50 protein-coding genes and 2 riboswitches are annotated in these 55,937 nt (G+C 67.9%); of the genes, 27 read left to right on the forward strand and 23 right to left on the reverse strand.

Going from position 1 to position 55,937, the window contains the following annotated elements; translation table 11 throughout:
- The 3 genes from AC1DSC_RS21320 to AC1DSC_RS21330 form a co-directional block, all read left to right on the forward strand.
- The coding region (locus AC1DSC_RS21320; RefSeq protein WP_478131835.1) for an aldehyde dehydrogenase family protein at positions 1-384 on the forward strand (384 nt) is incomplete at its 5' end.
- A 111-nt stretch (positions 385-495) separates the two neighbouring features.
- Positions 496-1,353, forward strand: coding sequence for a class I SAM-dependent methyltransferase (locus AC1DSC_RS21325; protein ID WP_049826094.1), 858 nt, complete (start codon positions 496-498; stop codon positions 1,351-1,353).
- Positions 1,354-1,574: 221 nt separating this feature from the next.
- Entirely contained in the window at positions 1,575-3,173 is a 1,599-nt protein-coding gene (locus AC1DSC_RS21330) for an OpgD/OpgG family glucan biosynthesis protein (RefSeq protein ID WP_012748371.1), read from the forward strand.
- A gap of 18 nt (positions 3,174-3,191) precedes the next feature.
- Here the strand turns inward: AC1DSC_RS21330 and AC1DSC_RS21335 are convergent, their stop codons facing one another.
- Positions 3,192-3,599: an FKBP-type peptidyl-prolyl cis-trans isomerase gene (locus tag AC1DSC_RS21335; RefSeq protein WP_038107594.1), complete on the reverse strand. Its 408-nt coding sequence runs from the start codon at positions 3,597-3,599 to the stop codon at positions 3,192-3,194.
- Positions 3,600-3,722: 123 nt separating this feature from the next.
- On the opposite strand from AC1DSC_RS21335, the gene eat reads away from it, so the two are divergent.
- From eat to AC1DSC_RS21370, 7 genes are all read left to right on the forward strand, one after another.
- Entirely contained in the window at positions 3,723-5,144 is a 1,422-nt protein-coding gene (eat, locus tag AC1DSC_RS21340; RefSeq protein ID WP_012748373.1) for an ethanolamine permease, read from the forward strand.
- Between the two features lie 16 nt (positions 5,145-5,160).
- Positions 5,161-6,555 carry an ethanolamine ammonia-lyase subunit EutB gene (locus AC1DSC_RS21345; protein WP_012748374.1) on the forward strand — a complete coding sequence of 465 codons (1,395 nt, stop codon included), beginning with the start codon at positions 5,161-5,163 and terminating at the stop codon, positions 6,553-6,555.
- Positions 6,552-7,337, forward strand: coding sequence for an ethanolamine ammonia-lyase subunit EutC (gene eutC, locus AC1DSC_RS21350; protein ID WP_012748375.1), 786 nt, complete (start codon positions 6,552-6,554; stop codon positions 7,335-7,337). Before AC1DSC_RS21345 ends, eutC begins: the two co-directional genes overlap by 4 nt.
- Positions 7,338-7,406: 69 nt before the next feature.
- Positions 7,407-7,751 carry a helix-turn-helix domain-containing protein gene (locus tag AC1DSC_RS21355; RefSeq protein WP_012748376.1) on the forward strand — a complete coding sequence of 115 codons (345 nt, stop codon included), beginning with the start codon at positions 7,407-7,409 and terminating at the stop codon, positions 7,749-7,751.
- Complete coding sequence (locus AC1DSC_RS21360) at positions 7,741-9,003, forward strand: type II toxin-antitoxin system HipA family toxin (RefSeq protein ID WP_012748377.1); 1,263 nt, start codon at positions 7,741-7,743, stop codon at positions 9,001-9,003. Before AC1DSC_RS21355 ends, AC1DSC_RS21360 begins: the two co-directional genes overlap by 11 nt.
- 104 nt (positions 9,004-9,107) lie before the next feature.
- Entirely contained in the window at positions 9,108-10,376 is a 1,269-nt protein-coding gene (locus tag AC1DSC_RS21365) for an HAD family hydrolase (protein WP_012748378.1), read from the forward strand.
- 61 nt (positions 10,377-10,437) lie between these two features.
- Complete coding sequence (locus tag AC1DSC_RS21370; protein ID WP_012748379.1) at positions 10,438-11,016, forward strand: peroxidase-related enzyme; 579 nt, start codon at positions 10,438-10,440, stop codon at positions 11,014-11,016.
- A 4-nt stretch (positions 11,017-11,020) separates the two neighbouring features.
- On the opposite strand, the gene AC1DSC_RS21375 is transcribed toward AC1DSC_RS21370, so the two are convergent.
- The 3 genes from AC1DSC_RS21375 to AC1DSC_RS21385 are packed head-to-tail and all read right to left on the reverse strand — an operon-like array spanning position 11,021 to position 14,114.
- Complete coding sequence (locus AC1DSC_RS21375) at positions 11,021-12,772, reverse strand: phosphoethanolamine transferase (protein ID WP_012748380.1); 1,752 nt, start codon at positions 12,770-12,772, stop codon at positions 11,021-11,023.
- Between the two features lie 57 nt (positions 12,773-12,829).
- Positions 12,830-13,399, reverse strand: coding sequence for a phosphatase PAP2 family protein (locus AC1DSC_RS21380; RefSeq protein ID WP_012748381.1), 570 nt, complete (start codon positions 13,397-13,399; stop codon positions 12,830-12,832).
- A complete protein-coding gene (locus tag AC1DSC_RS21385; protein ID WP_012748382.1) occupies positions 13,386-14,114 on the reverse strand; it encodes a phosphatase PAP2 family protein in 729 nt (242 codons plus the stop codon). The genes AC1DSC_RS21380 and AC1DSC_RS21385 overlap by 14 nt, the downstream gene beginning before the upstream one ends.
- A gap of 157 nt (positions 14,115-14,271) precedes the next feature.
- On the opposite strand from AC1DSC_RS21385, the gene AC1DSC_RS21390 reads away from it, so the two are divergent.
- Together AC1DSC_RS21390 and AC1DSC_RS21395 are read left to right on the forward strand one after the other, a co-directional pair.
- Positions 14,272-14,946: a winged helix-turn-helix domain-containing protein gene (locus AC1DSC_RS21390; RefSeq protein WP_012748383.1), complete on the forward strand. Its 675-nt coding sequence runs from the start codon at positions 14,272-14,274 to the stop codon at positions 14,944-14,946.
- Positions 14,943-16,295, forward strand: coding sequence for a sensor histidine kinase (locus AC1DSC_RS21395; protein ID WP_012748384.1), 1,353 nt, complete (start codon positions 14,943-14,945; stop codon positions 16,293-16,295). Before AC1DSC_RS21390 ends, AC1DSC_RS21395 begins: the two co-directional genes overlap by 4 nt.
- Before the next feature lie 9 nt (positions 16,296-16,304).
- On the opposite strand, the gene AC1DSC_RS21400 is transcribed toward AC1DSC_RS21395, so the two are convergent.
- Positions 16,305-16,727 (reverse strand): acyl-CoA thioesterase, encoded by a 423-nt coding sequence (locus tag AC1DSC_RS21400; protein ID WP_012748385.1) that lies wholly within the window; start codon positions 16,725-16,727, stop codon positions 16,305-16,307.
- A gap of 21 nt (positions 16,728-16,748) precedes the next feature.
- Positions 16,749-17,531, reverse strand: coding sequence for an SDR family oxidoreductase (locus tag AC1DSC_RS21405; RefSeq protein WP_012748386.1), 783 nt, complete (start codon positions 17,529-17,531; stop codon positions 16,749-16,751).
- A 118-nt stretch (positions 17,532-17,649) separates the two neighbouring features.
- Here AC1DSC_RS21405 and AC1DSC_RS21410 point away from each other — a divergent pair, with 118 nt between their 5' ends.
- Positions 17,650-19,353, forward strand: coding sequence for an electron transfer flavoprotein-ubiquinone oxidoreductase (locus AC1DSC_RS21410; protein ID WP_012748387.1), 1,704 nt, complete (start codon positions 17,650-17,652; stop codon positions 19,351-19,353).
- Between the two features lie 314 nt (positions 19,354-19,667).
- Here the strand turns inward: AC1DSC_RS21410 and AC1DSC_RS21415 are convergent, their stop codons facing one another.
- The 4 genes from AC1DSC_RS21415 to AC1DSC_RS21430 form a co-directional block, all read right to left on the reverse strand.
- Complete coding sequence (locus AC1DSC_RS21415) at positions 19,668-23,321, reverse strand: hydantoinase B/oxoprolinase family protein (RefSeq protein ID WP_012748388.1); 3,654 nt, start codon at positions 23,319-23,321, stop codon at positions 19,668-19,670.
- A gap of 34 nt (positions 23,322-23,355) precedes the next feature.
- Complete coding sequence (locus AC1DSC_RS21420) at positions 23,356-24,648, reverse strand: MFS transporter (RefSeq protein ID WP_012748389.1); 1,293 nt, start codon at positions 24,646-24,648, stop codon at positions 23,356-23,358.
- Positions 24,649-24,691: 43 nt separating this feature from the next.
- Positions 24,692-25,507: a putative hydro-lyase gene (locus AC1DSC_RS21425; RefSeq protein WP_012748390.1), complete on the reverse strand. Its 816-nt coding sequence runs from the start codon at positions 25,505-25,507 to the stop codon at positions 24,692-24,694.
- A 91-nt stretch (positions 25,508-25,598) separates the two neighbouring features.
- Positions 25,599-26,504 (reverse strand): LysR family transcriptional regulator, encoded by a 906-nt coding sequence (locus tag AC1DSC_RS21430; protein ID WP_012748391.1) that lies wholly within the window; start codon positions 26,502-26,504, stop codon positions 25,599-25,601.
- Between the two features lie 68 nt (positions 26,505-26,572).
- Between AC1DSC_RS21430 and denD the strand changes: the two genes are divergently transcribed.
- The 8 genes from denD to gcvP all read left to right on the forward strand — a co-directional run bounded on the left by denD (position 26,573) and on the right by gcvP (position 35,938).
- On the forward strand, positions 26,573-27,589 hold the full coding sequence (gene denD / locus AC1DSC_RS21435; protein WP_041945701.1) for a D-erythronate dehydrogenase: 1,017 nt from the start codon (positions 26,573-26,575) through the stop codon (positions 27,587-27,589).
- 63 nt (positions 27,590-27,652) lie between these two features.
- Positions 27,653-28,624, forward strand: coding sequence for a TRAP transporter substrate-binding protein (locus tag AC1DSC_RS21440; RefSeq protein ID WP_012748393.1), 972 nt, complete (start codon positions 27,653-27,655; stop codon positions 28,622-28,624).
- Positions 28,621-29,115 carry a TRAP transporter small permease gene (locus AC1DSC_RS21445; protein WP_012748394.1) on the forward strand — a complete coding sequence of 165 codons (495 nt, stop codon included), beginning with the start codon at positions 28,621-28,623 and terminating at the stop codon, positions 29,113-29,115. Before AC1DSC_RS21440 ends, AC1DSC_RS21445 begins: the two co-directional genes overlap by 4 nt.
- Complete coding sequence (locus AC1DSC_RS21450) at positions 29,112-30,389, forward strand: TRAP transporter large permease (RefSeq protein ID WP_012748395.1); 1,278 nt, start codon at positions 29,112-29,114, stop codon at positions 30,387-30,389. The genes AC1DSC_RS21445 and AC1DSC_RS21450 overlap by 4 nt, the downstream gene beginning before the upstream one ends.
- A gap of 152 nt (positions 30,390-30,541) precedes the next feature.
- Positions 30,542-31,090: a hypothetical protein gene (locus tag AC1DSC_RS21455; RefSeq protein ID WP_369663088.1), complete on the forward strand. Its 549-nt coding sequence runs from the start codon at positions 30,542-30,544 to the stop codon at positions 31,088-31,090.
- Positions 31,091-31,121: 31 nt separating this feature from the next.
- Positions 31,122-31,212, forward strand: a riboswitch (glycine riboswitch).
- A 12-nt stretch (positions 31,213-31,224) separates the two neighbouring features.
- Positions 31,225-31,340: riboswitch (glycine riboswitch) on the forward strand.
- Between the two features lie 45 nt (positions 31,341-31,385).
- Positions 31,386-32,564, forward strand: coding sequence for a glycine cleavage system aminomethyltransferase GcvT (gene gcvT / locus AC1DSC_RS21460; protein WP_012748397.1), 1,179 nt, complete (start codon positions 31,386-31,388; stop codon positions 32,562-32,564).
- Positions 32,565-32,610: 46 nt separating this feature from the next.
- Positions 32,611-32,982, forward strand: coding sequence for a glycine cleavage system protein GcvH (gene gcvH, locus AC1DSC_RS21465; RefSeq protein ID WP_012748398.1), 372 nt, complete (start codon positions 32,611-32,613; stop codon positions 32,980-32,982).
- 49 nt (positions 32,983-33,031) lie between these two features.
- Positions 33,032-35,938, forward strand: a complete 2,907-nt coding sequence (gcvP, locus tag AC1DSC_RS21470; protein ID WP_012748399.1) for an aminomethyl-transferring glycine dehydrogenase — start codon at positions 33,032-33,034, stop codon at positions 35,936-35,938.
- A gap of 10 nt (positions 35,939-35,948) precedes the next feature.
- Here the strand turns inward: gcvP and AC1DSC_RS21475 are convergent, their stop codons facing one another.
- The 6 genes from AC1DSC_RS21475 to AC1DSC_RS21500 all read right to left on the reverse strand — a co-directional run bounded on the left by AC1DSC_RS21475 (position 35,949) and on the right by AC1DSC_RS21500 (position 40,796).
- A complete protein-coding gene (locus AC1DSC_RS21475) occupies positions 35,949-36,197 on the reverse strand; it encodes a hypothetical protein (protein WP_012748400.1) in 249 nt (82 codons plus the stop codon).
- A 95-nt stretch (positions 36,198-36,292) separates the two neighbouring features.
- Positions 36,293-37,240, reverse strand: a complete 948-nt coding sequence (locus AC1DSC_RS21480) for a DUF3014 domain-containing protein (RefSeq protein WP_012748401.1) — start codon at positions 37,238-37,240, stop codon at positions 36,293-36,295.
- Between the two features lie 127 nt (positions 37,241-37,367).
- Positions 37,368-38,045, reverse strand: a complete 678-nt coding sequence (locus tag AC1DSC_RS21485) for an alpha/beta hydrolase (protein ID WP_012748402.1) — start codon at positions 38,043-38,045, stop codon at positions 37,368-37,370.
- A gap of 4 nt (positions 38,046-38,049) precedes the next feature.
- Positions 38,050-39,108, reverse strand: a complete 1,059-nt coding sequence (locus tag AC1DSC_RS21490) for an NAD(P)H-dependent flavin oxidoreductase (protein ID WP_012748403.1) — start codon at positions 39,106-39,108, stop codon at positions 38,050-38,052.
- Between the two features lie 70 nt (positions 39,109-39,178).
- Entirely contained in the window at positions 39,179-39,862 is a 684-nt protein-coding gene (locus AC1DSC_RS21495) for a Pr6Pr family membrane protein (protein ID WP_012748404.1), read from the reverse strand.
- A gap of 49 nt (positions 39,863-39,911) precedes the next feature.
- The gene (locus tag AC1DSC_RS21500; RefSeq protein ID WP_012748405.1) at positions 39,912-40,796 is read right to left on the reverse strand and encodes a LysR substrate-binding domain-containing protein; all 885 of its coding nucleotides are present in this window, start codon (positions 40,794-40,796) and stop codon (positions 39,912-39,914) included.
- Positions 40,797-40,911: 115 nt separating this feature from the next.
- Here AC1DSC_RS21500 and AC1DSC_RS21505 point away from each other — a divergent pair, with 115 nt between their 5' ends.
- The 6 genes from AC1DSC_RS21505 to AC1DSC_RS21530 all read left to right on the forward strand — a co-directional run bounded on the left by AC1DSC_RS21505 (position 40,912) and on the right by AC1DSC_RS21530 (position 47,523).
- Positions 40,912-41,661 carry an SDR family NAD(P)-dependent oxidoreductase gene (locus AC1DSC_RS21505; protein ID WP_012748406.1) on the forward strand — a complete coding sequence of 250 codons (750 nt, stop codon included), beginning with the start codon at positions 40,912-40,914 and terminating at the stop codon, positions 41,659-41,661.
- A gap of 59 nt (positions 41,662-41,720) precedes the next feature.
- Positions 41,721-42,752, forward strand: coding sequence for a TRAP transporter substrate-binding protein (locus tag AC1DSC_RS21510; RefSeq protein ID WP_369663090.1), 1,032 nt, complete (start codon positions 41,721-41,723; stop codon positions 42,750-42,752).
- A gap of 31 nt (positions 42,753-42,783) precedes the next feature.
- Positions 42,784-44,673: a TRAP transporter large permease gene (locus AC1DSC_RS21515; RefSeq protein ID WP_012748408.1), complete on the forward strand. Its 1,890-nt coding sequence runs from the start codon at positions 42,784-42,786 to the stop codon at positions 44,671-44,673.
- 92 nt (positions 44,674-44,765) lie between these two features.
- Entirely contained in the window at positions 44,766-45,605 is an 840-nt protein-coding gene (locus AC1DSC_RS21520; RefSeq protein ID WP_012748409.1) for a transketolase, read from the forward strand.
- Positions 45,605-46,603, forward strand: a complete 999-nt coding sequence (locus tag AC1DSC_RS21525) for a transketolase family protein (protein ID WP_012748410.1) — start codon at positions 45,605-45,607, stop codon at positions 46,601-46,603. Before AC1DSC_RS21520 ends, AC1DSC_RS21525 begins: the two co-directional genes overlap by 1 nt.
- Positions 46,600-47,523: an NAD(P)-dependent oxidoreductase gene (locus tag AC1DSC_RS21530; RefSeq protein WP_369663091.1), complete on the forward strand. Its 924-nt coding sequence runs from the start codon at positions 46,600-46,602 to the stop codon at positions 47,521-47,523. Before AC1DSC_RS21525 ends, AC1DSC_RS21530 begins: the two co-directional genes overlap by 4 nt.
- Here AC1DSC_RS21530 and AC1DSC_RS21535 read toward each other — a convergent pair.
- The 7 genes from AC1DSC_RS21535 to AC1DSC_RS21565 all read right to left on the reverse strand — a co-directional run bounded on the left by AC1DSC_RS21535 (position 47,518) and on the right by AC1DSC_RS21565 (position 55,809).
- Entirely contained in the window at positions 47,518-48,264 is a 747-nt protein-coding gene (locus AC1DSC_RS21535; protein ID WP_012748412.1) for a tRNA-uridine aminocarboxypropyltransferase, read from the reverse strand. The two genes, AC1DSC_RS21530 and AC1DSC_RS21535, sit on opposite strands and share 6 nt — an antisense overlap.
- Positions 48,265-48,319: 55 nt before the next feature.
- Complete coding sequence (locus AC1DSC_RS21540) at positions 48,320-49,531, reverse strand: DUF1501 domain-containing protein (RefSeq protein WP_012748413.1); 1,212 nt, start codon at positions 49,529-49,531, stop codon at positions 48,320-48,322.
- A 23-nt stretch (positions 49,532-49,554) separates the two neighbouring features.
- Positions 49,555-51,156 carry a DUF1800 domain-containing protein gene (locus AC1DSC_RS21545; protein ID WP_369663092.1) on the reverse strand — a complete coding sequence of 534 codons (1,602 nt, stop codon included), beginning with the start codon at positions 51,154-51,156 and terminating at the stop codon, positions 49,555-49,557.
- A 5-nt stretch (positions 51,157-51,161) separates the two neighbouring features.
- A complete protein-coding gene (locus AC1DSC_RS21550) occupies positions 51,162-51,632 on the reverse strand; it encodes a hypothetical protein (protein WP_012748415.1) in 471 nt (156 codons plus the stop codon).
- Between the two features lie 122 nt (positions 51,633-51,754).
- Positions 51,755-52,438: a DsbA family oxidoreductase gene (locus AC1DSC_RS21555; RefSeq protein ID WP_012748416.1), complete on the reverse strand. Its 684-nt coding sequence runs from the start codon at positions 52,436-52,438 to the stop codon at positions 51,755-51,757.
- Positions 52,439-52,476: 38 nt separating this feature from the next.
- Complete coding sequence (locus tag AC1DSC_RS21560) at positions 52,477-53,886, reverse strand: MFS transporter (protein ID WP_012748417.1); 1,410 nt, start codon at positions 53,884-53,886, stop codon at positions 52,477-52,479.
- Between the two features lie 30 nt (positions 53,887-53,916).
- The gene (locus AC1DSC_RS21565) at positions 53,917-55,809 is read right to left on the reverse strand and encodes a bifunctional sugar phosphate isomerase/epimerase/4-hydroxyphenylpyruvate dioxygenase family protein (RefSeq protein WP_012748418.1); all 1,893 of its coding nucleotides are present in this window, start codon (positions 55,807-55,809) and stop codon (positions 53,917-53,919) included.
- Positions 55,810-55,937: the final 128 nt, after the last annotated feature.

The following is a 55,937-nucleotide window of genomic DNA, read 5'->3' on the forward strand; positions in this document are numbered from 1 at the left end:
CACGTCACGCCCGAGATGCGCATCTACAAGGAAGAGATCTTCGGCCCGGTGCTCTCCTGCGTGCGCGTGGCCAACTTCAAGGACGCGGTCGACCTGGTCAACGACCATGAATTCGGCAATGGCGTGAGCTGCTTCACGCGCGACGGCAATGTGGCGCGCGAGTTCAGCCGCCGCATCCAGGTGGGCATGGTCGGCATCAACGTGCCGATCCCGGTGCCGATGGCATGGCACGGCTTCGGCGGCTGGAAGCGCAGCCTGTTCGGCGACATGCATGCCTACGGCGAGGAAGGCGTGCGCTTCTACACCAAGCAGAAGTCGATCATGCAGCGCTGGCCCGAGAGCATTGGCAAGGGCGCCGAGTTCGTGATGCCCACCGCCAAGTAAAAGGTGTGACGGCCGGCACGGGGGCATGCCGGCCTGCCCCGGCTAACGAAAGCTGACTTGCTCCGCGGCGCAGGAGCGGCCAGACTTGCGCATGACCCGGTGCCTGCACCCATGACAGCAAGCAAGAGAGCCGCACGAAAACTTTCGGCCGTGCCGTCGACCTTGCGGATCCCGCTTGCCGCGCGCGCTTCCGGCGACGCGATGTTTCCGCAGATGGCCGTGCGCGACGCCTATGCCGCGTCGATCCTCGAGAAGATCCGCGACGAAGGCCATCCGCTGCCTGAGGACCGGGCCACCATCTACAGCATCCTGAGCCGCACGCGGCGCTTTCGCAGCCTCGCGCAGGAGTTCCTCAAGCAGCACCCGGGCGGCCGCGTGGTGAACATGGGCTGCGGCCTGAGCCACTACTTCCAATGGCTGGACGACGGAAGGTCGCGCATGACGGATGCCGACCTGCCCGAGGTGATGGCGCTGCGCCGCGAGCTGATCCCCGAGACCCATCCGCGCCACGATGCGCGCGACCTCGACCTCACGTCGCCCCGCTGGTGGGACGAACTCGAGCTGCCGCGCACGCGCCAGGCACAGCCGGTCTTCCTCTTCACCGAAGGCGTCCTGATGTACCTGCAGCCGCAGCAGGCGCAGGCCGTGCTCGCGACCTTCGGCGAGCGCGCGCCCGCGGGCTCGGTGCTGGCCTTCGATGCCGTCTGCTGGCTCGCCGTGGGCCGCGCCGCGCAGCATCCCTCGCTGCGCGCCACCGGGGCGCAGTTTCATTGGGGCCTGCGCCGGGCCGCCGAACTGACGCAGCCCCATCCGCGCCTGCGCCTCGACGCCACCTACCGCGTGTTCGAGGGCATCGGCCTGGCCTACACCCTGTTCGCGCCGCTGGTGCTGATGCTGGTCGGCGTGCCGCTCTATGCGGTCTACGCGCTGGGCGTGGCCGACACCGCCGATGACGGCGCCGATACATAAAAGCACAAATTTCTCAGGTCCCGGCCTTGTCCGGCTCGCGCTGCGCAGCTTGGCTGACGCGCCAAACCCCGCGGTCGCGGCATGCTCCCTGCTCTTGTGCGTGGAAAATCCCCGGCGCCGGCTGCATTAGGATGGTTTCTCCGGCCGCATCGCCTTCCGTGCATCCTTTTTTTTCGTACTCCACACGACGTACTCCCAAGACCGCAACCCTCAAGAAACACATGCTTGATCGCCGATCCTTCCTTGCCGCAGGTGGTGCCGCCGCCGCACTCGCCGCCCTTGGACTGCCCGAAGAGGCACTGGCCGCCAACGGCCTGAAGCTGAGCCAGCCTTCGCCCTTCTCGTTCGACCGCCTGGTGGCGCAGGCCAAGCGCCTGGCCGGGCAACCCTATGCCGCCGCCACGCCGCTCGCGCCCGAGGTGCTCGAGAAGATCGACTACGACGCGCACGGCAAGATCAAGTTCGACCCGGCCAACGCCCTCTTCCGCGACGGCCCGGGCGCCTTTCCCGTCACCTTCTTCCACCTCGGCCGTTTCTTCCAGACGCCGGTGCGCATGCACGTGCTCGAGAACTCCGATGGCGATGCCTTCGCGCGCGAGGTGCTCTACAGCCCTTCGTACTTCTCGATGCCGCCCGACAGCCCGGCGCGCGCGCTGCCGGCCGGCGCGGGCTTTGCGGGCTTTCGGCTGCAGGAAAGCCGCCTGGGCGACCAGGGCAAGCTCGACTGGCAGAAGAACGACTGGGTGGCTTTTCTGGGCGCCTCCTACTTCCGCGCGATCGGCGAGCTCTACCAGTACGGCCTGTCGGCGCGCGGCCTGGCGCTCGACGTGGCGGTGCCCGACAAGCCCGAGGAATTCCCCACTTTCACGCGCTTCTATTTCGAGACGCCGGCCGCCAACAACACCACCTCGATGACCGTCTACGCGCTGCTCGAAGGGCCGAGCGTCACGGGCGTGTTCAAGTTCGTGATGCAGCGCGGCAAGGCCGTGATCATGGACATCGACGCGCGCGTTTTCCTGCGCCGCGACGTCTCGCGCCTTGGCCTGGTGCCGCTCACCTCGATGTACTGGTATTCGGAAACCATCAAGCCCACCGCCATCGACTGGCGCCCCGAGGTACACGACTCCGACGGCCTGGCCATCTGGAACGGCGCGGGCGAGCGCATCTGGCGCCCGCTCAACAACCCGACGCAGACGCGCGCCTCGGCCTTTGCCGACACGCGGCCGCGCGGCTTCGGGCTGCTGCAGCGCGACCGCGCGTTCGACAACTACCAGGACGGCGTCAACTACGAGAAGCGCCCGAGCCTGTGGATCGAACCGCTGGGCGACTGGGGCGAAGGCTCGGTGCAGCTGATCGAGATCCCGACCGACGACGAGATCCACGACAACATCGTCGCCTTCTGGGTGCCCAAGGCCGACGCCAAGGCGGGCGCGAGCTACAGCCTGCAGTACCGGCTGCACTGGACCGACCAGGAGCCCTTTCCCTCGCCGCTCGCGCGCTGCGTGGCCACGCGCATCGGGCGCGGCGGACAGCCGGGCCAGCCGCGCCCGCCGGGCGTGCGCAAGTTCATGGTGGAGTTCGTCGGGCAGCCGCTCACCACCGTGCCCTTCGGCGTGAAGCCCGAGCTGGTGCTGACGGCGCCGCGCGGCAAGTTCTCCTACGTCTTTGCCGAGGCCGTGCCCAACGGCGTGCCGGGCCACTGGCGCGCCCAGTTCGACTTCACGCCCGAAGGCAACGAGCCGATCGACATGCGGCTCTACCTGAAGACCGGGGACAAGACGCTCACCGAAACCTGGCTGTTCCAGTTCCAGCCAGGTTGAGTTCTCGAGATCTGCCGCTCAGCGCTTCTTGACCGACACCAGCTCGACTTCGAAGTTGAGCGTGGCGTTCGGCGGAATCACGCCGCCCGCGCCGCGCGAACCGTAGGCAATCGATGGCGGGCAGGTCAGCTTGGCCTTGCCGCCGGGCTTCATCTTCTGCACGCCCTCGGTCCAGCAGGGGATCACGCCGTTGAGCGGAAACTCGGTCGGCTCGCCGCGGCTGTAGGAGCTGTCGAATTCCTTGCCGCTGTCGGGGAAGGTGCCGCGGTAGTGCACCTTGACCACGTCGGTGGCGGCGGGCGATGCGCCGGTGCCTTCCTTCAGCGACTGGTAGACCAGGCCGCTTGGCGTGGTGACCGGCGCCGATTGCGCCCAGGCGGCGGACACCGCGCACAGCGAGACCAGGGCGGCACAGAACAGAGACAAGGAAGAAGAGGAAGACTTCACTGAACACCTCGGGAGATTGAAAAGCACGATTATGGCCAGCGATGGAACGGGCCTTGCTTTGCCGGATACGCACTGTCAACATCCGCAAAAAGAGGAAGCCCCATGCAGCCCACCGCAGTCACGCCGGTCGCAGCCACTGTTCCCACAGGCACCGGCCATCTGAAGAAGGTCCTCGGCCCCATCCAGCTCTGGGGCATTGCCGTGGGCCTGGTCATCTCGGGCGAGTACTTTGGTTGGAGCTACGGCTGGAACACTGCCGGCACGCTCGGCTTCCTGGTGGCCACGGTGCTGGTGGCCACGATGTACACCACCTTCATCTTCAGCTTCACCGAGCTCTCCACCGCCATTCCGCATGCGGGCGGCCCGTTTGCCTATGCGCGCCGCGCCTTCGGGCCGACCGGCGGCTTCGTGGCGGGCTTTGCCACGCTGATCGAATTCGTCTTTGCGCCGCCGGCCATCGCGCTGGCCATCGGCGCCTACCTCAACGTGCAGTTCCCCGGCATCAACCCGAAGTGGTTCGCGCTGGGCGCGTACGTGATCTTCATCGCGCTCAATTGGATCGGCGTGGGCATTGCGGCGGCCTTCGAGCTGTTCGTGACGCTGCTGGCCATTGTCGAGCTGCTGGTGTTCATGGGCGTGGTCACGCCGGGCTGGACCATGGCCAACTTCGTCGCCAACGGCTGGGCCGGCGGCAGCGTGCTCAACGGCGCGGCCGTCTCGGGCATCTTCGCGTCGATACCGTTCGCGATCTGGTTCTTCCTGGCCATCGAGGGCGCGGCCATGGCCGCGGAGGAAGCGCGCGATCCGCACCGCACCATTCCCATCGCCTACACCACGGGTATCGTCACGCTGGTGGTGCTGGCCTTCGGCGTGATGATCTTCGCGGGCGGCGTGGGCGACTGGCGCAAGCTCGCCAACATCAACGACCCGCTGCCGCAGGCCATGAAGGCGGTGGTGGGCGACAACAGCGGCTGGCTGCATATGCTGGTGTGGATCGGCCTGTTTGGGCTGATCGCCTCGTTCCACGGGATCATCATGGGCTACTCGCGCCAGATCTTTGCGCTGGCGCGCGCCGGCTACCTGCCGCGCTACTTCGCGGGCCTGAGCCCGCGCTTCGACACGCCGCACCGCGCGCTGCTGGCCGGCGGTGTGATCGGCGTGGTGGCCATCTTCAGCGACGAGTGGGTGCAGTTCGGCGGCCAGACGCTCACCGCCAACATCGTGACCATGGCCGTGCTCGGCGCCATCGTGATGTACCTGATCTCGATGGCCGCGCTGTTCAGGCTGCGCAAGAGCGAGCCCGGCCTGCTGCGCACCTACCGCGCGCCCTTCTATCCGGTGTTTCCGGCCATTGCGCTCGGGCTTGGCGTGGTCTGCCTGGGCGCCATGGTCTGGTTCAACTTCATGCTGACCGTGCTGTTCCTGGTGCTGATGGCAGCGGCCTACGGCTACTTCCTGCTGACCTCGGCGCAGCGCAAGGCAGCGGCGCCCGACGAGATGCTGTCCTCCCGCACCATCGCGTGAACAAGAAGAGAGAAAGATGCGCTATCGCACCACCATTGCCGGCCAGGTCTTCGCCTTCGACGACCTCAAGCAGGTCATGGCCGTGGCCAGCCCGGCGCGTTCGGGCGACTACCTCGCGGAGATCGGCGCGGCCACCGCGCAGCAGCGCATGGCGGCGCGCCACGTGCTGGCCGAGACGCCGCTCAAGCAGTTCCTGACCGAGGCGCTGATTCCCTACGAGAGCGACAACATCACGCGCCTCATCATCGACACCCATGACGCAGAGGCCTTTGCGCCGGTGTCGCACCTCACGGTCGGCGACTTCCGCAACTGGCTGCTCTCGGAGCAGGCCACCACCCAGGCGCTGACGGCGCTGGCGCCGGGCCTCACGCCCGAGATGGTGGCCGCCGTGTCCAAGCTCATGCGCAACCAGGACCTGGTGTCGGTCGCCAGGAAGTGCAGCGTGGTCACGCGCTTTCGCGACACCATCGGCCTGCCCGGCCACCTGGCCGTGCGGCTGCAGCCCAACCATCCGACCGACGACCTGCGCGGCGTGGCGGCCTCCACGCTCGACGGCCTGCTCTACGGCGCGGGCGATGCGGTGATCGGCCTCAACCCGGTGTCCGACAGCATGCAGGTGCTCGGCCGCTTGCTGCACATGCTCGACGAGGTGATCCAGCGCTTCGAAATTCCCACGCAAAGCTGTGTGCTCACGCACGTGACCAACACGCTCAGGCTCGCGGAAGCCGGCGCGCCGGTGGACCTGGTGTTCCAGTCGATCGCGGGCACCGAGAAGGCGAACCTGTCCTTCGGCGTCACGCCCGAACTGCTGGCCGAGGCACACGCCGCGGCGCTGGCGCTGAACCGCGGCACGGTCGGCAACAACGTGATGTACTTCGAGACCGGCCAGGGCAGCGCGCTTTCGGCCAATGCCAACTTCGGCGTCGACCAGCAGACCTGCGAGGTGCGCGCCTATGCGCTGGCGCGGCGCTACAAGCCGCTGCTCATCAACACGGTGGTCGGCTTCATCGGGCCCGAATATCTTTTCGACGGCAAGCAGATCATCCGCGCCGGGCTCGAAGACCATTGCTGCGGCAAGCTGCTGGGCCTGCCCATCGGCTGCGACATCTGCTACACCAACCATGCCGAGGCCGACCAGGACGACATGGACAACCTGCTCGTGCTGCTGGGCACCGCGGGCATCAACTTCATCATGGGCATTCCAGGCGCCGACGACGTGATGCTCAACTACCAGAGCACCTCGTTCCACGATGCGCTGTTCCTGCGCCAGACGCTGGGCCTGAAGCGCGCGCCCGAATTCGAAGCCTGGCTGCAGCGCATGCAGATCACCGATGCGGCCGGCCGGCTCGCGCCGCCTTCGGCCAACCGCCTGCTGGCGGACATGAGCGGACTGGCCGCCCTCGCGCCATGAGCAAGGACGCCGTCACGCCGAATCCCTGGGCGCAGTGGCGTTCGGCCACGCCCGCGCGCCTGGCGCTGGGCCGCGCCGGCGCCGGCATACCGACGGACGAGACGCTGCGCTTCGGCTGGGCCCATGCGATGGCGCGCGATGCCATTCATGCGGCGCTCGACGTCGATGCACTCGAAGCCACGCTGCAACAACAGCATTGGCAGGTGATGCGGGCGCGCAGCCGCGCCGAAGACCGCACCACCTACCTGCGCCGCCCCGACCTGGGGCGGCAGCTCGACCCCGCGGATGCGCAGCGCCTGCGGGCCGCCGCAAAAGGCGATTGCGATGTCTGCCCTGTCATCGGCGACGGCCTCTCCTCGCTCGCGGTGGCGCGCCATGCCGCCCCGCTGCTGGCCGCGCTGCGCGCTCAATTGCCGCCCGAGACGCGCTTTTCTCCCGTGGTCATCGCCACCCAGGCGCGCGTGGCGCTGGCCGACGAGGTCGGCGAGCTGTTCGGCGCGGCGCTCTCGGTGATGCTGATTGGCGAGCGCCCGGGGCTCAGCTCGCCGGACAGCCTCGGCATCTACTTGACCCATTCGCCGAAGCGCGGCCGCCACGACGCCGAGCGCAACTGCATCTCGAACGTGCGCCCCGAAGGCCTGCCCTGCGAAGCCGCCGCATTCAAGCTGGCCTGGCTGATGCGCGAGGCCCTTCGCCGGGGGCTGACCGGCGTCGGGCTCAAGGACGAGAGCGATCTTGCGGTGCTCGAGCCGGGCCGTCCGGCAACGACCCTGCCTGGCTGACCGCAGCTTTGCGGTGATCGAAAATAGTCAATACAATGGTTATTAACTCGTTTAATAGCCATTTTATTGATGCCAAGAAGCAGCAACAGCCTTTCCGCCCTGCCCCAGCAGACCGCTGAGCCCCTGAGGAATCTCGGCCTGCGCCTTCGTGCGCACCGGGTGCATCGCGGCTGGACGATCGCGGAAATGGCCGAGCGCCTGCTGTGCTCGCCCACCACGCTGCGCTCGCTCGAATCGGGCAAGCCCGCCACCAGCATTGGCTTGCTGGCCCACGCGCTGTGGCTGTTCGGCGAGGTCGATTCGCTCGACGCATTGGCTCCCGCACCCGCGGGCTTGGCCGCCAGGCGCCGCGTCCGCAGGTCGGCTGCACGCGGGCCCGCCGGCGTGATCGCGGAGGACGAGCGTGACTTCTGACGAGGCCGGGGACGAACGGCGCATCTACGTCGGGCTCGCGCGCCATACGGGCGACGAGGTGCAGCCGGCCGGCCTGATGAAGCTCGTTCGCCGCGGCGTCGTGGAATCGGGCGAATTCGCCTATGGCCGGCGCTACCTCCAGGACCCCGCGGCCCTGCCGCTCAACCCCGAGCAACTGCCGCTGCGCGGTGCCGCTTTCACATTGCCGGAGCGGCGCATCCGCGAGGGTGGCGCCATGCCGCTCACGCTGCGCGACGCCCTGCCCGACAGCTGGGGGCGCAAGGTGCTCGAGATCCGCCACGGCAAGCCCCTGACGGACGTCGACGCGCTGCTGCTGACCAACGAGGACCGCATCGGCGCGATGGTGTTCGCCGAGGCATTGCCCATCCAGAGCGAAGAACCGCCCTCCATGCTCTGGTCGCTGGAGGAGCTTGCCGAAGCCTCGCGCCGCGTCGAGGAAGGCATGGAGATCGGGCCCGACATGCACCTGCTGCTGCGCGGCGGCAGCCTGGGCGGCGCGCGCCCCAAGGCGGCCTTTGCGCATGAAGGACGGCGCTACATCGCCAAGTTTTCCTCGCGCGGCGACGACCACGACGTGGAGGTGATCGAGGCCGCCACACTCTGGCTGGCCAGCGCCTGCAGCATCCGTGTGCCCGCCTTCCTGTTGCAGCCCCTGGCGTTCGGCCACGCCCTGCTGGTGGAGCGCTTCGATCGCACCGGCCCCGTGAACGACGAGCAGCGCCATCACTACCTGTCGGCCTCGGCACTGCTCGACGTGCCTTATGAATCCAGCCGCGGCAGCTATGTCGAACTCGCGCAGCTGCTGCGGCGCATCTCGGCGCGGCCGCAAGAAGACCTGACCGAGCTGTTTCGCCGCCTGGTGTTCAACCTGGCCGTGGGCAACAGCGACGACCACGTCAAGAACCATGGCGCCCTGCGGCAGGGCGACGGCCTCTGGCGCCTGGCGCCTGCCTTCGATCTTGTCATGCAGCTGGGCGGCCATACGGGCTACCAGGAGCTTGCCATCCTGCCGGGGCAGCATGCATCGAGCCTTGCGCTGGCGCGTGCCGCGGCGCCCCACTTCGGCCTGTCGGCGGCAGAGGCGGACCGCATCATCCGCCGGACCGAAGAGACCGTTTCGGTGCAGGCCGCGGCCAGCGTCGAAGCGTCCGGCGGCAACCGCGAGCTCGTGCGCCGCGTGGCGGCCTTCATCGAACAGCAGTACGACCGCATCCGTGCCCAGGGCCTGTGAAGCGGCCCCCGGCTGGCATGGCTGATGCGTAGGCCTTTGTCGAAGTGTCACGAGCGTTCTCTACGCTCGGCCTTCCATCAACGCCGCACAACAACAGGAACTCCATGCAACGCCGCCTGATTCTTCTCACGCCGCTCGCCGCCGCACTCGCCGCCACGGGCTGCGCGAGCCTGGCCCCCTCTGCGTCCACCACGCTCTCGCCCGCCCACTGGGACGCCTTCAACCGGGCACAGATCGAAGGCCTGATCGCCAGCCTCGGCAAATCGAGCCCGGGCTACAGCGCCGCCCGGCCGCCCTACGTGGTCTTCGACTGGGACAACACCAGCGTGTTCCTGGACATCGAGGAAGCCTCGCTGATCTACCAGCTCGAAAACCTGGTCTTCGGCGCCACGCCCGCGCAGCTCGAAGTGGCGCTGCGCAAGAACATCCCGAAGAAGGACTTCCTGCCGGCCTTCAACAATGCGGCCGGCCAGCCGGTCAGCATCGACCGCGTGGTGCCCGACATCGTGGCCAGCTACACCTGGCTCTACCAGAACTACAGCGGCCTCAAGGGCAGCCAGCCGCTGGCCGCGGTGAAGCTGAGCCCGCACTACGTCGCCTTCACCGCCAAGGTGCGCTACCTGTACGAGGCCATCGGCGACACCTTCGACCACGACACCGCCTACCCCTGGGTGACCTACCTCTTCGTCGGCATGACCGAAGCGCAGGTGCGCAAGCTCACGGCCGCCACGGTGGCCTGGCAGCTGAAGGAACCCGTGGCCAAGGTGAAATGGACCTCGCCGGCCGCGCTGCCGGGCCAGGCCGGCGTGGTCTCGGTCAGCTGGAAGAACGGCCTGCGGCTGCAGCCCGAGATGCAGGAGCTGTACGCCGCCTTCCGCAACGCGGGCTTCGACGTGTGGGTGTGCTCGGCCTCCTTCGTCGACGTGATCAAGGAGATTTCGTCGAACCCCGCCTTCGGCTACAACAACCCGCCCGAGCGCGTGCTGGCGATGGAGCTGGAGCGCGACGCCAACGGCGTGATCCAGCCCGAGTACCGGCGCGGCTACGACCAGACGCAGGGCCCCGGCAAGACGAAGAACATCCAGCGCTTCCTGGTCAGCAAGTACGGCTACGGCCCGAGCTTCATCGCCGGCGACAGCGAGGGCGACCAGAACATGATGGCCGACTTCGCAGACACGAAGAAGGTGCTGATCGTGAACCGGCTGCGCGATCCCAAGACCGACATCGGCAAGTTCTCGGCCATGGCGGTGCAGAACTACGGCAAGCCCGACACGCGCTACCTGCTGCAGGGCCGCGACGACAACACCGGCCAGTGGGTGGCTTCGCAGCTGCACACGCCTCTCGGCGCAGCCCAAGGCAAGGCATTGAAGTAGGCGCGAGCCCGGCGGCGGGCAGTTGCCTATGATCCTGGCATTGCCACCCAGGAGACAGAACATGGCCGACCGCTACCCCCTCGCCGAGCTCAAAGACCTGCCGGAAGACATCCGCACCGCGATCCTCGCGGTGCAGGAAAAAGCCGGCTTCGTGCCCAACGTGTTCCTCGCGCTGGCGCGCCGCCCGGCCGAGTGGCGCGCCTTCTTCGCCTACCACGACGCGCTGATGCTGAAGGAGGAAGGCTCGCTCACCAAGGGCGACCGCGAGATGATCGTCACCACCACCAGTGCGGCCAACCGGTGCCTCTACTGCGTGGTGGCGCACGGCGCGCTGCTGCGCATCTACGAGAAGAAGCCGCTGGTGGCCGACCAGGTGGCGGTGAATTACCGCAAGGCCGACATCACGCCGCGCCAGCGCGCCATGCTCGACTTTGCGATGAAGGTCTGCGAACGCTCGCATGAAGTCGAGGACGCGGACTTCGCCGCGCTGCATGCCCACGGCTTCGACGACGAGGACATCTGGGACATCGCCTCCATCACCGCCTTCTTCGGCCTGAGCAACCGCCTCGCGAGCTTCAGCGGCATGCAGCCGAACACCGAGTTCTTCCTGATGGGGCGGCTGCCGCGCGAGAAGAAGTAGCGCCTCAGGCCTTGCCTCGGCAGGATGCGAGCGCGTCCAGGCCGGGCTTGTAGGTGGGATTGCTCACGTCCATCAGCCCCAGCACCGTGTGGTAGAGGTTGTCGTGCGTGAGCGGCGCATCGAGCCCCGCTTCCATGCACGAGCGCGACAGCTTGCGGCGCTCGTTCATGCCGGGGCTGAACCAGGTGACCATGGGCACGTGCTTCTGCGCCTCGGGTGCGAAGCTGTAGGGCACGCCGTGCAGGAACAGGCCGTATTCGCCGAGCGATTCGCCATGGTCGCTCACGTAGAGCAGGGCCGGGTCGTACTGGCCGGACTGCGCCTTGAGCCAGTCGATGGTCTGGCCCAGGAAATGATCGGTCTGCGCAATCGAGTTGTCGTAGACGTTCTGCAGCTCCGCATGGCCGCATTCGGCCAGCGCATTGGTCTTGCACTCGGGCAGGAAGCGCTTGATCTCCGGCGCGGAGCGCTTGTAGTAGGCCGGCCCGTGGCTACCCATCTGGTGCATGACCAGCACCACGCCCTTGGCGCGGCGCTCGGCGGGCAGCGCGGCAATGCGCTCGTCCAGCCCCTTGAGCATGACGTCGTCCAGGCATTCCTCGCCGTCGCACAGCGCGCTCTTCTGCGCGGGCGTGAGGCTGTCGAAGGCGGAGGCGTTGGGAATGCGCGTGCACACGTCCTTGCAGCCGGCCTGGTTGTCGAGCCACAGCACCGCCAGCCCGGCGGCCTGCAGCACGTCGACCAGGTTTTCATAGTCGTCGCTGCGCGATTCGTAGCCCTGCTTGCCCAGCGGCGAGAACATGCACGGCACCGAAGCCAGTGTGTTGGTGCCGCACGAATGCACATCGCGATAGCTCAGCACGCCGCGCGCCGCCAGCTCGGGCGTGGTGTTGCGCGCATAGCCGTTGAGGCCGAAGTGGTCGGCCCGCGCCGTCTCGCCCACCACCAGCACGAACATCGGCGGCCGCGCCTGGCCCGCGTAGCTCGCGCCCAGCGCCGTTCCGGCCGTGATGGGAATCAGCTTGCGGCTGCGCTTGAACATCGGCTTGATGACCACCGAGCCGGCCGAATAGAGGCTTGCAACCGGGTTCATCATGTAGCGCAGGTGGACGTTGTTGCGCATCAGCGGGGCGAGCTGCCGGTTCATCGACACCGCGGCCACCAGGGCGAGCGCCACCGCCAGCAGCAGCAGCGCCACGTTGCGCCAGAGCTTGGAGAAAAAGCGCATCGGCACGATGCGCGCGCGCCAGAGCGCCAACGCAGGCAGCAGCGCCACCAGCAGCACGTGGTAGGCCATGCGCCAGCTCATGAGGTCGCGCGCCTCGTTCGGGTCGGTCTGCAGCACGTTGGCGATCATGGTCGGGTCCATCACCACGCGGTACTCGATCATGTAGTGCTGCACGAAGGCCGCCAGCAGCACCACCGCGAACCACAAGGGCTTCATCCAGCGCGACCAGGCCGTGAAGGACAGCAGCGCCACCGTGGCGCACACCATGAGCACCCCCATGGCGGCGCTCGTGGGCAGGTAGGTGCTGGGTGCGCCGCCGATGCGCGCAAGCTCGTTCCAGAGCGGCCAGTTGGCGGCCACGGCAAGGTAGAGGGCAAGCCAGACGACCACGCGCTGCGCCGAGCGGGGCCGCGCGAGCCACAGGTCGATGCGCGCCCACAGCGCGCGCGCGGGTGCCAGGAAGGAGGCGCCGGCCGCCAGCGCACCCACGTCCCGTACCGGCGTGGGTTCGATTCTTGAAAATGACATCTACCGACTGTAGAAAGCGCAACTGAAGCCAGCCTGAATTGCGCGTTCAGCCAGCGTTCAGGTTCGCGCCCGTCTCGCCCTCAAGCGGGGCCGCATGAAGGCCCTGAGCGCCAGGTTGAGCGGACGGCTGACGCCGCGCTCCACCACGATCGACACCAGGGCGGCCAGCATCACCCCCGCGACCACGTCGAACGGAAAGTGCAGCCCCAGGAACACACGGCTCCAGCCGACCACCGCGGCCACCGCCAGCGCCGCCAGCATGGGCGCGCGCCACGGCAGGCACCACAGCGAGAACGCCGCCGCGAAGGTGCAGGCGGCATGCAGACTCGGAAAGCCCGGCCGCGCGCCTTGCGGCGCCCACTGGATTCCCAGCCCGTAGAAGGCGGGCCGCTGGAACGGCATGGCCGAGCGGAACACGTTCACGAAGATCCAGACCGCCAGCACACTGACCAGCGCGGTGAAGCAGGCATAGCGCAGGCGGCGGTCGACCACCGCGGCGCCGATGATCGCGGCGGCCAGCAGCGCCGGCAGCACGTCGGACGCGAAGCGAGCGAAATGGATGCTCCACGCCGGCGCCGCGGCACTGGCGTTGATCAGCGCGAACAGGGCGACATCAAGGCCCTGCATGCAACACGGCGGCAGGTTCGGTTGCGGCCAGCCGCGAAGCGCGGGGTGCGACGACCAGGTCGATGGCAAAGCCCGCCACCCAGCAGATCCAGGCGGTCCAGAGCGTGTGGCTCATGTAGTGCGCGCCCCGCAGCTGCTGCGACAGGCCGAGCAGCAGTCCCGCGGCCAGCGACGCGCAAAGCCAGAGGACCGCGGCACGCGGCGACACCCGGCGCAGCACGAAATAGCCGCCGGCGTAGGCAAAGGCCGCCGAGGCATGGCCCGCCGGGAAGCACCCGCCCGCGCCGCCGTCATAGACCTTCCATGCCCAATGCGACACGTGGCTGGCCACACCGCCGAACTCCTTCAGGTCCCAGGGGCAGCTCGTGTGGCTCGCATGCTTGAGCAGGCTGACGGCGAGGACCGAGAGCAGCACCGTGAATGCCAATTGGGCCCGGGCGCGAACCGGCAGCCGGCGCAGGATGCCGAGCGGCCAGCGGATGCCGGCGAACAGCGCGATCACGAACAGCCAGCTCAGGTCCTTCGCGCCCTCGTGCATCACATGCACCAGGAAGGCGTTCTCGCGCCACGGAAAGCCCATGGGCGTGCCCGCGAGGCGCGCCAGGGCGAGATCGCCGCCTGTAGCGTCCCACGCGAGCAGCAGCGCCAATGCAAGGAGGGTCAGCACGCCCAGGCGAAGGTTCGAGGGATTCGGAGGATTCGGGACACGCGTCATGGACAGAGGGGGAGAGAAGCCGGCAAGCCTGAAACCCCTTTAGCCTACGTGCCTGGCCTGAACCGAGCCTGAAGCGGCCCTGAACGGGAACTGACGGCCGCGGTCCGGCCGCACGGTCGGCGCTAGACTGCGTTTTTTTCTGGAAAGACCCCATCGCGTGCGCATATTGCTCGTCGAAGATGACAGTGCGTTGGCAGACGCCGTCTGCAGCTACCTGGTTGCAAAGGCTTTCGTGGTCGACGTGGCGCCCAGCCTCGCCGATGCGCGCAGCGCCCTGCTTTCGGTGCAGTACGCCGCCGTGCTGCTCGACCTGCACCTGGGCGACGGCGACGGCCTGTCGCTGCTGCCCCAGGTGCGCGCGCTGCGCGAGCCGCCGATCGTCATCGTGCTGACGGCGCGCGACCAGGTCACCGACCGCATCCGCGGCCTCGACGCCGGCGCCGACGACTACCTCATCAAGCCCTACGACCCGGCCGAGCTGCTGGCGCGGCTGCGCGCCGTGGAGCGGCGGCGCAGCGCCGGCAGCTCGCCGGTGCTGCACCTGGGCACGCTGGAGATCGACCTGGCGCACGATCGGGTCCGCAAGGACGGCAACCCGGTCGTCCTCACGCAGAAGGAATGGGCCCTGCTGCGCGTGATGGCCACGCGGCCCGAGCGCATCCACACCCGCGAGAACCTGGCCGACGCGCTCTACGGCTTCGGCGACGAGGCCGACAGCAACACGCTCGAAGTGTTCATCAGCCGCCTGCGGCGCAAGCTGGGCAAGAACCACATCCAGACACTGCGCGGCCTCGGCTACCGGCTGTCGACCTCGTCGGGCGACGACGAATGAACGCGGCGCTTCCGAAGGACGGCCCCGACACGCTGGCCGGCCGCCTGACGCGCACCCTGATCCTCTGGGTCGGCGGCGTGTGGATGCTGTGCGTGCTGGCCGTGGTCTGGTATGTGGACCGCGAGATCAACCACAACTTCGACAACGAACTGGTCGAGGTCTCGCACCGCATGTTCGACATGGCGCTGCAGGAATTCGGCAAGATGCAGCATTCAGGCGCCACGCCGGACACGCCGGTGATCGCGCCCAAGCAGCTGTTCTCCGAGGACGCCGTGATGTACCAGGTGGTGGACATCCACGAGCACGTGCTGCTGCGCTCGGCCGAGGCGCCCGACGGCGCCTTCGACGTGCCACTGGCTCCCGGCTTCGCCAACAACCAGACCTGGCGCATCTATACGGTGCGGCATCCCACGCTGGGCCTTTACTTCCAGGTGGCCGATCCGCTCGACGAGCGGCGCTCGGCGCTGAACCGCACGCTGTTCGGGCTGATCATTCCGCTCGGTGCCGTGCTGCCGCTGCTGGCGCTGGTGCTGCGCAAGGTGGCGCGCAACGAGCTGCGCGTGCTGCAGCAGCTCGCGGGCGAGATCGAGAAGCGCAGCGGCTCCGACCTGCGCCCCATCACGCTGCCCGGCCTGCCGCGCGAGCTGCGCTCGGTCGGCGACCACGTCAACAGCCTGCTGGAGCGGCTGTCGCATTCGCTCGACGTCGAACGCGCGCTGGCCGCCAACGCGGCGCACGAGCTGCGGACCCCGCTGGCCGCGGCGCGGCTGCGGCTGCAGACCGCGCTCGAGCACGACCTGCGGCGCAACGACGTGCAGGCGGCGCTCGATGCGCTGCAGCTGCTCAGCCACCGCGCCGAGAAGCTGCTGCAGCTCTCGCGCGCGGAATCGGCCGCATCGCTCGCGCGCGCGCCGGTCGACCTGGTGCAGCTGGCCGGCGCCGTGGCGCAGGACTTCTGGAACGACCCGCAGATCAGCGAGCGGCTCGCGCTCAAGGTGCCCGACGACGCCGCGCCCATTGCCTCGGGCGACGTCGATGCGCTGGCGATCGCGCTGCGCAACCTGGTGGAAAACGCGCTGCGCTACGGCGGCAACGGCCGCGTGGTGATCGAGGTGATGGCGCCCTGCACGCTCGCGGTGCGCGACTTCGGCGCGGGCGTCAGCGCCGAACAGCTCGCCACGCTGCAGCAGCGCCACGTGCGCCACAGCTCCGATCGCGCAGGCTACGGCCTGGGGCTGTCGATCGTGGGCACCATCGTCGAGAAGCACGGCGCCAGGCTCGAGCTGGCATCGCCGCCGCCGGGTGCGGCCCATGGCTTCGAGGCGCGCATCGTGCTGCGGCCGGCGTAGCTGCGCGCCCTACTCGCTCACCACCGCGCGCAGCCAGTCGGGCAAGGGCAGCGCCTTCTGCTTCGGAAAATCGACCCAGATCGTGGTCGCCCCGCCGGCCGCGCAGATCACCTCGGGCGCCTCGGCCCGCGCCATGGTGGCCCAGCTCTCGAAGGTGGTGCGCGCCGGGTCGCTCACGTACATCTTGAGCAGCACGTCGCCGGGGTATTCGATCTGCCGGTAGAAATTGCAGAAGGCGTTGACGATCACCATGCCCTCGCCGCCCGGCGCGGGCTCGATGCCGAGCGAGCGGATCCAGTCGATGCGCGCGGTTTCGAGGTAGCGGAAATAGGTGCCGTTGTTCAGATGCCCCATGGCGTCCATGTCGCCCCAGCGGATGGGGATGGACATCTCGAACACGAACTTTTTCTTCTCGGGGATTTCGATTCTCATCGGTGGCTTTGATGGAGGGGATCAGAGCGCGAACCCGTCGTCGGCCGCAATGACCGCGCCGTTCACGAAATGGCTCTGGCCGCTGGCCAGCAGCACGATCAGGCCGTCCAGGTCTTCGGGCTTGCCCACGCGCTTGCGCGGCAGCATGCTCACGAGCTTGGCGCCGCCTTCGGAGGCCCAGTGGTCCTCGTTGAGCTCGGTCGCGATGTAGCCCGGGCACAGCGCGTTCACGTTGATGCCGAAGCGGCCCCATTCGAGCGCCATGGCTTTGGTCATCTGCACGACCGCGGCCTTGCTCATGCAGTAGGTGCCGATCTGCGGCAGCACCTTGAGCGCCGCCACCGAGGCGATGTTGATGATGCGCCCGCCGATGTAGGTGCCCGGCGCCGAACCGTCGGCGCGCGCCAGCATGCGCTTGCCCACCTCCTGTGCGACGAAGAAGGAGCCCTTCACGTTGGTGTCGAAGATGTAGTCGTAGTCGTCCGGCGTGACGTCCGAAAGGCGCTGGGTGGTGCTCACGCCCGAGTTGTTGACCAGGATGTCGATGGGGCCGACCTCGGTTTCGGCGCGCGCCACCGCGGCCTTGATGCTGCCGATGTCGGTGACGTCGAGCTCGACCGCATGCGCGTCGCCGCCCTCGCCCTCGATGCGGGCGCGCAGCTCCTTCAGTTTCTCGAGCCGGCGGCTCGCGAGCACCACCGCGGCGCCGGCACGCGCCAGCGTCTTGGCAAACTGCGCGCCCAGCCCGCTGGAAGCGCCGGTGATGAAGGCCACGCGGCCCGAAAGATCGATGCTGTAAGCCATGGGAAGGGGGTCCTGTTGAGCGGTTGCCGAGTCGCCGAGGCGACGCCCGGCACTCCACATAAAATGTTTCGCGCCCTCGAAGCGTCCGAGCCTCAAATCATTATCGACGAGACCCCACATGACCCACGACGAAATCCTCGCCCAGTTCGGCCCCCGCGAATCCATGGAATATGACGTGGTGGTCGTCGGCGGCGGCCCGGCCGGCCTCTCGACCGCCATCCGGCTCAAGCAGCTGGCGGCCCAGCACGACAAGGAAATCTCGGTGGTGGTGCTCGAGAAGGGCTCCGAGCCCGGCGCGCACATTCTCTCGGGCGCCATCATGGACCCGCGCGCGCTCAACGAGCTGCTGCCCGACTGGAAGGAGCTGGGCGCCCCGCTGAACCAGCCCGTGACCGACGACGCCATGGTGTTCCTCGGCGAAAAATCGGGCCTGCGCACGCCCAACCTGTTCCTTCCGGCCTGCTTCCAGAACCACGGCAACTACATCATCAGCCTGGGCGCCTTCACCAAGTGGCTGGCGCAGCAGGCCGAGAACCTGGGCGTGGAGATCTTTCCGGGCTTCCCGGCGGCCGAAGTGCTCTACAACGAGAACGGCTCGGTGCGCGGCGTGGCCACCGGCAACATGGGCGTGGGCAAGGACGGCGAACCCACCGAGAACTTCCAGCTCGGCATGGAGCTCTTGGGCAAGTACACGGTATTTGCCGAGGGCGCGCGCGGCCACCTGGGCCGCCAGCTGATCGCCAGATTCAAGCTCGACGAGGGCAAGGATCCGCAGACCTACGGCCTGGGCGTGAAGGAAGTATGGGAAATCGACCCCAAGCGCCACCAGCCCGGCTTCGTGCTGCACACGGCCGGCTGGCCGATGAAGAGCGACACCTACGGCGGCGCCTTCCTCTATCACATGGAGGACAACAAGGTCACGATGGGCTTCATCACGGGCCTGGACTACAGCAACCCGTACCTGAGCCCGTTCGAGGAAATGCAGCGCTGGAAGCTGCACCCCAACATCCGCTGGTACCTCGAAGGCGACGAGGCCCAGGGCATCAAGCCGGCCAAGCGCATCGGCTACGGCGCGCGCGCCATCACGGCCGGCGGCCTGATGTCGCTGCCCAAGACGGTGTTCCCGGGCGGCGCGCTGGTCGGCTGCGAGGCCGGCTACCTGAACGTGAGCCGCATCAAGGGCAGCCATGCCGCCATCAAGACCGGCATGCTGGCCGCCGAAGCGGCCTTCGTCGCGGTGCAGGCCGGCCGCCAGCACGACGAGCTCACGGCCTACCCGGCGGCGTTCGAGAAGAGCTGGCTCCACGCGGAACTGAACAAGTCACGCAACTTCAAGGCCTGGTTCAAGAAGGGGCTGGGCATTGCCACCTTCATGAACGGCATCGAGCAGTGGCTGCTCAAGGGCCACATTCCATGGACCCTGCGCCGCAACAAGCCGGACCACCTGTACCTCAAGCCGGCGGCGGAGTGCAAGCCCATCGCCTATCCGAAGCCGGACGGAAAGCTGACCTTCGACCGCCTCTCGAGCGTGTTCATCAGCAACACCAACCACGAGGAGCAGCAGCCTGCACACCTGACGCTCAAGGATGCGTCGGTGCCGGTGAACATCAACCTGTCGAAGTTCGCGGGCCCCGAAAGCCGCTACTGCCCGGCCGGCGTGTACGAGTTCGTGCCCGACGAGGCCAACGCCGGCAAGGAGCGCCTGCAGATCAACGCGCAGAACTGCGTGCACTGCAAGACCTGCGACATCAAGGATCCGACGCAGAACATCGTGTGGGTCACGCCTGAAGGGGGCGGCGGGCCGAATTACGTGGGGATGTAGTTCTCTCTCGTTTTTGGCGCTGTTGTTCGGGGCGCTGTTGTTCAGGGCGCGTGCACAGGCCACCGGGTACTCCCCTCCGCGAATGTCCCCCGGGGGCTGCGCCCCCTCCTCCTTGATTTCGCTGCGGGGAGCACTCGATGCCCTGTGCACTTGGGCACGCTGCTGGTGTACCGCTGATCAACGACTGCTCTGATCACGCTCCCGTCGATGGGGTGCCTTGCGCAGCGAAATTAAGGAGGAGGCCGCAGGCCGGGGGACATTCGCGGAGCAAGGTATCCCGTCGGCGGGAGCGCACCCTGGAAAGAGCGCCAAGTTCAGCGCCCTTCGCCCCATCCTCCCCCACCCGGCGTTTCGATCACGAACACGTCCCCCGGCGCCATCTGCACCTGTCCGATGTGGTCCAACGTCTCGACCGTCCCGTCGACCCGCTCGACACGGTTGACACCCACCGCGCCAGCCTCCCCACCCGCACCGCCGAATGCGCCGTAGAGCCGGCCATTGCTGAGGATCGACGCCGTCATCGGCGCCAGGAAGCGCACGCGCCGCACGCCGCCGTCGCCGCCGCGCCAGCGCCCGGCTCCCCCTGAACCGGTGCGCAGGCGGTAGCTCTCAAGGCGCACCGGGTAGCGGAACTCCAGCACCTCGGGGTCCGTGAGGCGCGAGTTGGTCATGTGGGTCTGCACCACGCTCGTGCCGTCGAAGCCCGGGCCCGCGCCCGAGCCGCCCGAGATGGTTTCGTAGTACTGGTGCTCGCCGTCGCCGAAGGTGAAGTTGTTCATCGTGCACTGGCTCGCGGCCATCACGCCCAGCGCGCCGTAGAGCGCATTGGTCACGCAGCTCGAGGTTTCGACGTTGCCCGCCACCACCGCGGCCGGCGGCAGCGGGTTGAGCATGCAGCCGCCCGGCACGATCACCTCGATGGGCTTGAGGCAGCCCGCGTTGAGCGGAATGTCGTCGTCCACCAGCGTGCGGAACACATACAGCACGGCCGCCATGGTGATGGCCCGCGGCGCATTGAAGTTGTTGGCCAGCTGCGCGCTGGTGCCCGTGAAGTCGACCGTGGCCGAGCGCGCGACGGCATCCACCGTGACCCGCACGCGGATCTGCGCGCCGTTGTCCAGCGGCAGCGTGAACTCGCCGTTCTTCAGCGCCGTGATGACGCGGCGCACCGACTCCTCGGCGTTGTCCTGCACGTGGCCCATGTAGGCCGCCACCGTCTCGCGGCCGAACTGGGCGACCATGGCCTGGAGCTCCTGCACGCCCTTTTCGTTGGCGGCGATCTGCGCGCGCAGGTCGGCCAGGTTCTGCTCGATGTTGCGCGACGGGTGGGCGCCGCTTCCGAGCAGCGCGCGCAGTTCGGCTTCGCAGAGGCGCCCGCCCTCCACCAGCTTGAAGTTGTCGATCAGCACGCCCTCGTCGCCGATGGTGGCCGAGAACGGCGGCATCGAGCCCGGCGTGATGCCGCCCACGTCGGCATGGTGGCCGCGCGAAGCCACGTAGAACGACGGCCGTGCGTCGCCCGACTCCAGGTACACCGGCGTGACCACCGTGATGTCGGGCAGGTGCGTGCCGCCGTGGTAGGGGTCGTTCAGCACGAAGACGTCGCCGGGCTTCATGCCGGGGTTGCCGTCGATCACGGTCTTGATCGACTCGCTCATCGAGCCCAGGTGCACCGGCATGTGCGGCGCGTTGGCGATCAGGTTGCCCTCGACGTCGAACAGCGCGCAGGAGAAGTCGAGCCGCTCCTTGATGTTGACCGAATAGGCGGTGTTCTGCAGCCGCAGGCCCATCTGCTCGGCGATGTTCATGAAGAGGTTGTTGAACACCTCGAGCATCACCGGATCGGCGCTGGTGCCCAGGGCCTGCGTGGCGACGCGCGGGCGCACGCGGTGCAGCTGGATGCCGGCCGTGGTGGCGCGCGCCTGCCAGCCGGGCTCGATCACCGTGGTGGCGTTGCGGCCCGCGAGGATGGCGGGGCCGTCGATGGAAGCGCCGGGCTTGAGCGCCGCTTCGTCGAACAGCGCGGCATCGCGCCAGCCTGCGGCTTTTTCGTCAGCCTCGCAGTACATGCGCACGGCCGCGAGCGGTTCGGGTGCATGACTGGCCGCATCGGCCTGTGCGGCTGCGGGCGCTGCGCGCTCGCCAGTGCCCACCGCTTCGACCGTCACGGCCTCGATCACGAGCGCCCGCTCGGCCATCAGGAAGGCGAAGCGGCGGCGATAGCTGGCCTCGAACTCGCTCCGCATCGCCGCGATCGCGTCGTCGGCCGAACCCGCCATCGGCAGCGCGCAGGCCAGCGCGGTGTCGGTGCCTTCGTAGCGCAGCTGCACGCGGTGCACCGTGGCAATGGCCGCATCGGCCACGCCCTGCTCGCACAGTTCTCCTTTGGCCTGCGCCGCAAGAGTGGCTGCCGCATCGCGCGCCGCGGCCAGCCCCTGCGCATCGAGCCGGCGTTCCAGCGCCAGCTCGCGCATCGCGAGCTGGTCGGCCAGCCCCATGCCGAAGGCCGAGAGCACGCCCGCGAGCGGATGCAGGTAGACGCTGCGCATGCCCAGTGCATCGGCCACCAGGCAGGCGTGCTGGCCGCCTGCGCCGCCGAAGCACTGCAGCGTGTATTGCGTGACGTCGTAGCCACGCGCCACCGAAATGCGCTTGATGGCATTGGCCATGCTGGCCACGGCGATGCGCAGCGCACCGCTCGCCACTTCTTCGGCACCCACGGTGCGGCCCGTGGCTTCCGCCATGCGGCGCGCCATGGCTTCGAAGCCGCGCCGCGCGGCCGCGAGGTCGAGCGCTTCATCGGCGTTCGGCCCGAAGACATGCGGAAAATGCGAGGGCTGGATCTTGCCGAGCAGCACGTTCGCATCGGTGGTGGTGAGCGGACCGCCGCGCCGGTAGCTGGCCGGCCCCGGGTTGGCGCCGGCCGACTCCGGCCCCACGCGCAGCCGCGCGCCGTCGAAGGCAATGACCGAGCCGCCGCCCGCAGCCACGGTGTGGATGCTCATCATCGGCGCGCGCATGCGCACGCCGGCCACCTGGGTTTCGAAGGAGCGCTCGAACTCGCCGGCGTAGTGCGACACGTCGGTGGAAGTGCCGCCCATGTCGAAGCCGATCACGCGCGGATGGCCGGCGTCGAGCGCGGTGCGCACCATGCCGACGATGCCGCCGGCCGGGCCCGAGAGAATCGCGTCCTTGCCCTGGAAGCGGTCGGCCTGCGTGAGCCCGCCCGAACTCTGCATGAAGAACAGCGGCACGCCCGGCATCTGGCGCGACACCTGCTCCACGTAGCGCCGCAGAATCGGGCTCAGGTAGGCGTCGACCACCGTGGTGTCGCCGCGCGGCACCAGCTTCATGAGCGGGCTGGTCTTGTGCGACACCGACACCTGCGTGAAACCGATGGCGCGCGCGATGCGCTCGGCCGCGAGTTCGTGCGCGGCGTAGCGCCAGCCGTGCATGAAGACGATGGCGCAGGCGCGCAGGCCGGCATCGAAGGCTTCCTGCAGCGCGGCGCGCAGCGCGGGCTCGTCCAGCGGCTGCACGACGCCGCCCTGCGCATCCATGCGCTCGCCGGCCTCGATCACGCGCTGGTAGAGCAGCTCGGGCAGCACGATGCGGCGGTCGAAGAGCCGTGGCCGCGCCTGCGTGGCAATGCGCAGTGCATCGCGAAAGCCGGCCGTGGCGACCAGCACCGTCGGCTCGCCCTTGCGTTCCAGCAGCGCGTTGGTGGCCACCGTGGTGCCCATCTTCACGCACTCGACGCGCTCGGGGGTCACGGCCTCGCCGGGCGCGAGCTTCAGCAGGCGGCGGATGCCTTCGACGGCGGCGTCCTTGTACTGCTCGGGGTTCTCCGACAGCAGCTTGAGCGTGTGCAGGCCGCCCTCGGGATCGCGGCCGACCAGGTCGGTGAAGGTGCCGCCGCGGTCGATCCAGAACTGCCAGCGGGACGGGAGAAGGGAATGCGTGGTCATGAAGTCTTCGCGAAAAAGGAGAAAGAGGTCCGGATCAGTTCTGCCGCAGGTCGCGCCCGCGCGTCTCGGGCAGGCAGAGCGCCACGATCACCACCATGGCGTAGGCCACCGCGGCGCACACGCCGATGGCCGTGCCCAGCGAAAGGTGCATGCGGTCGCTCAGCACGCCGACCAGCGCCGGAAAGGTGGCGCCGATGCCGCGCCCGAAGTTGTAGCAAAAGCCCTGCCCGGAGCCGCGCAGCTCATTGGGAAAGAGCTCGGCCAGGAAGGCGCCCGCGCCGCTGAAGATGCCCGACATGAAGAAGCCGAGCGGAAAGCCCAGCAGCAGCATCAGCCCGTCGGTGATGGGCAACAGCGTGTAGGCATAGACCAGCGATCCGGCCCCCACCGCAAACAGGATGAAGGCGCGGCGCCGTCCGAGCCGGTCCGACAGGTAGGCGCCGCACAGGTAGCCGATGAAAGCGCCGATGATGAACATGAACTGGTAGCCGCCCGAGCCCAGCACCGTGAGATGGCGTTCATTCTTCAGGAAGGTGGGCAGCCAGACGCCGATCGCGTAGTAGCCGCCCTGCATGCCGGTGAACAGCAGGCTCGCGAGCACCGTGGTGCCCAGCATGCCGGGCTTGAAGATCGCGAGGAAATTGCCGCTGCGCTCGCCGCGCGCCACGGCAGCGCGGCTCTGCACGTAGATCTCCGGGTCGCGGATCGAGCGGCGGATGAACACGATCAGGATCGCCGGCAGCAGCCCCAGCAGGAACATCGCGCGCCACGAATACTCCGGCGGCAGGAAGGAGAAAAGCGCCATCGACACCAGCACCGCCGCGCCCCATCCGATGGCCCAGCTGCTCTGCACCAGGCCCACCGCCTTGCCCCGGTAGGCCGGCCGGATCATCTCGGCAATGAGCACCGAGCCCACCGCCCATTCGCCGCCGAAGCCCAGGCCCTGCAGCGTGCGTGCGATCAGCAGTTCTTCCGGCGTGCGCGAAAGGCCGCAGGCAAAGGTGAAGATGGCAAAGACCAGGATCGTGAGCTGCAGGATGCGCACGCGCCCGTACATGTCGGCCAGGATGCCGGCCACCCAGCCGCCGATGGCCGAGGCCACCAGCGTGGCGGTGCCGATCAGCCCCACCTCGGTCTTGCTCATGCCCCACAGCGACAGCAGGATGGGCGTGACCAGCGGCAGCGTGTAGTAGTCGAAGGCATCGACCGCGTAGCCGCTGAACGATGCGGTGAGCGTGCGCTTCTCGTTCGGGTTGAGCGTGCGCAGCCAGCTGCCTCCGGCTGGCGTGGCGTCGCCCGCCTGGGTGGCGTCGAGGGTGGTCTTCATGTGCTTGTCTCCTTGGGTTTTGAATGGGTCGAAAGCGCCGCGTCTAGAACGCGGCCAGCTGGCGGTGCAGCAGGTCGGTCACGAGCATCGAGCCCGGCGCGTGCGTGATGGCGAACGGCAGCCGGGCGGCGGCCAGCGCGGCCTGGGGCGTGACGCCGCAGGCCCAGAACACGGGCAGCTCGTCGGGCATGACCTCGACGGCGTCGCCGTAGTCGGGATCGGCGATCGAGCGGATGCCGATCAGCGCCGGATCGCCGATGTGCACCGGCGCGCCGTGCACGGCCGGAAAGCGCGAAGTGATCTGCACCGCGCGGATGGCGTCGGCCGCGCGCAGCGGGCGCATCGACACCACCATCGGCCCATGGAAGGCGCCGGCCGGCACGGTGGCCATGGAGGTGCGGTACATCGCCACGTTGCGGCCCTGCGCCACGTGGCGCAGCGCAATGCCCTCGGCCATCAGCGCATGCTCGAAGGTGAAGGAGCAGCCGATGACGAAGCTCACCAGGTCGTCGCTCCAGAGCGCGCGCACGTCGGTGGGTTCGTCCGCCAGCACGCCGTCACGCCACACGCGGTAGCGCGGCAGGTCGGTGCGGATGTCGATGTCCTCGCCGAGCGCCGGCAGCGCCGGGTCGCCGGCTTCCGAGACGCCGAGCAAGGGGCAGGGCTTGGGGTTGGCCTGGCAGAAGCGCAGGAAGTCGGCCGCGTGCGCCCGCGGCAGGATCACGAGGTTGCCCTGCACATGGGCGCTTGCGAGCCCGCTGGTGTGGGCGTTCAGCGCACCGCTGCGGCAGGCCTGGCGCACGGCCAGCGCGCTGCTGCCGGCGCCGGGCTGTTCTGCGAAGGATGGACGGTTCGACATTTGGCGTTTCCGATGCCCGAGGCATCGCTGTGGTGTGATGCGCCGGATTGTGGGAATCCGCGCTCACGAACGCCAACGCAAATTTTCTTTCTCAACCCATCGATTTTTTCGATGAACCCATGCGGTGCGAAGCGTGCACCACGGCGGAGCCGAGCGCGGCCTCGGGCAGCGGCGACGAGGGGTCGTCGCGGTAGCTCGCATAGATGGGCAGCGGCTCCAGCGTCACGTCGCAAGGCAGCACGCGCAGCGGCAGGCGCCGCGCCAGCGGCTCGACCACCGCGCGCGGCAGCCCGGCCACGCCGAAGCCCGCCTCCACCAGCTGCGCCATCGCCGAGATCGACGAGATCGCATGCACCCGCGGCGGCGGGCTGCCGGCCTCGCGGAACAGCTCGAGCAGCGCCACGTGCGGCTGCGAGCCGCGCTGGAAGGTCAGGAGGTCGAGCGAGAGCAGGTCCGGCAGGCGGTAGCGCCGCTTCAGGTGCAGCTCGCGGTGGCCGACGAAGCACATCGGCATCGGCGGCACGGCCCGCGTGCGCACGCCGTCGCCGGTGGCCGGCAGCGCGCCAAACACCAGGTCCTGCTTGCCGCGCTGCAGTTGGTCGACCAGCACCGGCGTGGTTTCGACGGTGAGCTCCAGTTCGAAGTCCGGATGCGTGGCCTGCATGTGCTTGAGCCAGCCCGTGAGCCAGCTGTGCACCACCGACTCGATGGCGCCCACGCGCAGCACCGCCTCGCGCACCGCGCCCGAGCCCATCTCGGCCTTGATGTGCATCTGCATCTCGAGCAGCTTCTGCGCGAAGGCATGGAAGCGCTGCCCTGCCACCGTGAGGCGGAACTGCTTGTCGCGCCGGTCGAGCAGCAGCACGCCCAACTCGCGCTCGAGCGCGGCAATGCGGCTGGACAGCGCCGACTGCGTGAGGTGCAGCTTCTCGGCCGCACGGGTGACGCTCTTGAGTGCCACGGCCCAGTGGAAGGCTTCGACGAATCGCAAGTTCATGGCGCGAGTGTCGCCTGAGCCGCGCATTCCGCTGCGCTATGCTCGTTGGCGAAGGAGACAAGACCACCATGCAGATCGTCATCACGGGCGGCGCCGGCTTCCTGGGCGCACGCCTTGCCCGCACCCTGCTCAGGCAGGGCGAGCTTTCGCTGGCCGGTGCGCCGGCACGCGCCATTTCCCGCATCACGCTGGTCGACCGCGCCGCGCCGCCGGCCGACCTCGCGGCCGACCCGCGCATCGGCACCGCACTCGGCGACCTGAACGAGCAGCTGGCTTCGCCCGACGCCTCGCTCTGGACCGGGGCCGACGCCATCTTTCACCTGGCCGCCGCGGTCAGCGGCGAATGCGAGGCCGATTTCGACCTGGGCATGCGCAGCAACTTCGCCGCCACGCACGCGCTGCTCGAAAAGGCGCGCGCGGTGGGCACCCGGCCGCTCTTGGTGTTTGCCAGCTCGCTCGCGGTGTTCGGCGATTCACCCGAGCAGCCGCTGCCGCCGGTGATCGAGGACCACACGCTGCCGACGCCGCAGACCAGCTACGGCATCCAGAAATTCATCGGCGAACAGCTGGTGGCCGACTACACGCGCAAGGGCTTCATCCGCGGGCGCAGCGTGCGGCTCATGACGGTGAGCGTGCGCCCCGGCCGGCCCAACGGCGCGGCGTCGGGCTTTTTCAGCGGCATGATCCGCGAGCCGCTCGCGGGCATCCGCGCGGCCTGCCCGGTGCCCGACGAGACGCCGGTGGCGATTGCGTCGCCGGCGCGCACGGTCGAAGGCATCCTTCGCGCCGCCGAGGCCAGCGACGGCGAATGGGGACCGCGCACCGCGCTCAACCTGCCCTCGCTTTCCACCACGGTGGGCGACATGGCCGCAGCCCTCGAGCGCGTGGCCGGCAAGGCCGCCACCGCCCTGCTCGACCGCACGCCCGATCCGGCCATCCAGCGCATCGTGAAGACCTGGCCCGGGCGCATCGAGACCGTTCGCGCCGGCAAGCTCGGGCTCACGGCCGACGCCAGCTTCGAGGCGGTGATCCGCGACTACGTCCGTGAAAATCCCGACGCGGTCAAACTGGTTATTGCGGCATAGTCATCGGTTGCGCGCAGAGCCGACGCTTTGCGACACCCCCTTTCCATCTCAGGAGACAGAAGAATGAAATTGACCCGACTGGCCGCCGGCCTGGTTCTGGGCATGGGCATGGCCTGCGCGGCCTTTGCGCAGACGACCATGAAGATCAGCATCTCGACCGCGCAGAACTCGCACCAGGGCGTGGCCATCGACACCTTCGCCAAGGAAGTCGAAAAGCGCACGGGCGGCCGCTACAAGGTCCAGACCTTCTACAACGGCTCGCTCGGCGGCGAGCGCGAATCGATCGAGGCGGTGCAGCTGGGCACGCAGGAGCTGGCTTTCTCCTCGACCGGCCCGGTGCCCAACTTCGTGCCCGAAACCAAGATCCTCGACGTGCCCTTCCTGTTCCGCGACAAGGCCCATGCGCGCGCCGTGCTCGACGGCCCGATCGGCCAGGACCTGCTCACCAAGTTCGACGCCAAGGGCTTCAAGGCGCTGGCCTGGGCCGAGAACGGCTTCCGCCACATGACCAACAGCAAGCGCGACGTGAAGGCGCCCGAGGACCTCAAGGGCCTGAAGATGCGCACCATGGAGAACCCGGTGCACATCGCCGCCTACAAGGGCTTCGGCATCATCACCACGCCCATGGCCTTCCCCGAAGTGTTCACCGCGCTCCAGCAGGGCACGGTCGACGGCCAGGAGAACCCGCTGCCGGTGATCATCTCCGCCAAGTTCGACCAGGTGCAAAAGCACCTTTCGCTCACGGGCCACGTCTATTCGCCCTGCATCTTCCTGATGAACAAGGCCTCGTTCGACAAGCTCAGCGCGGCCGACAAGCAGGCCTTCCTGGACGCCGCCAAGGAAGGCACCAAGGCCAACCGCGCCCGCGTGGACGAGGACGACGCCAAGGGCGTGGCCGACCTGCGCGCCAAGGGCATGACCGTGATCGAGAACGTCGACAAGGCCAAGTTCGTGGCCGCGCTCGCACCGGTGAATGCGCAGTTCGAGAAGGACTTCGGCAAGGCCAACCTCGACAAGATCCGCGACTACAAGTGAAAGAAAAATTCCTTGGCATCGAGCGCTGGACCACCGGCGCCTCGATGCTTGCCGCCTGCCTGATGCTGGTCATTGCATCGGCCCTGGGCGTGTTCCAGATCGTGACGCGCTTCGTGCTCGAGCAGCCCGCGGAGTGGAGCGAGATCCTGATCCGCGTGAGCCTGATCTGGATGGTGTTCCTGGGCATTCCGATGGCGTTTCGCCAGGGTGCCATGGTGAGCGTGGACGTGCTCTACCGCTGGAGCCCGCCGCGCGTCAAGCGCGTGCTCGACGCCGTGGTGAGCATTGCCGCGCTCATCCTGATGCTGGTCATTCTCTGGTGGGGCTGGGACTACGCGATGCGCGGCCGCGTGCAGTCGATGGCCGGCCTCGAAAGCCTGTCGATGATGTGGTCGTACCTGGCGCTGCCGGTCGGTTCCGTCTTCTGCCTGTTCGGCATCGTTGGGAATTTTCTCGATCCCAAGCGGCTTGAGCTGGAGACTGCGCAATGACGCCCGTGATGGTTGCAACGATGGTGCTGTGTTTTGCACTGTCGGTTTCTGTTGCAGTGTCCATCGGGCTCGCCTCGATCCTGGGCATCCAGGTGGCCAATGCCAACATGCTGATCTCCGTCAAGGAGATGTTCAATTCGATCAACAAGTTTCCGCTGGCGGCCATTCCGTTCTTCATCCTGGCCGGCAACCTGATGGAAACGGGCGGCATCTCGCGGCGGCTGGTCGAGTTTGCCAAGAGCATCGTGGGCGGCGTGCAGGGCGGCCTGCCGATGACCTGCGTGCTCACCTGCATGATCTTTGCGGCGGTGTCGGGCTCGTCGGTGGCCACCACCTTCGCCATTGGCGCGATCCTGATTCCGGCGCTCATCAAGCACGGCTACCCCACCGCCTACGCGGCCGCGCTGCAGGCCACCAGCGCCGAGCTCGGCGTGATCATCCCGCCCTCGATCCCGATGATCCTGTACGGCGTGAGCGCCGAGGTGTCGATCGGCGAGCTGTTCATCGCGGGCTTCGGCCCCGGCATTCTCATCAGCCTGGCGCTCATGCTGTTCGTCTGGGCCTTCTGCAAGTGGAAGGGCTGGGGCAAAAACGACGGCGACGGCCGCATGCCGTTTGGCAAGGCGCTGTGGCAGGCCGGCTGGGCGCTGCTGATGCCCGTCATCATCCTGGGCGGCATCTACGGCGGCATCTTCACGCCGACCGAAGCCTCGGCCGTGGCGGTGTTCTATGCGCTGGTGGTGGGCGTGGTGATCTACCGCGAGATCAAGCCCAAGGACCTGTACGTGATCCTGCGCAAGTCGGTGCTGTCGTCGGCGGTGATCATGTTCATCATCGCCAACGCGGGCCTGTTCGCGTTCCTGATCACGCGCGCGGGGGTGCCCGACGCCATCGGCCACTGGCTGCAGGAAGTGCTGAAGTCGCCCGCGATGTTCCTTCTGGGCGTGAACGCGGCGCTGTTCATCATCGGCATGTTCATCGAGACCAGCGCGGCCATCATCGTGCTCGCGCCCATCCTTGCGCCGGTGGCGGTGCACTTCGGCATCGACCCGGTGCACTTCGGGCTCATCATGGTGGTGAACCTCGCCCTGGGCATGATCACCCCGCCCTTCGGCGTGAACCTGTTCGCGGCCTGCACGGTGGCGCGCATCTCGCTGGACCGGATCGTGAAGTACCTGGTGCCCTTCGTGCTCGTGATCCTGGCCTGCCTGCTGGTGATCACCTACGTGCCGTGGATATCGCTGGCGCTGCGCGACCTGGTGTATGCCAAGTAGCTGAGACGGCGCGAAAAACAAGGAAGAAACGGCAGCCTGTTCGCAGGCTGCTTTTTTTTTGCGCTGCCGGGGCGCTGTAAGGCAAACGTTTCATGAAGATGTCACCGCTTGCAACGATGCTTCAGCCCTCGATCCCCAAAAGCTGTGGCGCCATGTTTCCCACCAAGACCGACAAGGCACGCGACGAACTCCAGGGCCGCCAGCGCACGCTGAGCCAGCGCGAGCGCGCCTTGCTGCTGATGGCAGACGGCCGGCGTTCGCTGACCGATTTCAGCCCGCTGTTCGCCAGCCGCACCGAAGCCGAGCAGGCGATCCAGGCGCTGATGCGCCAGGGCTATCTGCAGGACGCGCAGCCGGTGGCTGCCGCGGCGGCGCAGGCCGCGGCCCAGCCGCCCGCCCCGGTACCCGCGGCCGACCCGATCCAACTCGCCACCGCCGCCGACAACTTCGACGGCAAGCGCTCCCTGGCCACCACGCGCATGTTCCTGTTCGACATCTGCGAGCGCATGTTCGTGCGGCGCGACCCCAAGTTCGCGCTGCAGATGCGCGATGCCCTGCGCGAGGCGCGCGACCGCGGCGCGATGCTGACCATCGCCGCGCTGATGCTCACCGAGGTCGAGAAAACCGCCGGCGCCGAGCGGGCCGAATCGCTGCGCGAGCGCATCGACCGGCTGCTGCCGCCGGCCGAGACCGTGCACTGAGCCGCAGACCGGCCGCCCGCGATCCACTACACTCCCATGGTCAGGAGAGAGCCCCGCCAGCCGGGGCCGCCGAAGGCGCAGGGGTTTCCCGAACGCTCAGGCAAAAGGACTGACACAGCGTTGGCGCATGCCGGCGCTTCCTTGCTGGAGAGAGGCTGTTGCTTGCATCGACGCGATGCGCCGGCCCACCGAAGGAGCAAACCCCGATCGTGGGGCGAATCTCTCAGGTAAAGCGGACAGCAGGGGTGGCCCATGGCTCGCGCCATGGAATTCGTCTGCCCCTTTGGAGTGCCCCGTGGCCGCTTCCTCCGATTCCTCTTCCGCCGAACAACTCCTGAAGACCCCGCTGTACGGCCTGCACGTGGAGCTCGGTGCCCGCATGGTGCCCTTTGCAGGCTATTCGATGCCGGTGCAATACCCCGCCGGCCTCATGGCCGAGCACAGGCACACGCGCAACGCCGCCGGCCTGTTCGACATCTCGCACATGGGCCAGCTGCGCCTGGTCGGACCGGACGCCGCGGCCGCCTTTGAAACCCTGATGCCGGTCGACGTGATCGACCTTGCGCCCGGCAAGCAGCGCTACGGGCTGCTGCTGAACGACGAGGGCGGCATCCTCGACGACCTGATGTTCTTCAACGAAGGCCACGGCTCGATCTTCGTGATCGTCAACGGCGCCTGCAAGGTGGCGGACATCGCCCACATCCAGCAGAAGATCGGCGCACGCTGCGATGTGCAGCCCATGCCCGACCACGCGCTGCTCGCGCTGCAGGGCCCGCAGGCGGCCGCGGTGCTGGCGCGGCTGTCGCCGGGCATCGAGCGCTTCGTGTTCATGACCGGCGGCGCGGTGCAGATCGGCGGCATTCCGGCCTTTGCCACGCGCAGCGGCTACACCGGCGAAGACGGCTTCGAGATCTCGGTGGCCGGCCAGAATGCCGAGGCGCTGGCCCGCCTGCTGCTGGCCCAGCCCGAGGTCGAGCCCATTGGCCTGGGCGCGCGCAATTCGCTGCGGCTGGAAGCGGGGCTGTGCCTCTACGGCAACGACATCGACACCACCACCACGCCGGTCGAGGCCTCGCTCAACTGGGCGATCCAGAAGGTCCGCCGCACCGGCGGCGCGCGCGAAGGCGGCTTTCCGGGCGCGGCCCGGGTGCTGGCCCAGCTCGCCGCCGCCACGGCCGGCGCCGCGGGCCACACCGACCACGACACGCTGAAGCGCAAGCGCGTCGGCCTCGTGGCGCTGGAACGCGTTCCGGTGCGCGACGGCACGGTGCTGCAGTCCTTCGAAGGCAAGGACATCGGCTTTGTCACGAGCGGCCTGCTCGGCCCGACGGCCGACCGCCCGATCGCCATGGGCTACGTGGCCACCGCGTATTCCGAGCCCGGCACGCGCGTGCAGGCCATCGTGCGCGGCAAGCCGGTGCCGATGGAAGTCTCGACGCTGCCTTTCGTGCCGACGCGCTACTACCGCGGCTAGGCGCTGCGCCCCCGATCATCTTTTTTTCCACGAGGAGTTTTCCACCATGAGCATCAAGTACACCAAGGACCACGAATGGGTCTCGGCCGAAGGCAGCGCAGCCACCGTCGGCATCACCGTGCATGCGCAGGACGCGCTCGGCGACGTGGTCTTTGTCGACCTGCCCGAAGTCGGCAAGACCTTTGCCCAGGGCGAGGTGGCCGGTGTCGTCGAATCGGTCAAGGCCGCAGCCGATGTGTTCATGCCCGTGTCGGGCGAGATCACCGAAGTGAACGAAGCCCTGCGCGCCGATCCCTCGCTCGCCAACACCGACCCGCTGGCCGCCGGCTGGTTCTTCAAGGTCAAGCTCAGCGAGCCCGCGCAGCTCGACGCGCTGCTCGACGCGGCCAGCTACGACAAGTTCGCTGCCGAGTCCTGATCCGCCGAGTTCGCAAGCCGCCTTTTCCTCATCCCGAGCCTTCACCGCCATGCCGATTCCCGCCCTTCCCTCTTTGCAACAACTGGAGAACGCCGAAGAGTTTCTCGCCCGCCACATCGGCATCGATGCGGCGGACGAGGCGCGCATGCTGCCGGTGATCGGTTCGGAAACGCGCGCCGAGCTCATCGACGGCATCGTGCCCGCAGCCATCCGCCGCGCCAAGCCGATGCGGCTGCCGGCGCCCGCCACCGAGGCCGATGCACTGGCCGAGCTCAAGGCGATCGCGGCAAAGAACAAGGTCTTCAGGAGCTTCATCGGCCAGGGCTACTACGGCACGCACACGCCGGGCGTCATCCTGCGCAACGTGCTCGAGAACCCCGCCTGGTACACGGCCTACACGCCCTACCAGGCCGAGATTTCGCAGGGCCGCATGGAAGCGCTGCTCAACTTCCAGACCATGGTGTGCGACCTCACGGGCATGGCCATCGCCAATGCCTCGATGCTCGACGAAGCCACGGCGGCAGCCGAGGCGATGACGCTCGCCAAGCGCAGCGTCAAGAGCAAGAGCAACGTGTTCCTGGTGTCGGGCGACTGCCATCCGCAGACCATCGAGGTCATCAAGACGCGCGCCGCGCCGCTGGGCATCGAGGTGAAGGTGAGCACCGTGTCCGAGACGCTGCCGCACCTGATGGTGAGCGGCGAATTCTTCGGCGTGCTCGCGCAGTACCCCGCCACCACCGGCCACGTGCACGACCTGCGTCCGCTCGCGGGCCATGCGCACCAGTGCGACGCCGCCTTCTGCGTGGCCGCCGACCTGCTCGCGCTCACCTTGCTCGCGCCGCCCGGCGAATGGGACGCCGACATCGTCTGCGGCACCACGCAGCGCTTCGGCATGCCGATGTGCAACGGCGGCCCGCACGCGGCCTACCTGGCCTGCCGCGACGAGTTCAAGCGCTCGCTGCCGGGCCGCCTGGTGGGCGTGAGCGTCGACACCCACGGCCAGCCCGCCTACCGCCTTGCGCTGCAGACGCGCGAGCAGCACATCCGCCGCGAGAAGGCCACCTCCAACATCTGCACCGCGCAGGTGTTGCCGGCCGTGGTGGCCAGCATGTACGCCGTGTACCACGGCCCCGACGGCCTCACGCGCATTGCACAGCGCGTGGCTGCGCTCACGGCCATCCTCGCGCAGGGCCTCGCGCAGATGGGCCGCGAGCCGGTCAACGGCACCGCCTTCGATTCGCTGACCATCCGCACCGGCGACGACACGCCCAAGATCATCGAACGCGCCCAGGCCGCGGGCGTCAACCTGCGCCAGCGGCTGCAGCAGCACCTGGGCATCTCGCTCGACGAGACCACCACGCGCGCCGACATCGAAACGCTCTGGGCGCTGTTCGTGCCCGCCGGCACGCCGATGCCGCGCTTCGACGACCTGGCCAACGCTGTGCCGCGCCTGCCCGAGGACCTGCGGCGCACCAGCGCCTTTCTCACGCACCCGGTGTTCAACACCCACAAGAGCGAAACCGCGATGCTGCGCTACATCCGCAGCCTGTCGGACAAGGACCTGGCGCTCGACCGCAGCATGATCCCGCTCGGCAGCTGCACCATGAAGCTCAACGCGACCAGCGAGATGATCCCGATCACCTGGCCCGAGTTCGCGAACATCCATCCCTTTGCGCCGGCCGAGCAGCTGGTGGGCTACGCCCAGCTCGACGCGCAGCTGCGCGCCTGGCTCTGCGAAGCCACCGGCTACGCGGGCATCAGCCTGCAGCCCAACGCGGGCTCGCAGGGCGAATACGCCGGCCTGCTGGCCATCCGCTCCTTCCATGAGGCCAACGGCCAGGGGCACCGCAACATCTGCCTCATTCCTTCGTCGGCGCACGGCACCAACCCCGCGAGCGCACAGATGGTGGGCCTGCAGGTGGTGGTGACGGCCTGCGACGCGCAGGGCAACGTCGACATGGACGACCTCAGGCGCGCCTGCGAGAAGCACAGCGACAAGCTCGCGGCCGTGATGATCACCTACCCGAGCACGCACGGCGTGTTCGAAACCCGCGTGAAGGAGCTCTGCGAACTGGTGCATGAGCACGGCGGCCGCGTGTACGTGGACGGCGCCAACATGAATGCGCTGGTCGGCGTGGCCGCGCCGGGCGAGTTCGGCGGCGACGTCAGCCACCTGAACCTGCACAAGACTTTCTGCATTCCGCACGGCGGCGGCGGCCCGGGCGTGGGCCCGGTGTGCGTGGTCGAAGACCTCGTGCCCTACCTGCCGGGGCATGCGACGGCCGGCGTGGCATCGAACGGCGTCGGCGCCGTCTCGGCCGCGCCGCTGGGCAATGCGGCGGTGCTGCCGATCAGCTGGATGTACTGCCGCATGATGGGCGCCAAGGGCCTGCAGGCAGCGACCGAAATCGCGATCCTGAGCGCCAACTACATCAGCGCGCGCCTGAAGGATCATTACCCCACGCTGTACGCGAGCCCCAACGGCCACGTCGCGCACGAGTGCATCCTCGACCTGCGCCCGCTCAAGGACAGCAGCGGCGTCACCGCCGAGGACGTGGCCAAGCGGCTGATCGACTACGGCTTCCATGCGCCCACGCTGAGCTTCCCGGTGCCCGGCACGCTGATGGTGGAACCCACCGAGAGCGAGCCGCTGGCCGAACTCGACCGCTTCATCGACGCGATGATCGCGATCCGCGGCGAGATCCGCCGCGTCGAGGAAGGCGTCTGGCCGAAGGACGACAACCCGCTCAAGCATGCGCCGCACACCGCGGCCAGCCTGATGGCGGCGGAATGGCCGCACCCCTATTCGCGCGAACTCGGGGCGTTTCCGCTGGCGGAACTCAAGCTGGCCAAGTACTGGCCGCCGATCGGCCGCGTCGACAACGTGTATGGCGACCGCAACCTGTTCTGCAGCTGCGTGCCGGTGGGCGACTACAAGGAAACCGAGGAGGCCTGAAAAAGGCCGCTCAGGCTTCGCGGCGGTACATCGCCCATTTCACGGTGAGGATGTCCGCCGCGATCTTCGCGGCGTTGACGCCCGCGTAGCTTTGGGACGGATCGAATTCGAAGCCTTCCTTGTAGCACCTGACATGCGCGAAATCGCGGTCGAAGGTCATCGGTCCCATGAGTTCGGCGGGGTCGGTGCCCGCGGGAAGCGCCAGGAATTTCTCGGGATCGGTGGCACTCTGGTAGAGGTCGACGCTCATCAGGTTCATACGGGTGTCCTCGAAATCTGGGGATCCCGCGAATCATCCCCGGCATCCGCGCCGCATGCAATCGGCCCGCGCCTACACGGCGGCGCGCCACCGGGTCAGCGCTGCTGCTGCTTCTTCTTCAGCATCTCGCCGGTGGCGATCTGCTCGCGGAAGCCTCGCAGGCTGGCCTTCATCCTGCGCTCGTTCTCCAGCCCCATGCGCACCATGATCTTCTGGCCTGACGAGAGCGACTCGAGCTGCGGATCGGCGTATTCGTAGCGCACCCATGGCCGCTGCGAAGACACGTTGCCCTTCACCTCGACGAGGCGAACCGGCACTGGGCCGGCGGGCTCGGGCGCCTGCAGCAGATGGTCGATCACGGCGATGAGCCGGTCATTGAAGTAGCGCCCCGGATAGCCGAGGTCCTCATAGGCTTTCTGAAACAGCGGATAGAGCTGGGCGTAGGTCTTGGCCGCCTTGGCCGGATTGATCGACTCGGCAAGCTGCACGATGGGGGTGTAGCGAGCGGCATTGCCGGGTGCGATGGTCTGCGCCTCGCCCTTGCCCTGGGTGGTGAAGCGCTGCTTCGTCGGCTGCACCGGCCAGGTGCTCGCGGGCGACTGCTCGCGCGCGAGGTTGTCGACCGTGGCCACGAAGCGGCGCACGATGCCTTCGAACTGCAGGAAGTCCGCCACGTTCTTGCTGCCCATCAGGTCGACCAGCGCCTTCATCACGCGCGTATCGGAATCGGCGAGCTTGGGCAGCCCCGAAGCGGGCAGCGCGATCGCGTCGATCGGGTTCTGGGGCTCCGGGGATTCGGGCAGCGAGGGCGGCGGCGGTGCGGGCGCAAGCCCGTCGTTGGGGGCGGCGGCCACCGGCGGTTCGACCGGCAGCGGCGGTTGCTGCTGCTGCTGGTACCAGCGCCAGCCCAGGAATCCGGCGGCGATCGCCAGCAGCACGATGACGACGATGGTTCCGGTCGAGGTCTCGCGCCGCGGCCTGTACGCGGGCGCATCGTGCGGATCGCGCACGTCGGGAATTTCGGGGATGTCTCGGTCGGACATGTCTGCGGTTTCCTTTTTTGGAGGATTGCAATGGGAGACGAGCGGCTATGGTGCACCAGATCGGCACCCCGCCGCGGCGTCATCCCGTAACGCCCTGTGACGCGCTCCCGGCGCGAAAGTTCGCCCGCTAGGAGGCGCCCGCCGCCGAGCCGAGCGACTGCAGCCACGCCAGTGCGCCCTGCAGCTCGGCCGGGCGGATCTCGTGGCCGCCCGGAAAATCGGCCCCCGACAGGGCCAGCGGCAGGCCGCGCGCGAGTTCGCGCGACGCCTCTGCGGCGCTTGGCGGAATCACGTTGTCGGCGCTGCCGTGGCTCACCCACAGTGCCTTGCCCTCGAAAGCCTCGGGCGCCGCGATGTGCGCCGCCGCCTGTTGCAGCAGCCGGCCGTGCCACACCATTGCGGCGCGAACTTTCGCGGGCTGTGTCAGCAGCAGCGACAGCGCCATGATGCCGCCCTGGCTGAAGCCGCCGACCACCACGCGCTCAGGCGGCACGCCGAGCTGCTGCGACGCCGAGGCCACCATCTCGCCCACCAGGAAGCGGCTTTCGCGCTCCTGCTCCTCGTTGATGCGCCGCTCGCCATCAGGCAGCACCTCGAACTCGAACCACGCGTACGCATCGGGCGACAGCACATACGGCGCGCGCAGGCTCAGCACGTGAAACTGCGGCGGCATGAGCCGCGCAAGGCCGAACAGGTCCTGCTCGTTGCTGCCGACGCCGTGCATCAGCACCAGCAGCCAGGGCTCGCGCACGTTCGGCCCTGCGGCCTGCTCGAGAAACTTGAAAGGCAGGTGGAGTTGCGTCATGAAGTCAGGCCGTAAGAGATTGAAAACCTTGCGCCAAGGCGCGCGTGATCTCGGCGGCCGGCAGCTCGCGGCAGCCGGTGGCATTCTGCCCCGACCACAGCGGAGAAAAATCGCCGCTGCCCTGCGCCTCGGCCTTGGCGCGCAAGGGCGCAATGCCCGAGGTGGCCAGCGGAAACTCGGGCGCCGCCGCACCGATCGGCCCCAGCTCGCGCATCACGCGGTTCACGATGCCGCGCGCGGGGCGGCCCGTGAAGAGATTGGTCAGCGCCGTGTGGCGCGCGGCCTGGCTCTTGAGCGCCGCGCGGTGCACGGCGCTGGTGGTCGCCTCCGGCGCCAGCAGATAGGCGGTGCCGACCTGCACGCCCGCAGCGCCCAGCGCCATGGCCGCGGCCACGCCTGCTGCATCGGCAATGCCGCCGGCCGCGATCACCGGCACCTTCACGGCATGCACCAGCTGCGGCAGCAGCGCAAAGGTGCCGAGCTGCCTCGTCAGGTCGTGCGACAGGAAATGGCCGCGATGCCCGCCGGCCTCCAGCCCTTGCGCGATGACCGCATCCACGCCACGCGCTTCGAGCCACCGCGCCTCCTCGACCGTGGTGGCCGAGGCCAGCACCTTCGCACCCCAGCCGTGCACCTGCGCCATCAGCGCCTCCGAAGGCAGCCCGAAATGAAAGCTCACCACCTCCGGGCGGAACTCTGCCAGCACAGTGGCCACGTCGGCACTGAACGGGTTGCGCCCGGGGCCGGTGGGGATGCTCGCAGCATCGATGCCGAACTCGGTGTAGTACGGTGCCAGCGCGCTGCGCCATGCCGCCTCGCGCTCGGCGCTCGGCTCCGGCGGCGTGTGGCAGAAGAAGTTGACGTTGAAGGGCTTGCCGGTGCCGGCCCGGATTGCGGCGAGCTCGCTGCGCATGGTGTCGGGGCCCAGCATGGCGCAGGGCAGCGAGCCGAGGCCGCCGGCGTTGCTGACCGCAATGGCCATGGCGCTGCCCTGCACGCCCGCCATGGGTGCCTGGATCAGCGGCAGATCGGTGCCGAGGAGTTGCTGCAAGGGAGTGGTCATGTCGGATGTTCCTTCTGGATGCGCCGTGCGCGCCAGCGCCTATTTTGCGGCGAAGCCCAAAGCCCTGCGTTCAGCCGGCAGGCGCTGCGGGAAGCCGCTTCTCCAGCAGGCGCAGGCCGATGGCCATCGCGATGAAGACAGCCGCGACGGCCGCCGAATTGAGCGCTGCGCGTGCAAACCCGAGTTGGCCCACGTCCATGAACGGATACGGGTACCAGCTCACGAACGCACCGCGCACGAAGGTGTAGACGATCCATGCGAGCGGCAGCAGCACGGCCCGCCCGACGGTGCCGCGGTCGGTGCGCGGCCGCGGTCCGACCAGGGCCCAGCCGAGCACCGTGAACACCGGCGTCACCGTGTGAAGCAGGAAGTTGGCAAGCTGCCCCGAGGGCGTGAGCTCGCGCAGCCCCGTGAGCACCGTGTGGAACACGATGCCCGTGACCGCGATGCAGAGCACCGCCGTGAGCCGCAGCACCCGGAACAGCCGCCCGTCGTGCGCGGGACGAAAGGCGAGCAGCGCGCAGACGCCGCCGACGAGCAGGTTCGAATCGATGGTGAAGTAGCTGAACAGCCGAACGAAGCGCTCCAGATGCGTGGGCGCGATGCCGGGGCCGCCACTGATCGCCGCGCTCAGCTCGAGGCCGATTCCCCCGGCCGCGGCCAGCGCCACCACGCCGTGCAGAAAGCGCGCGAGCGCAATGGGGCCCCAGGCGGCTTGCGGTGCGGTCTTGGCGATATCCGGTTGTGGCGGCATGTGAACCTCCAAAGCTTGGCGCATCGAGAGTATGCCGAAGTGAATGCTTTCAATTTCTTGCCGCTTCGGCATGGATCCATTGCAGGAAGGCCGCGACCGATGACCGCTTGGCGTGCCGTGGTGGATACACCGCAAAGTGCGCCTTGACCTTGATCGCCTGATCAAGGCCGAACACGGGCCTGAGCTTGCGCTCGGCAATGTGCCTTGCGGCAATCGTCGCACTTTCAAGCGCAACGCCCAGGCCTTGGGTGGCTGCATCGAGCGACATCTGCGCCCGATCGAAACGAATGGCAAACCTGTCGGGCGCCCGCTTGTCGCTGAACTGTCCGAACCAGTCCGACCACTGCACCACGCTGACGTTGCTCTGGATCAGCTTCACGCCGCCGAGCTGTTCGATGCGCTTCAAGCCGTGCTGCCGGATGAATGCAGGACTCGCGAGCGGCACGATGCGCTCCTCGAACAGGGGTTCTACCACCAGGTCGGGCCAGTTCGGTATTCCATAGCGGATGTCGATGTCGGCCTGGCCCAGGGCGAAATCGCTGGTTGTGTGCGCGGCCGACAGGTTCAGCGAAATGTCCGGGTAAGCCTGCGCAAAGCCACGCAGCCGCGACATCAGCCAAAGGCTCGCAATGCTGGGCGCCGAGTGCACATACAGGCTGTTGCTCACGCCTTGGCGCAGATCGTCGGTTGCCGATGCGATGGCCAGCAACGCGCCGCCAACTTTCGACAAGTACATGTCGCCCGCGGCGCTGAGCCGCACGCCGTGGGCGCTGCGCTCGAACAGCCGCACACCGAGATGCGCTTCGAGGCGCGACACCTGATGGCTGATCGCCGAAGCAGTGAGGTGGAGTTCCGACGCCGCAAGGGCAAAGCTTCTTCTTCGTGCCACCGCTTCGAAGGCCTGCAGGTTGGTCACGGCGGGCAGTGTGGACATAGGGTCAACCCGGTCGTTAGATGACAAACTGTCATCTTAGGCTGAAAACACATCGCTTGTCGTCATGCATTGGTCCGACGACCATCGCCAACCACACCACTCTGGAGACAAATCGATGCTGCTCAAGGACAAGATCGTCGTCATTACCGGCGGCGCCGGCGTCAACGGCCTCGGGTTCGCCACGGCGCGCCTGATGGCGGCCCATGGCGCCCGTGTCGCGGTGCTCGACCTGGAGCGCGCCGCCCCTGCGGCGGCGGCCGCGCAACTCGGCCCCGCGCATCTTGGAATCGTTGCCGACGTGACCGACAAGGCCTCTTGCGATGCCGCCGCCGCGACTGTGCTGAAGGCATTCGGCCGCATCGACACGCTGGTCAACAACGCAGGCATCACACAGCCGGTCAAGACGCTCGAGATCAGCGGTGCGGACTATGACCGCATCCTCGACGTCAGCCTGCGGGGCACGCTGTACATGTCGCAGGCGGTTCTGCCTTCCATGCAGCAACAGGGCGGCGGATCGATCGTCTGCATCTCGTCGGTTTCCGCGCAGCGCGGCGGGGGCATCCTGGGCGGTCCGCACTACTCGGCGGCCAAGGCCGGCGTGCTTGGCCTGGCACGCGCCATGGCGCGGGAGTTCGGCCCCGAAGGCATCCGGATCAACAGCATCACGCCCGGCCTGATCGGCACCGACATCATCAAGGGCAGGCTCACCGAAGAGAAAAAGGCCGAGATCGCCGAGACCATTCCGCTCGGCCGGCTGGGCCGCGCCAACGACATCGCCGGCGCCTGCGTCTTCCTTGCCAGCGATCTGTCGCTGTACTGCACGGGGATCACGCTCGACGTGAATGGCGGCATGTTGATCCATTGAGCCCCTGCGCCCCTGAGCCAGCGATCCCTTTTCATTTCTACAACCAGGAGACGACAACCATGACCGAGCCCAAGCCCATCCCCGCGAAACTCAATCGCCGCCTACTGCTGGCCGCAGGCGCAGCGCTGCCCCTGTTTTCGATCGTCACGCGCCGCGCGGATGCTGCCGAGTTCGAACTCAAGTACGCCACCGGACAGGATCCGACCCACCCGGTCAACTTGCGCGCCAAGGAAGCGCATGACCGCATCCGGGAAGCCACCTCGGGCCGGGTCAACATCAAGCTCTTTCCGGCCAATCAATTGGGCAGCGACACGGACCTGCTGGCGCAAGTGCGAAACGGCTCGGTCGAGTTCTTCAATCTCTCCTCGCTGATCCTGTCGACCTTCGTGCCTGTCTCGGGCATCACGAGCGTGGGCTTTGCCTTCAAGGGCTACGACGATGTCTGGAAGGCGATGGACGGCGACCTGGGCAACCACATTCGAGCCGAGATCGCGAAGACACCCATCTTCACCGTCTCGCGGATCTGGGACAACGGCTTCCGCCACGTCACATCGTCCGGGCGCGAGATCAAGTCCGCAGCCGACCTGAAGGGCTTCAAGGTGCGGGTGCCTCCCGCACCTCCGCTGACCTCGCTGTTCAAGGCGCTGGACGCCGCTCCATCGCCGATCAACTTCAACGAGGTCTACACCGCCTTGCAGACCAAGGTGGTGGAAGGCCAGGAGAATCCGCTCGCCATCATCTCGACCGCGCGGCTCTACGAAGTCCAGAAGACCTGCAGCCTGACCGGCCATGTCTGGGACGGCTACTGGGTTCTTGGCAACAAGCGCGCATTCCAGAAGCTGCCATCGGACGTCCAGCAGGTCATCACGCGAGAGATCGACAAGTCCGCCATCGATCAGCGGGCCGACGTTGCCAGGCTCAGCAGCAGCCTGGTGTCCGACCTCAAGGCCAAGGGCGTCGGCTTCATCGACGTGCAGCAGGAAGACTTCCGCAACAAGCTGGCGAGCACGGGCTTCTACGGCGAATGGAAGTCGAAGTACGGCGCTGCGCCTTGGGATCTCCTGGAGAAAGTCTCCGGCAAGCTCGGCTGATCGACCGCCGTCCGCCGCGTGAAAGAAAACCATGAACATCCCTAGTGACGAGCCCGGCGCTGCCGGGAGCATGGCTGCGCCGGACCGGCGCGGACCGCTCGCATGGCTCGAGACCTTGAACAAGGCGCTGGCCATGCTGGTTGAGATCCCGGCCGCGCTGCTGGTGCTGGCCGAGGTCGTTGTGCTTCTTGCCGGCGTGACCAGCCGCTACGTGTTTCACGAGCCGCTGGTGTGGTCTGACGAACTGGCTTCGATCCTCTTCCTCTGGCTGGCGATGCTCGGCTCGATCGTTGCGTTCCAGCGCGGCGAGCACATGCGCATGACGGCGATCGTGGGCAAGCTCGATTCGCGCAAACGGGCCTTCCTGGACCTGATCGCCATCGCTGCGGCCATTGCCTTCCTTGCATTTGTCGTTCACCCTGCCTACGAGTTCGCGCAGGACGAGGTCTTCGTCACGACGCCGGCCATGGGCATCCCCAACTCCTGGCGGGCATCGGCGCTGCCGGTCGGCCTCGGACTGATGCTGCTGGTCGGCGTCATCCAGATCCTGCGCATCGGCCGATGGAAGGATGCGTGCCTGGCGCTGGGCCTGGTCGCCGTGGTCATTGGAGGAATGGCACTGGCCGGACCCCTGCTGGTGCCGCTGGGCAACTGGAATCTCCTCCTCTTCTTCGTGTTCGGCGTGGGTGCCATGGTGCTGCTGGGCCTGCCGATCGCGTTCTCGTTCGGACTGGCGACCTTTGGCTACATCGCGCTGACGACCGCCACGCCAACGGTGGTGGTCGTGGGCCGGATGGACGAAGGCATGAGCCATCTCATCCTGCTCGCGGTTCCGCTGTTCGTCCTGCTCGGCCTGCTCATCGAGATGACCGGGATCGCGCGCGCCATGGTCAGCTTCCTGGGCAGCCTGCTGGGACACGTGCGCGGCGGGCTCTCTTATGTGCTGATCGGCGCGATGTATCTGGTCTCGGGCATTTCGGGATCCAAGGCTGCCGACATGGCGGCCGTGGCACCGGCACTCTTCCCCGAGATGCGCAAGCGGGGCGCGAAGCCTGGCGATCTGGTCGCATTGCTCTCCGCAACCGGCGCGCAAACCGAAACGATTCCGCCCTCACTGGTGCTGATCACGATCGGTTCCGCGACGGGTGTCTCGATTGCGGCCCTCTTCACGGGCGGCCTGCTGCCCGGAGTGGTGGTCGGCGCGACCTTGGCCGCACTCGTGTGGTGGCGCTATCGGGGCGAGGACCTGTCGGGCGTGCGCAAGGCGAGCGGCCGCGAGATCGCCAGGTCGTTCCTGATCTCGATCCCTGCCCTTGCGCTGCCCGTCGTCATCCGCGCAGCGGTGGTCGAGGGCGTTGCAACGGCGACGGAAGTGTCCACCATCGGCATCGTCTACGCGGTGATCGCCGGACTTCTTGTGTACCGCCAGTTCGACTGGAAGCGGATCTATCCGATGCTGGTCAGCACTGCGTCGCTTTCCGGCTCGATCCTGTTCATCATCGGTGCTGCCACCGGCATGGCCTGGGCGCTGACTCAATCGGGATTCTCGAGCGCGCTGGCGGACACGATGAAGGCGCTGCCGGGCGGCGCCATCACCTTCATGGCGGTATCGGTTGTTGCCTTCATCATTCTCGGATCGGTGCTGGAGGGCATCCCGGCCATCGTGCTGTTGGGTCCTCTGCTGTTTCCCATTGCGCGCCAGGTCGGCATCCACGAAGTGCACTACGCGATGGTCGTGACCCTCGCGATGGGCATCGGCCTCTTCGCACCGCCGTTCGGCGTCGGGTACTACGCGGCCTGCGCCATCAGCCGGATCCATCCGAACGAGGGCATGAAGCCGATCGTCGGCTACATGGTCGCCTTGTTCATCGGAACGGTGGCCGTGGCCGCAATTCCCTGGATCTCGATCGGATTCCTCTGACATGCGCACGCAGGAACACGGACCGCCCGGGCGGCCGCCTCTCGCGATCGTCGCGCCCCACCTTTTCTACACACTTTTTCCAGGAGATTTCCGTGTCTGACTTATCAACGCTTCAACAAAGCGCCCGCCGCATTCGCGCCTACGCACTGCGCATGGGCGAAGTGCAAGGACAGGGCTATATCGGCCAGGCGCTCGGGTGGGCCGACGTCCTTGCGGTGGCCTACAAGCACGCGCTGGCGTACAGGCCGGAGGAGCCGAAGTGGGAAGGCCGCGACCGCTTCCTCCTGTCCCACGGCCACTATGCGATTGCCTTCTACGCGGCACTGATCGAGGCCGGGATCATTCCCGAGGAAGAGCTCGAAACCTACGGCAGCGACGACAGCCGGCTGCCGATGTCCGGCATGGCCACCTACACGCCGGGCATGGAAATGTCCGGCGGCTCGCTCGGGCAAGGCCTTCCGATTGCCGTCGGCATGGCGCTGGGGCTGCGTCTGAAGAACAACCCGGCCTTCGTCTACAACTCGATGTCGGACGGAGAACTGGACGAGGGATCGACCTGGGAGGCTGCGATGGGCGCCGCGCACCACCGCCTGCCCAACCTGATCTGCCTGGTCGATATCAACAACCAGCAGGCCGATGGCCCGTCCGGAAAGATCATGGGCTTCGAGCCGCTCGCCGCCAAATGGGAAGCGTTCGGCTGGCACGTGCAGCGCGTCGATGGCAACGACCTGCCGGCCGTCATGGCTGCCTTCGATGCCGCGCGCGCACTGAAGGAAGAAAAGCCGCGCGTCATCTTGTTCGACACATTGATGGGACGGGGCGTCCCCTTCCTCGAGACGCGGGACAAGAACCATTTCATCCGCGTCGACCCGCCGGAATGGCAGCAAGCCATCGCCCATGTCGACAGCGCGCAATCCGAAGGAGCCCTGTGATGAGTACCACCACCGAAAAGAAGCCGAGGCTCACGACCTCCGCGATGATCGCCTCCATCGCCAGCGAAGGCCAGCGCGTGACAGCGGCGCCGTTCGGCAAAGCCCTGGTCGAGTTGGGCCGCAGCCGTCCGGAGATCGTCGGGATGACGGCCGACCTTGCCAAGTACACCGACCTGCACCTGTTCGCGAAGGAGTATCCCGAGCGGTTCTTCCAGATGGGCATGGCCGAGCAGTTGCTGATGGCGGCCGCGGGTGGCATGGCCAAGGAAGGATTCATTCCCTTTGCGACGACGTACGCCGTCTTCGGCACCCGCCGGGCCTACGACTTCGTGCATCAGGTGATTGCGGAAGAGAACCTCAACGTCAAGATGTGCTGCGCGCTGCCGGGGCTGACCACCGGCTATGGACCGAGCCACCAGGCCACCGAAGACCTGGCATTGATGCGCGGCATCCCGGGCCTGACGATCATCGACCCTTGCGACGCGCTCGATATCGAGCAGGCCGTACCCCAGATGGCCGACCATCAGGGCCCCGTCTATATGCGGTTGCCGCGCGGCAATGTGCCGCGCGTATTGGACGAGTACGACTACAAGTTCGAACTCGGCAAGGCCAAGCTGATTCGCGACGGAAAAAGCGTACTGGTGATCGCCAGCGGCTTCATGACGATGCGCTCGCTCGAGGTCGCCGAGCAACTCAGGAATGACGGCGTCGATATTGCCGTGCTGCACGTGCCCACGATCAAGCCGCTGGATGAGGCAACGATCCTTGCCGAAGTCCGGCGGCTGGGCCGGCTGGTCGTGGTGGCGGAGAACCATTCGGTGATCGGCGGCCTTGGCGAGGCGGTGGCGGGCCTCCTGATGCGCTCGGGAGTCTCGACGGCCTATCGCCAGATCGGCTTGCCCGATGCGTTCCTCGACGCGGGCGCCCTGCCGACACTGCATGACCGCTACGGCATCTCGGCGCAGATGATGAGCCGGCAGATCAAGGGCTGGGTATGAGCCCGGCGGCCAAACAGTCTCCCTGCATAGACACGACTGCCAGGAAGAAGGTGGGGTTCATCGGGCTGGGCGCGATGGGCCGCGGCGCCGTCGGCAACCTGATTGCAAAGGGCTTCGACGTGGTGGGTTGCGACGTACGTCCCGAAGCACTCGAGTGGCTGCAAGCGCAAGGCGGCATTCCAGCAAGCTCGCTTGCCGAGATGGCCGGCCAGGTCAGCGTGGTGGTGTGCTTCGTCGTCAATTCGCGGCAGACCGAAACCGTGCTCTTTGGCGACAACGGCCTGGTCGGGAAGCTGGCGGCCGGAACCGTGTTCATCACTTGCAGCACCATGGATCCAGGCTATGTTCGTGCGCTTGAAGGGCGGCTGGCGCAGCACTCGATCTGGCTGGTCGATGCGCCGGTCACGGGGGGCGCCGTCGGCGCGGAACGCGGACAACTGACAATCATGGGTTCCGGAAAGCGCGAGGCCTTCGAGCTTGCGCGTCCTGTGCTCGAGACCTTCGGCACCCGCGTGCACTACCTGGGCGCGGCTGGCTGCGGTGCGCAGATGAAAATTCTCAACCAGCTGCTCTGCGGCGTCCATCTGGCTGCGGCGGGAGAAGCGCTCGCACTCGCAAGGCGCCAGGGGCTGCCGCTGGATCTCACGCTGGAGATTCTCTGCAGCGGAGCGGCCGGGTCCTGGATGCTCGCGGACCGGGGCCCCAGGATGATCGCGGGCAAGTTCGACGACATTACGTCGGCGGTCGATATCTTCGTCAAGGACATGTCCCTGGTGCTCGACGCGACGCGCGAATCGCGATTTCCTGCCGCGCTCGCACATGCTGCATACCTCGCCTTTCTCGGCACCGCGGCGCGGGGACTTGGTGCGCAAGACGACTCCGCCGTGACAACAGCCTACGAAGTCGCCACGAAGTCATGACGGCCGCAGGCCGGCCACCTCGCGCAGCCGCCGGTGCGCCGCATCGTCCCAGGCAACGGGCTGCTGGTTCTTCGCATGCAGATAGTGGTGCGTGAACACCGCGAGGTAGGCATCCAGCGTCTCTTCGGCAACAGGCTCGCCCGCCAGGCTCATGCACATCGCGGCCACCTCGCTGGTGCAGAAGTGGTCGTCGCGGCCGGAGTTGCGCAGCCTGTATTGCGTGATCCGCTCCGGCTGCAGGCTCAGGACCGGCAGCCGGTCGAGATAAGGGCTTCTGCGGAACATCTTGCGCGCCTCGGCCCATGTCGCGTCGAACAGGATGAAGAGCGGGCGTTTCGCGCTGCCACTGCCGTCCGTTCCCGGCGCCGGAACGGCCAGGACCACGCGCTCAGGCTCCGCATATTGCCCCGGGAACACCACGTAGGGCTGCCATTGCGGATCCTCCAGCAGCGCCAGCAGCGCGGGATCGGTCTCGGTGCGGGCCCAGCCGAAGGCGAAGGTATCGGCCACCACGTCGGCGACCAGCCACCCGGTGTTGGTGGGCTTGAGCGGCTCGATGTCGGCCATGAGCAGGCACACCCCCGCGCGCGTTGCCACCGAAGGACGCACGGCGCACATGCAATGGCTGGGCACCAGGCGGCAGCCCGCGCAGCGCTCGCGCTTGAAGCCGCCACGGGCGAGAACGGGTTTGGCGCTGCGCGCCAGGCGCGCGGCGCGAAGGAGGGAGACGGCGTGGGGCATGCACCGATTCTCGGCGGCTCCTGGACGCCCGGTGTGCAGGAATGCGCTGGGCGGGCTAGATCAACTGCAGATCCTTCGGCGCCACCCCGTCGAACACCCGCGCGAGCTGTGCCGGCGAAAGGCCGTACATGCGCCTGAACAGCCCGCCGAACACCGCGCGGTATTCGTTGAGCACCGGGTAGTCGCGGTTCTGGAACAGCGTGGCCTGCGCCACTTCCTGCTGCTCGCCCACGATGCGCCCGCCGGCCTGCGCCGAGAGTCCGCCGCCGAGCACCCAGTACACGCTGCCGTGCCCGTGGTCGGTGCCGCGGTTGCCGTTCTCGCGGAAGGTGCGGCCGAACTCGCTGATGACCACGACCACGGTCTGGCGCCAGGCGTCGTCGCCCATCTCCTCTGCGAAGCCGGCCACGCCGCGGCCCAGTTCCTCGAAGCGGTTGGCAAGGTAGCCGGTGGCGCCGCCCTGCCCCACGTGCGTGTCCCAGCCGCCGACGTCGACAAAGCCGAGGTCGAAGCGCTCGCGCATGAGCCGCGCCATGCGGCGCGCGACGAGTTCGAAGCCCTTGGCCGTCATGGCGTTGCGGCTGGCCGCGTCCATCTCGGCCTGCATGGCGCGCACCACGTCGTCGCGCACCTGGAAGCCCTCGGCCACCGGCTGTGCCAGCGCCGTGTTGCGGTACATCGCCGAAATCACCTCGCTCTGGCGTGCATCGATCGAGGGACGCGCGCTGCCCGCGAGCGCCATGTTGGCGGCCTTGGCGCTGCCGCGCATCGCGATCGGCAGCTGGTTGGTGAACGCCATGGGCGACACGCCGGCCAGCGGCCCGGCACCGAGCACGGAGGCCAGGCGGTTGAGAAAGCCCGAGCCATAGTCGCGGCGCTTGTCGAGCGCCTGGCCCAGCTCGATCGAGTCCTGCGTCTCGAAGTGGCTGCGCGTGAGGTCGTCGGTGCCGGCGAAGGCGATGAAGGAAGCCTGCTTCTGCTCGAACATCGGCATCAGGCTTTGTGCCAGCGCGGGGTGCAGGCCCCAGCTGCCGTCCAGCGGCAGCGCGCCGCCGGGCATGCCGGGCCGGGCAATGGCGATGTTGGGGCGCGAGGCGTAGTAGAAGTCGCTGTCCGTGGGCACGAGCAGGCTGGCGCAGTCGTAGGCGCCGCGCAGAAACACCACCAGCAGCTTGGCGCCTTCGGCCGCGGGCGCGGCCATCAGCCGGCCGGCGGCGCCCGCGAACGGAACGGCGGCCATGAGCTTGAGCAGTTCTCGGCGTTGCATGGCGGTGTGTCCTTTCCTCGTCATCAGCGGCGCATCAGTTCCGGCGACGCCAGCAGAAAGGTGTTCCACTCCTGCGGGTTCCTCGCCTGCACCAGCGCCTCGCGCGTGTCCGCGCCCAGCCCCGCCTGCATGGCGCGCACCGCGTGCGAATCGGCCAGTGGCGGGAATGCGGGTTTCTCCAGCGGCGCCTTGTCGTCCGTGCGGAACAGCACGGCGCCATTCGCACCGATGGCGCGCGCGATCTCGAAGCGCGTGTTCATCTGCCCCGCGCTGGCCCAGGCGGCTTCGTTGAGCGGATAGCCGTCGGGCGTCTCGTGGCCGTACAGCGGCTCGCCCATGCGGTTGATCCAGCCGAGCAGCGGGCCCACGTTCGTCACCACGCGGTCGTCGTACGCGAGCCGCACGCCGGCGATCACGTAGTGCACCGGGTCGCGGAACTTGCGCCCGAGCGAGGCGGCGAATTCGGGCGACTCGAACATCGCCTTGAGCGTGAGGGCGATGTCGCCGTCGCTGCGCGTGAAGGCCGCCGCCATGCGTTCGACCAAGGCCTGCGGCGGATCGTCGGAGACGAAGTACACGGCGAGCTTGCGCGAGATGAAGCGCGCGGTGGCCGGCGCGCGCGCCAGGCGGTCGAGCGCCTCGTCGGCCTCGGCCAACCCGCGGCTCTGGATCGGCTGGCCCAGCAGCGTCTTCGGCCCGTAGTCGTGCCGGTTGGGGTTGAACTCGAACAGGCCCCGGCGCACATAGTCGGCGCGCAGGGCCGGCCGCACGTTGGGCGGCGGCGCATCGAGCGGCTGGTAGCTCACGCCCACGCCGGTGAGCACGCGCGCCAGCTCCTGCACGTCGGCTTGCGAATAGCCGCCGCCCACGCCCATCGTGTGCAGCTCCATCAGCTCGCGCGCGTAGTTCTCGTTGATGCGGTTGGCGGCGTTCTGCGCGTTGTCGAGGTAGCGCAGCATCGCGGGGTGGTGCAGCGTGGCGCCGAGCAGGTCGCGGAAGCTGCCGAGCGCATGCGGGCGGATGGCGTTCTCTTCGTAGTCGCCCACCATCGCGCGGATGTTGTCCTTGCGCAGGTTGACGTTGAAGTGGTTCATCCAGAACCACGTCATCTGCTCCTGCAGTTGGTTGGGCGAATAGAGAGCGCGCAGCACGAAGCGCTGCTGCGCCTCGCGCGCCAGCTCGTTGAGCTGCCGCTGGTAGGCCTGGCGCGCGGCCTTCTTCTGGTCTTCGTCGGGCAGCGCGTCGGCGGCCTTGCGCTGCGCGTCGAGTCCGGTGACGAGCTGGTCGAGCGGCGTGCGCGAAACGGCCATGGCATCGATCTGCGCCTGCGCGGCCGGCGGCAGCGGCGCGGGCCGCGGATTGAGCTGGTCGCGCATCCACAGCGGCAGGCCGCGCCGCGCCAGCTGCGCCTCGCTGCTCGCATTGGCACCCCAGCCCACGCGGTCGAGCCAGCGCAGCCGCGCGGCTTCGTTCATGGGTGCAGAAGGCAGGGACACCGACACCAGCGGCCGATGGTTCCCCGGCGCGCCCGCGCAGGCCGCGAGCAGGGCCAGCGCGCATGCGCCCAGCGCCCTCGGCACGCGGCGCGGGGAGAACAACAACCACGGCGAAGCGGCGGCCGCCACCGCATTCACTCCGTGCGCAGGTCGTGGCGGCGCACGTCGCCAATGGCGTGCTGCGCGGTGCCGAGCGCCACGTCGACGTGCGCCAGGCCGCGCTGCTGGTATGGCCGCGAGCGCGGGTCGTCTTCTTCGCGCGCCACGTCGGAGCGCACCTTGCGCAGCAGGTCGACCGCCGCATGCAGGCGGCCCTGGCGCGGCAGCCACGCATCGGTGGGCTCGCGCCATTCGACGGGCTTGCCGTCGAGCCATGCCGCGTGCTGCAGCTCGCCGATGGCGGCGTGGATCTCGTCGAGCACCACCTGCTCGTCGCGCGAGACGTTCCCGTCTTCGGGGCGGCGGTGCTCCACCTTCCAGGCGGCCATGCGCAGGTCGGACAGGGCGTGCAGGTAGAACGGGTGCTTGCCGTATTCGTCGGCCAATGCGGGCAGCGAGGCCGCGGCCATGAGAACGAGTGCGGCGATGAGGCTTTTCTTCTTCATCTTCGGAGCTCCTGTGAGTGACGGCGGTTCAAGGACGCTTCCTCAACCGCCGTGCCCCGCTCCGCGTTGACGCACTTTACCTTCGCAGCGCCGTGCAAGGCAGTGCCTAAGCTCCAGCTAAGTCAGGCAACCGCCACGCTGGCAGGTGCAGCGCCGGCAATCTGGCGCAAGGCGCGCTCGAACACCTCGACCGGCTGGCCGCCCGAGATCAGGTGCTGGTCGTTGATGATGATCGCGGGCACCGAATGGATGCCGGCGTCGGTGTACATGCGTTCGCGCTCGCGGGTTTCGCGGGCGAATTCGTCGCTAGCCAGAATCTCGCGGGCCCGTGCCGCATCGAGCCCGGCCTCGGCGGCCAGGCGCACCAGCACCTCGTGGTCGGAGGGGTTCTGGCGGTCGGTGAAGTAGGCCTTCAAGAGCAGCTTCTTGAGTGCCGCCTGCCTGGCCGGGCTTTCGAGCTCGGCCCAGTGCAGCAGGCGGTGGGCGTCGAAGGTGTTGTAGATGCGCGGCCGGCCCTCGGGGCTGAACTCGAAGCCCACCTCGGCCCCGCGCTGGCGGATCATCTCGCGCGACTCTGCCTGCTGTTCACGCGTGGAGCCGTATTTCTGGCTCAGGTGCTCGAAGGTGTCCTGGCCTTCGGGCGGCATCTGCGGGTTCAGCTCGAAAGGCTGGAAGTGCAGCTCCGCCGTGATGCCGGGCGCGACGCGCCGCAGCGCCGCCTCGAGCGAACCCAGGCCGACGGCGCACCAGGGGCAGGAGACATCGGAAACGAAATCGATCTTGAGATGGGAGGTCATGCCCGCCATTCTTCATCGCGCCGACGCCCTTGGTGCGCGCAAGGTCTTCAGGCCGCTGCCTTGGCGATGCGTGCGGTGGCGAGCGTCTCTTCGCGCAGCCGGTCGTACTCGAGCTTGTCGACCGGCACCGCATCGGGCTTGCCCAGGTCGTTCATGTGCACGCGGTAGGTTTCGCGTGCGCTCAGGGCCGAGACCGCGGCAATGGCGCAGATCGCCAGCGTGATGGCGCCGACGGTCAGCGGGATGTTGGCGGCGCCGGGAGGCGCGACCGCCACGAACAGCGCGGGCAGCAGCGCGGTGATCGCGGTGCCGATGTTCTGCGAGATCGCCATGCCCGAGACGCGGGTGCGCGTGGGGAACATCTCCGGATAGAAGCTCGGGAACACGGCGTTGTAGCCCTGGTAGACCACGCCCCACATCAGCAGCGACATCACGATGGCCAGCGGCACGTTGTGGATGCTGATGGCATACAGGTAGCCGAACGACAGCAGGCCCGAACCGATGGCACCCACGGCGATCGGCAGGCGGCGCCCGACCTTGTCCGACAGGTTGCCGACGAACGGGATCACGATCACGGCCAGGATGTTGCCCATCACCGGAATCCAGAGGTAGATGTCCTTCTCGAAGTTGATGCCGTAGCCCGGCTGCACCGCGTAGGCGGCGCCGAAGATGGTCGCGACCACCGGGATCACGTTCATCAGCGAGCACAGCAGCACGCGCAGCATGTCGCCCCAGCTCTCGGTCACGGCTTGGATGACGGGCGCCTTCGGCACCTGCGCGCTCTTCTCGACTTCGGCAAAGGCGGGGGTCTCCTCCACTTCCCTGCGGATGATGTAGCCGGCCACGATGACGATGAAGCTCAGCAGGAACGGAATGCGCCAGCCCCAGGCGTTGAAAGCGTCCTTGTCCATGTAGTGCGCGAGCGGCAGGAACACCGCGGCCGCCATGATCTGGCCGGCCTGCACGCCCTGCAGCGTGAAGCTCGCGAAGAAGCCGCGGCGTCCGAACGGCGCGTGCTCTAGGATCATCGAGCTCGCGCCCGAGATCTCGCCAGCCACCGCAAAGCCCTGGATCAGGCGCAGCAGCACCAGCAGCGCGGGCGCCCACAGGCCGACCTGGTCGTAGGTGGGCAGCAGGCCGACGGCGACGGTGGAAAAGCCCATCAGGAACATGCACAAAATGAGCACCGTCTTGCGGCCGTGCGTGTCGCCCCAGTGGCCCAGCAGCAGCGCACCGATCGGCCGTGCGACGTAGCCCACGCCGTAGGTCGCGAGCGACGCGATGATCGCGATCTGCGGGTCGCCCTTGGGAAAGAAGATCTGCGGAAAGATCAGCGCCGCCGCAGTGGCGTAGATGAAGAAGTCGTAGTACTCCAGCGCCGAGCCGATCCAGCCGCTCGCGGTGGCCTTCTTCGACTGGTGCTTGCCTTTCGGCTCGTGGGCCGTGATGGTTGCCATGGTTTGTCTCCGGGTTGACGAAAAGAATCTTTATTGCTGCGCCTGCGATGCCATGCGCGCGGGTGCGTTGAGCGCGCCGTAGGCGTCGTAGCCCGCGGTGCGCTGTGCCAGTTCGAAGAAGAGTCCGCCTTCGATGTTCTCGGTGTAGATGTGCAGGTAGTCGCCCGTGGGGGAGCGGTCGAACAGCACGCCCGCGGCGCGCAGCTTTGCGAGCAGCACAGGGTCCAGGTCGATGCGCGTGGCCAGGTCGTCGTAGTAGTTGTCCGAAATGGGCACGAAGCGCGTGCCCGCGGCGCGCAGCCGCGCCACGCTCTCGAAGATGTCGTCGCAGCGCAGCGCAATGTGGTGCACCGCGCCGCCGCCGGTCAGGCTCAGCGTGCGCGCGGTGCGGGTGCGCTGGCTCAGCGACACGTTGAGCACCAGCCGCACGCTGCGATCGGCGTTGGCCACGCCGCGGCTGCGGATCAGGCCGAAGGGGTCGGCCAGCTCCAGGCTTTCGCCGGGCTCCAGCCCCAGCACGGCGCGCGTGAACAGCACCCAGGTGTCGAGCTGGTCGAGCGCAAGGCCGAGCGCCACGTGGTCGACCTGCGCGAGCCCGGCGCCGCGGACATCGGCCGCGGCGTCTTGCTCGAGGATGAAGTCGGCCTCGTACAGGCCGTTGGTGCCCAGGGCCTCGGGCACGAAGTGGATCAGGTTGCCGCCCGGCGCCACGATGGCCGGCACGCGCAATTCGTTCGGGCCGACCGGGCTGTCGTGGCGCTGCGAGCGCATGGCAGTGGCGCGCTCGACCGCGGCCTGCGGATCGGCGCAACGCACGCCCAGCGCGCACACCGAGGTGCCGTGCGCCTCGAAGCGGCTGCGCGCGAACGAATCCGGCTGCGCATTGACGATCAGGTTGATTTCGCCCTGGCGGTACAGCGCCACGGCCTTGGAGCGGTGCCGGCCGACGCGGCGGAAGCCGAGCTGCTCCAGCAGCGCGCCGAGCGTGCCGGCCGAGGCCTCGTCGGCCGCGAATTCGATGAACGACAGGCCCGAGAGCGCCGGCACGGGCGGCGGGCTGAACAGCTCGACCTGCGGCTTCAGTGCCGGCGCATCGGCAGCGGAAGCCAGCCGCTGCCGCGCCTCGCTTTCGAGGTACAGCAGCGAGCGCATGGCGTCCACCGCGGTGCGCCGGTTGGGCGTTTCGCGGAACAGGTCGTTGAAGATTTCCAGCGACAGCGCGCCGGTGTAGCCCGCGCGCAGCACCTGCTCGAAGAAGCCGATCACGTCGAGATCGCCCTGCCCCGGGAACGAGCGGTGGTGGCGCGCCCACTGCAGCACGTCCATCGACAGCAGCGGCGCGTCGGCCATCTGCAGGAAGAAGATCTTGTCGCCCGGAATGGCGGCAATGCCCGTGGCATCGTCCTTCAGCGACAGCGTGTGGAAGCTGTCGAGGATCAAACCAAGGTGCGGGTGGTCGGCCTGCTTCACGATGTTCCAGGCCTGGCCGTACAGCGAGGTGTGGCGGCCCCAGGCCAGCGCCTCGAAGCCCACGCGAAGGTTGCGGCGCGCGGCGCGTTCCGCGAGCTCGTGCAGCTGCGCGGCGGCCAGCGCCGGGTCGTTCACCGAGGGCGGCGAGGTGTTGGAGCAGCACAGCATCAGCGGCGCGCCCATGGCCTCCATCAGGTCGAACTTGCGCTCGGCGCGCTCCAGGCTGCGGCGGAACTGCGCCTCGGGCATGCCCTCGAAATCGCGGAACGGCTGGTACAGGTCGATCGAGAGGCCGAGGTCCGAGGCGATGCGGCCCAGCTCGGCGGCGCTGCCCTTGAAGTTGACGAAGTCGGCCTCGAACAGCTCGATGCCGTCGAAGCCTGCGGCCGAAACGGCTTCGAGCTTCTGGCGAAGCGTGCCGCTGAGGGAGACGGTGGCAATGGAGCGATGCATGGGGGTGACTGTAGGAACAGCCGCCGCCGCCCACAACGCTCCACATGTGCCCAGCGTTCGATCATCGGACGCGTGCGTGCATTGTTCGCACGGATTAGGGGTTAGACCTAGGGCCGTCCCCCGGGCTC

It is taken from the genome of Variovorax sp. 01N425 (genome assembly GCF_056399465.1).

What these genes read in the sequence shown, in the direction of transcription:
- AC1DSC_RS21325 (WP_049826094.1), top strand. Translation starts at nt 496, where the DNA reads ATGACAGCAAGCAAGAGAGCCGCACGAAAACTTTCGGCCGTGCCGTCG.
- AC1DSC_RS21330 (WP_012748371.1), top strand. Translation starts at nt 1,575, where the DNA reads ATGCTTGATCGCCGATCCTTCCTTGCCGCAGGTGGTGCCGCCGCCGCA.
- eat (WP_012748373.1), top strand. Translation starts at nt 3,723, where the DNA reads ATGCAGCCCACCGCAGTCACGCCGGTCGCAGCCACTGTTCCCACAGGC.
- AC1DSC_RS21345 (WP_012748374.1), top strand. Translation starts at nt 5,161, where the DNA reads ATGCGCTATCGCACCACCATTGCCGGCCAGGTCTTCGCCTTCGACGAC.
- eutC (WP_012748375.1), top strand. Translation starts at nt 6,552, where the DNA reads ATGAGCAAGGACGCCGTCACGCCGAATCCCTGGGCGCAGTGGCGTTCG.
- AC1DSC_RS21355 (WP_012748376.1), top strand. Translation starts at nt 7,407, where the DNA reads ATGCCAAGAAGCAGCAACAGCCTTTCCGCCCTGCCCCAGCAGACCGCT.
- AC1DSC_RS21365 (WP_012748378.1), top strand. Translation starts at nt 9,108, where the DNA reads ATGCAACGCCGCCTGATTCTTCTCACGCCGCTCGCCGCCGCACTCGCC.
- AC1DSC_RS21370 (WP_012748379.1), top strand. Translation starts at nt 10,438, where the DNA reads ATGGCCGACCGCTACCCCCTCGCCGAGCTCAAAGACCTGCCGGAAGAC.
- AC1DSC_RS21375 (WP_012748380.1), bottom strand. Translation starts at nt 12,772, where the DNA reads ATGTCATTTTCAAGAATCGAACCCACGCCGGTACGGGACGTGGGTGCG.
- AC1DSC_RS21380 (WP_012748381.1), bottom strand. Translation starts at nt 13,399, where the DNA reads ATGCAGGGCCTTGATGTCGCCCTGTTCGCGCTGATCAACGCCAGTGCC.
- AC1DSC_RS21385 (WP_012748382.1), bottom strand. Translation starts at nt 14,114, where the DNA reads ATGACGCGTGTCCCGAATCCTCCGAATCCCTCGAACCTTCGCCTGGGC.
- AC1DSC_RS21395 (WP_012748384.1), top strand. Translation starts at nt 14,943, where the DNA reads ATGAACGCGGCGCTTCCGAAGGACGGCCCCGACACGCTGGCCGGCCGC.
- AC1DSC_RS21400 (WP_012748385.1), bottom strand. Translation starts at nt 16,727, where the DNA reads ATGAGAATCGAAATCCCCGAGAAGAAAAAGTTCGTGTTCGAGATGTCC.
- AC1DSC_RS21405 (WP_012748386.1), bottom strand. Translation starts at nt 17,531, where the DNA reads ATGGCTTACAGCATCGATCTTTCGGGCCGCGTGGCCTTCATCACCGGC.
- AC1DSC_RS21410 (WP_012748387.1), top strand. Translation starts at nt 17,650, where the DNA reads ATGACCCACGACGAAATCCTCGCCCAGTTCGGCCCCCGCGAATCCATG.
- AC1DSC_RS21415 (WP_012748388.1), bottom strand. Translation starts at nt 23,321, where the DNA reads ATGACCACGCATTCCCTTCTCCCGTCCCGCTGGCAGTTCTGGATCGAC.
- AC1DSC_RS21420 (WP_012748389.1), bottom strand. Translation starts at nt 24,648, where the DNA reads ATGAAGACCACCCTCGACGCCACCCAGGCGGGCGACGCCACGCCAGCC.
- AC1DSC_RS21425 (WP_012748390.1), bottom strand. Translation starts at nt 25,507, where the DNA reads ATGTCGAACCGTCCATCCTTCGCAGAACAGCCCGGCGCCGGCAGCAGC.
- AC1DSC_RS21430 (WP_012748391.1), bottom strand. Translation starts at nt 26,504, where the DNA reads ATGAACTTGCGATTCGTCGAAGCCTTCCACTGGGCCGTGGCACTCAAG.
- denD (WP_041945701.1), top strand. Translation starts at nt 26,573, where the DNA reads ATGCAGATCGTCATCACGGGCGGCGCCGGCTTCCTGGGCGCACGCCTT.
- AC1DSC_RS21440 (WP_012748393.1), top strand. Translation starts at nt 27,653, where the DNA reads ATGAAATTGACCCGACTGGCCGCCGGCCTGGTTCTGGGCATGGGCATG.
- AC1DSC_RS21450 (WP_012748395.1), top strand. Translation starts at nt 29,112, where the DNA reads ATGACGCCCGTGATGGTTGCAACGATGGTGCTGTGTTTTGCACTGTCG.
- AC1DSC_RS21455 (WP_369663088.1), top strand. Translation starts at nt 30,542, where the DNA reads ATGTTTCCCACCAAGACCGACAAGGCACGCGACGAACTCCAGGGCCGC.
- gcvH (WP_012748398.1), top strand. Translation starts at nt 32,611, where the DNA reads ATGAGCATCAAGTACACCAAGGACCACGAATGGGTCTCGGCCGAAGGC.
- gcvP (WP_012748399.1), top strand. Translation starts at nt 33,032, where the DNA reads ATGCCGATTCCCGCCCTTCCCTCTTTGCAACAACTGGAGAACGCCGAA.
- AC1DSC_RS21475 (WP_012748400.1), bottom strand. Translation starts at nt 36,197, where the DNA reads ATGAACCTGATGAGCGTCGACCTCTACCAGAGTGCCACCGATCCCGAG.
- AC1DSC_RS21480 (WP_012748401.1), bottom strand. Translation starts at nt 37,240, where the DNA reads ATGTCCGACCGAGACATCCCCGAAATTCCCGACGTGCGCGATCCGCAC.
- AC1DSC_RS21485 (WP_012748402.1), bottom strand. Translation starts at nt 38,045, where the DNA reads ATGACGCAACTCCACCTGCCTTTCAAGTTTCTCGAGCAGGCCGCAGGG.
- AC1DSC_RS21490 (WP_012748403.1), bottom strand. Translation starts at nt 39,108, where the DNA reads ATGACCACTCCCTTGCAGCAACTCCTCGGCACCGATCTGCCGCTGATC.
- AC1DSC_RS21495 (WP_012748404.1), bottom strand. Translation starts at nt 39,862, where the DNA reads ATGCCGCCACAACCGGATATCGCCAAGACCGCACCGCAAGCCGCCTGG.
- AC1DSC_RS21500 (WP_012748405.1), bottom strand. Translation starts at nt 40,796, where the DNA reads ATGTCCACACTGCCCGCCGTGACCAACCTGCAGGCCTTCGAAGCGGTG.
- AC1DSC_RS21505 (WP_012748406.1), top strand. Translation starts at nt 40,912, where the DNA reads ATGCTGCTCAAGGACAAGATCGTCGTCATTACCGGCGGCGCCGGCGTC.
- AC1DSC_RS21510 (WP_369663090.1), top strand. Translation starts at nt 41,721, where the DNA reads ATGACCGAGCCCAAGCCCATCCCCGCGAAACTCAATCGCCGCCTACTG.
- AC1DSC_RS21515 (WP_012748408.1), top strand. Translation starts at nt 42,784, where the DNA reads ATGAACATCCCTAGTGACGAGCCCGGCGCTGCCGGGAGCATGGCTGCG.
- AC1DSC_RS21525 (WP_012748410.1), top strand. Translation starts at nt 45,605, where the DNA reads ATGAGTACCACCACCGAAAAGAAGCCGAGGCTCACGACCTCCGCGATG.
- AC1DSC_RS21530 (WP_369663091.1), top strand. Translation starts at nt 46,600, where the DNA reads ATGAGCCCGGCGGCCAAACAGTCTCCCTGCATAGACACGACTGCCAGG.
- AC1DSC_RS21535 (WP_012748412.1), bottom strand. Translation starts at nt 48,264, where the DNA reads ATGCCCCACGCCGTCTCCCTCCTTCGCGCCGCGCGCCTGGCGCGCAGC.
- AC1DSC_RS21540 (WP_012748413.1), bottom strand. Translation starts at nt 49,531, where the DNA reads ATGCAACGCCGAGAACTGCTCAAGCTCATGGCCGCCGTTCCGTTCGCG.
- AC1DSC_RS21550 (WP_012748415.1), bottom strand. Translation starts at nt 51,632, where the DNA reads ATGAAGAAGAAAAGCCTCATCGCCGCACTCGTTCTCATGGCCGCGGCC.
- AC1DSC_RS21555 (WP_012748416.1), bottom strand. Translation starts at nt 52,438, where the DNA reads ATGGCGGGCATGACCTCCCATCTCAAGATCGATTTCGTTTCCGATGTC.
- AC1DSC_RS21560 (WP_012748417.1), bottom strand. Translation starts at nt 53,886, where the DNA reads ATGGCAACCATCACGGCCCACGAGCCGAAAGGCAAGCACCAGTCGAAG.
- AC1DSC_RS21565 (WP_012748418.1), bottom strand. Translation starts at nt 55,809, where the DNA reads ATGCATCGCTCCATTGCCACCGTCTCCCTCAGCGGCACGCTTCGCCAG.